50 protein-coding genes and 1 pseudogene (2 of these 51 running past the window's edge) are annotated in these 57,671 nt (G+C 61.0%); 33 read left to right on the plus strand and 18 right to left on the minus strand.

Translation table 11 applies throughout. The features are described from left to right. From AB4061_RS14080 to AB4061_RS14130, 11 genes are all read left to right on the plus strand, one after another. Positions 1 to 1,637, plus strand: the 3' portion of a protein-coding gene (locus tag AB4061_RS14080; RefSeq protein ID WP_441634688.1) for a polysaccharide biosynthesis tyrosine autokinase. Its footprint begins 619 nt before the window's first position; only the last 1,637 of its 2,256 coding nucleotides appear in the window; the start codon falls outside the window, past its left edge; the stop codon is at positions 1,635 to 1,637. 338 nt (positions 1,638 to 1,975) lie between these two features. Continuing rightward, entirely contained in the window at positions 1,976 to 3,433 is a 1,458-nt protein-coding gene (locus tag AB4061_RS14085; RefSeq protein ID WP_441634690.1) for a mannose-1-phosphate guanylyltransferase/mannose-6-phosphate isomerase, read from the plus strand. A 31-nt stretch (positions 3,434 to 3,464) separates the two neighbouring features. Further along, positions 3,465 to 4,592 (plus strand): GDP-mannose 4,6-dehydratase, encoded by a 1,128-nt coding sequence (gmd, locus tag AB4061_RS14090; protein WP_441634692.1) that lies wholly within the window; start codon positions 3,465 to 3,467, stop codon positions 4,590 to 4,592. Then, complete coding sequence (fcl, locus tag AB4061_RS14095) at positions 4,593 to 5,558, plus strand: GDP-L-fucose synthase (RefSeq protein WP_441634694.1); 966 nt, start codon at positions 4,593 to 4,595, stop codon at positions 5,556 to 5,558. It abuts the gene before it with no gap. Next, positions 5,551 to 6,858: an oligosaccharide flippase family protein gene (locus AB4061_RS14100; protein ID WP_441634696.1), complete on the plus strand. Its 1,308-nt coding sequence runs from the start codon at positions 5,551 to 5,553 to the stop codon at positions 6,856 to 6,858. The genes fcl and AB4061_RS14100 overlap by 8 nt, the downstream gene beginning before the upstream one ends. Before the next feature lie 229 nt (positions 6,859 to 7,087). Continuing rightward, positions 7,088 to 7,747, plus strand: a complete 660-nt coding sequence (locus tag AB4061_RS14105) for an alpha-1,2-fucosyltransferase (RefSeq protein ID WP_441634698.1) — start codon at positions 7,088 to 7,090, stop codon at positions 7,745 to 7,747. A 55-nt stretch (positions 7,748 to 7,802) separates the two neighbouring features. Continuing rightward, a complete protein-coding gene (locus AB4061_RS14110) occupies positions 7,803 to 9,086 on the plus strand; it encodes a hypothetical protein (protein ID WP_441634700.1) in 1,284 nt (427 codons plus the stop codon). 10 nt (positions 9,087 to 9,096) lie between these two features. After that, the gene (locus tag AB4061_RS14115; RefSeq protein ID WP_441634702.1) at positions 9,097 to 10,242 is read left to right on the plus strand and encodes a glycosyltransferase; all 1,146 of its coding nucleotides are present in this window, start codon (positions 9,097 to 9,099) and stop codon (positions 10,240 to 10,242) included. Further along, positions 10,239 to 10,778 (plus strand): acyltransferase, encoded by a 540-nt coding sequence (locus AB4061_RS14120; protein WP_441634785.1) that lies wholly within the window; start codon positions 10,239 to 10,241, stop codon positions 10,776 to 10,778. Before AB4061_RS14115 ends, AB4061_RS14120 begins: the two co-directional genes overlap by 4 nt. A 162-nt stretch (positions 10,779 to 10,940) precedes the next feature. Beyond that, positions 10,941 to 12,470, plus strand: a complete 1,530-nt coding sequence (locus tag AB4061_RS14125) for a right-handed parallel beta-helix repeat-containing protein (RefSeq protein ID WP_441634704.1) — start codon at positions 10,941 to 10,943, stop codon at positions 12,468 to 12,470. A gap of 613 nt (positions 12,471 to 13,083) precedes the next feature. Further along, positions 13,084 to 14,142, plus strand: a complete 1,059-nt coding sequence (locus AB4061_RS14130; protein ID WP_441634706.1) for an acyltransferase family protein — start codon at positions 13,084 to 13,086, stop codon at positions 14,140 to 14,142. 467 nt (positions 14,143 to 14,609) lie between these two features. Here the strand turns inward: AB4061_RS14130 and AB4061_RS14135 are convergent, their stop codons facing one another. The 6 genes from AB4061_RS14135 to AB4061_RS14160 all read right to left on the minus strand — a co-directional run bounded on the left by AB4061_RS14135 (position 14,610) and on the right by AB4061_RS14160 (position 20,620). After that, entirely contained in the window at positions 14,610 to 15,506 is an 897-nt protein-coding gene (locus AB4061_RS14135) for a glycosyltransferase family 2 protein (RefSeq protein ID WP_441634708.1), read from the minus strand. Then, positions 15,496 to 16,053, minus strand: coding sequence for a putative colanic acid biosynthesis acetyltransferase (locus tag AB4061_RS14140; RefSeq protein WP_441634709.1), 558 nt, complete (start codon positions 16,051 to 16,053; stop codon positions 15,496 to 15,498). Before AB4061_RS14140 ends, AB4061_RS14135 begins: the two co-directional genes overlap by 11 nt. A 61-nt stretch (positions 16,054 to 16,114) precedes the next feature. Then, positions 16,115 to 17,365 (minus strand): glycosyltransferase WbuB, encoded by a 1,251-nt coding sequence (locus AB4061_RS14145; RefSeq protein WP_441634711.1) that lies wholly within the window; start codon positions 17,363 to 17,365, stop codon positions 16,115 to 16,117. After that, the gene (locus AB4061_RS14150) at positions 17,362 to 18,801 is read right to left on the minus strand and encodes a UDP-glucose dehydrogenase family protein (protein ID WP_441634713.1); all 1,440 of its coding nucleotides are present in this window, start codon (positions 18,799 to 18,801) and stop codon (positions 17,362 to 17,364) included. The genes AB4061_RS14145 and AB4061_RS14150 overlap by 4 nt, the downstream gene beginning before the upstream one ends. 24 nt (positions 18,802 to 18,825) lie before the next feature. Beyond that, on the minus strand, positions 18,826 to 19,242 hold the full coding sequence (locus AB4061_RS14155; protein WP_441634715.1) for a VanZ family protein: 417 nt from the start codon (positions 19,240 to 19,242) through the stop codon (positions 18,826 to 18,828). Further along, on the minus strand, positions 19,232 to 20,620 hold the full coding sequence (locus AB4061_RS14160) for an undecaprenyl-phosphate glucose phosphotransferase (RefSeq protein WP_441634787.1): 1,389 nt from the start codon (positions 20,618 to 20,620) through the stop codon (positions 19,232 to 19,234). The genes AB4061_RS14155 and AB4061_RS14160 overlap by 11 nt, the downstream gene beginning before the upstream one ends. Before the next feature lie 1,389 nt (positions 20,621 to 22,009). Between AB4061_RS14160 and AB4061_RS14165 the strand changes: the two genes are divergently transcribed. After that, complete coding sequence (locus tag AB4061_RS14165; protein ID WP_441634789.1) at positions 22,010 to 22,825, plus strand: transcriptional regulator; 816 nt, start codon at positions 22,010 to 22,012, stop codon at positions 22,823 to 22,825. 44 nt (positions 22,826 to 22,869) lie between these two features. Here AB4061_RS14165 and AB4061_RS14170 read toward each other — a convergent pair whose 3' ends face one another. Further along, on the minus strand, positions 22,870 to 23,979 hold the full coding sequence (locus tag AB4061_RS14170; protein ID WP_441634717.1) for a helix-turn-helix domain-containing protein: 1,110 nt from the start codon (positions 23,977 to 23,979) through the stop codon (positions 22,870 to 22,872). A 714-nt stretch (positions 23,980 to 24,693) separates the two neighbouring features. On the opposite strand from AB4061_RS14170, the gene AB4061_RS14175 reads away from it, so the two are divergent. The 6 genes from AB4061_RS14175 to AB4061_RS14200 all read left to right on the plus strand — a co-directional run bounded on the left by AB4061_RS14175 (position 24,694) and on the right by AB4061_RS14200 (position 32,170). Continuing rightward, the gene (locus tag AB4061_RS14175) at positions 24,694 to 25,470 is read left to right on the plus strand and encodes an XpsR family transcriptional regulator (protein ID WP_441634791.1); all 777 of its coding nucleotides are present in this window, start codon (positions 24,694 to 24,696) and stop codon (positions 25,468 to 25,470) included. Between the two features lie 441 nt (positions 25,471 to 25,911). After that, positions 25,912 to 27,618, plus strand: a complete 1,707-nt coding sequence (locus tag AB4061_RS14180; RefSeq protein WP_441634719.1) for a hypothetical protein — start codon at positions 25,912 to 25,914, stop codon at positions 27,616 to 27,618. A 173-nt stretch (positions 27,619 to 27,791) separates the two neighbouring features. Further along, on the plus strand, positions 27,792 to 28,913 hold the full coding sequence (locus AB4061_RS14185; protein ID WP_441634721.1) for a hypothetical protein: 1,122 nt from the start codon (positions 27,792 to 27,794) through the stop codon (positions 28,911 to 28,913). A gap of 390 nt (positions 28,914 to 29,303) precedes the next feature. Beyond that, a complete protein-coding gene (locus AB4061_RS14190; RefSeq protein WP_441634723.1) occupies positions 29,304 to 30,248 on the plus strand; it encodes an EAL domain-containing protein in 945 nt (314 codons plus the stop codon). 403 nt (positions 30,249 to 30,651) lie between these two features. Beyond that, positions 30,652 to 31,233: a nitrogen fixation protein NifQ gene (locus tag AB4061_RS14195; protein WP_441634725.1), complete on the plus strand. Its 582-nt coding sequence runs from the start codon at positions 30,652 to 30,654 to the stop codon at positions 31,231 to 31,233. 106 nt (positions 31,234 to 31,339) lie between these two features. Beyond that, positions 31,340 to 32,170 carry a hypothetical protein gene (locus AB4061_RS14200; RefSeq protein ID WP_441634727.1) on the plus strand — a complete coding sequence of 277 codons (831 nt, stop codon included), beginning with the start codon at positions 31,340 to 31,342 and terminating at the stop codon, positions 32,168 to 32,170. Positions 32,171 to 32,230: 60 nt separating this feature from the next. Here AB4061_RS14200 and AB4061_RS14205 read toward each other — a convergent pair whose 3' ends face one another. The 3 genes from AB4061_RS14205 to AB4061_RS14215 form a co-directional block, all read right to left on the minus strand. Continuing rightward, a complete protein-coding gene (locus tag AB4061_RS14205; RefSeq protein ID WP_441634729.1) occupies positions 32,231 to 33,385 on the minus strand; it encodes a tail fiber protein in 1,155 nt (384 codons plus the stop codon). 280 nt (positions 33,386 to 33,665) lie between these two features. After that, entirely contained in the window at positions 33,666 to 35,057 is a 1,392-nt protein-coding gene (locus tag AB4061_RS14210; protein ID WP_441634731.1) for an aminotransferase-like domain-containing protein, read from the minus strand. Between the two features lie 50 nt (positions 35,058 to 35,107). Beyond that, positions 35,108 to 35,389 carry a hypothetical protein gene (locus AB4061_RS14215; RefSeq protein WP_441634733.1) on the minus strand — a complete coding sequence of 94 codons (282 nt, stop codon included), beginning with the start codon at positions 35,387 to 35,389 and terminating at the stop codon, positions 35,108 to 35,110. Positions 35,390 to 35,462: 73 nt separating this feature from the next. Between AB4061_RS14215 and AB4061_RS14220 the strand changes: the two genes are divergently transcribed. The 10 genes from AB4061_RS14220 (at position 35,463) to fumC (ending at position 46,055) form a co-directional block, all read left to right on the plus strand. Beyond that, a complete protein-coding gene (locus AB4061_RS14220) occupies positions 35,463 to 35,945 on the plus strand; it encodes an MSMEG_0572/Sll0783 family nitrogen starvation response protein (RefSeq protein WP_035811662.1) in 483 nt (160 codons plus the stop codon). A gap of 43 nt (positions 35,946 to 35,988) precedes the next feature. After that, a complete protein-coding gene (locus AB4061_RS14225) occupies positions 35,989 to 37,005 on the plus strand; it encodes a Nit6803 family nitrilase (RefSeq protein WP_441634735.1) in 1,017 nt (338 codons plus the stop codon). Further along, positions 36,956 to 38,089, plus strand: coding sequence for an MSMEG_0568 family radical SAM protein (locus tag AB4061_RS14230; RefSeq protein ID WP_441634737.1), 1,134 nt, complete (start codon positions 36,956 to 36,958; stop codon positions 38,087 to 38,089). Before AB4061_RS14225 ends, AB4061_RS14230 begins: the two co-directional genes overlap by 50 nt. Then, positions 38,086 to 38,631, plus strand: a complete 546-nt coding sequence (locus tag AB4061_RS14235; protein WP_441634739.1) for an MSMEG_0567/Sll0786 family nitrogen starvation N-acetyltransferase — start codon at positions 38,086 to 38,088, stop codon at positions 38,629 to 38,631. The genes AB4061_RS14230 and AB4061_RS14235 overlap by 4 nt, the downstream gene beginning before the upstream one ends. Beyond that, positions 38,628 to 39,638, plus strand: coding sequence for a sll0787 family AIR synthase-like protein (locus AB4061_RS14240; protein WP_441634741.1), 1,011 nt, complete (start codon positions 38,628 to 38,630; stop codon positions 39,636 to 39,638). The genes AB4061_RS14235 and AB4061_RS14240 overlap by 4 nt, the downstream gene beginning before the upstream one ends. Before the next feature lie 9 nt (positions 39,639 to 39,647). Next, the gene (locus AB4061_RS14245; RefSeq protein ID WP_441634743.1) at positions 39,648 to 39,935 is read left to right on the plus strand and encodes an MSMEG_0570 family nitrogen starvation response protein; all 288 of its coding nucleotides are present in this window, start codon (positions 39,648 to 39,650) and stop codon (positions 39,933 to 39,935) included. A gap of 52 nt (positions 39,936 to 39,987) precedes the next feature. Then, positions 39,988 to 41,268 carry an MSMEG_0569 family flavin-dependent oxidoreductase gene (locus AB4061_RS14250; RefSeq protein ID WP_441634745.1) on the plus strand — a complete coding sequence of 427 codons (1,281 nt, stop codon included), beginning with the start codon at positions 39,988 to 39,990 and terminating at the stop codon, positions 41,266 to 41,268. Between the two features lies 1 nt (position 41,269). After that, positions 41,270 to 42,121: a Pnap_2097 family protein gene (locus tag AB4061_RS14255; RefSeq protein WP_441634747.1), complete on the plus strand. Its 852-nt coding sequence runs from the start codon at positions 41,270 to 41,272 to the stop codon at positions 42,119 to 42,121. After that, positions 42,118 to 44,229 carry a methylmalonyl-CoA mutase gene (scpA, locus tag AB4061_RS14260; RefSeq protein ID WP_441634749.1) on the plus strand — a complete coding sequence of 704 codons (2,112 nt, stop codon included), beginning with the start codon at positions 42,118 to 42,120 and terminating at the stop codon, positions 44,227 to 44,229. The genes AB4061_RS14255 and scpA overlap by 4 nt, the downstream gene beginning before the upstream one ends. A 419-nt stretch (positions 44,230 to 44,648) precedes the next feature. After that, on the plus strand, positions 44,649 to 46,055 hold the full coding sequence (gene fumC / locus AB4061_RS14265; RefSeq protein WP_441634751.1) for a class II fumarate hydratase: 1,407 nt from the start codon (positions 44,649 to 44,651) through the stop codon (positions 46,053 to 46,055). A 17-nt stretch (positions 46,056 to 46,072) separates the two neighbouring features. Here fumC and AB4061_RS14270 read toward each other — a convergent pair whose 3' ends face one another. The 5 genes and pseudogenes from AB4061_RS14270 to AB4061_RS14290 all read right to left on the minus strand — a co-directional run bounded on the left by AB4061_RS14270 (position 46,073) and on the right by AB4061_RS14290 (position 49,178). Beyond that, on the minus strand, positions 46,073 to 46,240 hold the full coding sequence (locus tag AB4061_RS14270; protein ID WP_441634753.1) for a hypothetical protein: 168 nt from the start codon (positions 46,238 to 46,240) through the stop codon (positions 46,073 to 46,075). Positions 46,241 to 46,297: 57 nt separating this feature from the next. After that, positions 46,298 to 46,696, minus strand: coding sequence for a hypothetical protein (locus AB4061_RS14275; protein WP_441634793.1), 399 nt, complete (start codon positions 46,694 to 46,696; stop codon positions 46,298 to 46,300). An 83-nt stretch (positions 46,697 to 46,779) separates the two neighbouring features. After that, a complete protein-coding gene (locus AB4061_RS14280) occupies positions 46,780 to 47,562 on the minus strand; it encodes a COG4705 family protein (RefSeq protein WP_441634755.1) in 783 nt (260 codons plus the stop codon). A 249-nt stretch (positions 47,563 to 47,811) separates the two neighbouring features. Then, positions 47,812 to 47,922 (minus strand): annotated as a pseudogene (locus AB4061_RS14285) (IS5/IS1182 family transposase); the annotation flags it as partial. A gap of 59 nt (positions 47,923 to 47,981) precedes the next feature. Then, complete coding sequence (locus AB4061_RS14290; protein WP_441634757.1) at positions 47,982 to 49,178, minus strand: FIST signal transduction protein; 1,197 nt, start codon at positions 49,176 to 49,178, stop codon at positions 47,982 to 47,984. Positions 49,179 to 49,645: 467 nt separating this feature from the next. Here AB4061_RS14290 and AB4061_RS14295 point away from each other — a divergent pair, with 467 nt between their 5' ends. From AB4061_RS14295 to AB4061_RS14315, 5 genes are all read left to right on the plus strand, one after another. Then, positions 49,646 to 50,512, plus strand: coding sequence for an IclR family transcriptional regulator (locus AB4061_RS14295; RefSeq protein WP_441634759.1), 867 nt, complete (start codon positions 49,646 to 49,648; stop codon positions 50,510 to 50,512). Between the two features lie 24 nt (positions 50,513 to 50,536). Beyond that, entirely contained in the window at positions 50,537 to 51,478 is a 942-nt protein-coding gene (locus tag AB4061_RS14300; RefSeq protein WP_441634761.1) for a dihydrodipicolinate synthase family protein, read from the plus strand. Between the two features lie 126 nt (positions 51,479 to 51,604). Continuing rightward, positions 51,605 to 52,306, plus strand: coding sequence for an SDR family NAD(P)-dependent oxidoreductase (locus AB4061_RS14305; protein ID WP_441634763.1), 702 nt, complete (start codon positions 51,605 to 51,607; stop codon positions 52,304 to 52,306). Positions 52,307 to 52,458: 152 nt separating this feature from the next. After that, the gene (locus tag AB4061_RS14310; RefSeq protein ID WP_441634765.1) at positions 52,459 to 53,631 is read left to right on the plus strand and encodes a mandelate racemase/muconate lactonizing enzyme family protein; all 1,173 of its coding nucleotides are present in this window, start codon (positions 52,459 to 52,461) and stop codon (positions 53,629 to 53,631) included. A gap of 63 nt (positions 53,632 to 53,694) precedes the next feature. Beyond that, positions 53,695 to 54,660: a Bug family tripartite tricarboxylate transporter substrate binding protein gene (locus AB4061_RS14315; protein WP_441634767.1), complete on the plus strand. Its 966-nt coding sequence runs from the start codon at positions 53,695 to 53,697 to the stop codon at positions 54,658 to 54,660. Positions 54,661 to 54,694: 34 nt separating this feature from the next. Here AB4061_RS14315 and AB4061_RS14320 read toward each other — a convergent pair whose 3' ends face one another. The 3 genes in view from AB4061_RS14320 to pdhA are tightly spaced (at most 20 nt apart) and all read right to left on the minus strand, a layout consistent with a single transcriptional unit that may run on beyond the window. After that, entirely contained in the window at positions 54,695 to 55,798 is a 1,104-nt protein-coding gene (locus AB4061_RS14320) for a dihydrolipoamide acetyltransferase family protein (RefSeq protein WP_441634769.1), read from the minus strand. A 20-nt stretch (positions 55,799 to 55,818) separates the two neighbouring features. Next, positions 55,819 to 56,796 carry an alpha-ketoacid dehydrogenase subunit beta gene (locus AB4061_RS14325; RefSeq protein WP_441634771.1) on the minus strand — a complete coding sequence of 326 codons (978 nt, stop codon included), beginning with the start codon at positions 56,794 to 56,796 and terminating at the stop codon, positions 55,819 to 55,821. Then, positions 56,789 to 57,671, minus strand: the 3' portion of a protein-coding gene (gene pdhA, locus AB4061_RS14330; RefSeq protein ID WP_441634773.1) for a pyruvate dehydrogenase (acetyl-transferring) E1 component subunit alpha. 221 nt of this gene lie beyond the right edge of the window; the window shows 883 of its 1,104 coding nt (coding positions 222-1,104); the start codon falls outside the window, past its right edge — the gene reads right to left on this strand; the stop codon is at positions 56,789 to 56,791. The genes AB4061_RS14325 and pdhA overlap by 8 nt, the downstream gene beginning before the upstream one ends.

The raw sequence follows: 57,671 nt of genomic DNA on the forward strand, positions 1-57,671 counted from the left end.
TGCTGGTCACTGATCTGAAGGCCAAGCCTGGTATTGCTTTCAATCTGGTTCGTGCTTCACGGCTACAGACGCTCGAGAGGCTGCAGGATCAACTCAAGATCGCCGAGAAGGGCAAGCAAAGCGGCATCATTGGCGCCTCCCTTGATGGCACCAACCCAGCGCTCACCGCCAGAATCCTGAACGATATCGGCGAGGAGTACGTCGCTCAGAACATCAAACGCAAAGCCGCCGAAGCGGAAAAGTCTCTCGTCTTCCTGGGTGATCTATTGCCGCAGTTGAAGACGGAGCTGGAGCGTGCGGAAGTCAAGTACAACGAGATGCGCAACAAGCGCAATACCTTTAACTTGACCGAGGAAGGTAAGGCATTTCTGCAGGAGAGCGTAACTTCAGAAACAAGCCTGCTGGAGCTGAAGCAGAAGCGTACCGAATTGCTGACCCGATTTACTGTGACACACCCGAGTATTCAGGCACTTGACCAGCAAATTGCGACACTAAACACAAAAGTTGCCGCTATGGCCGCGCGCATGAAGACCTTCCCTGCAGTGGAACAGGATACCCTTCGTCTAATGCGTGATGTGCAGGTCAACAATGACCTTTATGTGGGGCTGCTCAACAACATGCAGCAGCTTAAGCTGGTGAAAGCTGGAAAGGTAGGCAATGTCCGCCTGCTGGACAACGCCCCGATTCCCGAGGAGCCGATTAAGCCCAAGAAGAGCTTGACCATCGCGCTAGCAGCGCTTCTAGGGTTGTTGGTCGGTGTCATCGCAGCGTTTGTGCGCAACGCGCTCTATGGAGGCATCACCGATTCCCAGGATATCGAACAACATACCGGCCTAAGTGTCTATGCCACGGTGCCGTTGTCCATGGCGCAGTCCGCCTTGACCGAAGAGATCAGGCAGCGCAAGCGCGGAAAATTCCTCCTTGCTGATCGCAACCCCAACGAGCCCTCCATCGAGAGTCTGCGGAGCCTTCGTACCGCGCTGCAGTTTGCAATGCTTGATGCCGATAACAATCGCGTCCTGTTGACTGGTCCGACGCCAGGCGTGGGTAAGTCATTTATCTCCGCCAACCTTTCCGTGGTGATGGCGACGGGCGGAAAGCGCGTCCTGTTGGTGGACGCCGATATGCGAAAGGGTCATCTAAATCAATACTTCGGCAAGGATCGCACGAATGGATTATCTGACGTGCTGATCGGTAAGGTGGGATTCGATCAGGCGGTGCATCGCAGTGTATTTGAGAACCTCGATTTCTTGAGCACGGGCGGTATTCCGCCCAATCCGGCCGAGTTACTGCTCAATGAACGGATGGTAAAGCTGTTGCAAGAAGTGAGCGAACAGTACGATCTGGTGCTGATTGATACGCCCCCGGTTCTCGCGGTTTCCGACACCGCGATCTTGGCTGCACGATGCGGTACGGTATTCCTGGTTACTCGATTTGAAAAGACCACAATTGGCGAGGTGACGGAATCGGCAAAGCAATTGCGCCAGGCCAATGCGGATGTCAATGGCGTGGTCTTCAATGGTCTAGATCCGAATGCTTACCGTTATGGATATGGATCTAAGTATGGACGCTATCGCTATGCTTACTACGGCTACGCACCAGACGATATTACGAAGCAAGTGTCAGGAACCAAGTAAGCAAGCTCCAACTACTGCTTAACGAAGGGTCAGTGTCGGATGCTAGATCTCCGACAGCAAGGCCGGCGTTTGACCGGTCAAAAAATAAACAATCAGCCAAAGAGGCCGAAGAACTCCACTGCCAGGCTGTGTCAGGTCCGACCGCAACTGCGTCTAATCGTCGGATCGCTGCCAGCTACCGGACTTCTGAGGTTCGTTGTTCCAAGCGACGAACTGGCACCCAACCGGCTTCTCCATTGCAGGGATATTCATGCCGCCATTTGGCGGCGAGACGACTCACGTCAAGCGGACGTGGGCGGGCATTGCTTGAATTTCGAATTGGCAGAAGGAGAATTCCGATGGAAGCACCAGCCGTCATTGTTCCGGTAGTTCTGTGCGGAGGGTCCGGGACGCGTCTTTGGCCATTGTCTCGCGAAGGCTACCCGAAGCAGTTCCTCAAGCTCCTGGGAAATCGCTCGCTGTTGCAAGACACCTTGCTGCGGATACGCGAAGTACAAGGCATTGCTGCACCCGTGCTGATTACCAACCATGCGCATCGCTTCATGGTTGCCGAGCAGGCGCGCGAGATTGGGACCGAGGAAGCAACGTTCATCCTGGAACCACACCCCCGCAACACTGCACCTGCGGCAGCGGCAGCCGCTTTGCATGCATTGGCCTCGGGGCAGGACCCCCTCTTGCTGCTATTGCCTTCGGATCATCTGATCCGCGATGCTGCAGCCTTTGGTCGCATCGTGGCCGAGGGGGTTGCCGCCGCGCAGGCAGGAGCTATCGTTACCTTCGGCATTGTCCCGACAGCCCCGGCGACAGGGTACGGGTATATCAAGGCAGGCGAGCTAGGCGCGGATCAGAGTTACGAAGTAGCGCGGTTTGAGGAAAAGCCCACGTTAGCACGCGCGACCCAGTTTTTGTCCGAAGGCAGCCATTTCTGGAACAGCGGAATCTTTCTGTTCCGTGCCTCTGCGTTCCTTACGGAACTCGGCTCCTTCTCGCCAGAGATTCTGCGTGCAGTTCGCGACGCTGTCGCAGAGGGCAAAAATGACCTGGACTTCTTTCGCCTGTCCGAGGTTGCGTTCAAGCAATGCCCAAGCAACTCCATTGACTATGCAGTCATGGAGCACACCAAGCAGGCGCGCATGGTGCCGTTCGCTGCGGAATGGAGCGATGTTGGCGCATGGGATGCGGTCTGGCAACTGGGTGCCAAGCAGGCAGACGGCAACGTCACCACCGGTGATGTCCTGACGCATAACGCAAAGGACTGTCTGGTGCACGCATCTCATCGACTCGTGGCTGTCGCTGGCATTGACAACGTCATGGTGATCGAGACCCCCGACGCGGTGCTCGTTGTCCACAAGGACCAATGCCAAGACGTCAAGGCCGTAGTGGATATGGTTCGCAAGCAAGGACGTAACGAGGCGACTGATCACCGCAAAGTCTATCGGCCATGGGGTAGCTACGATGCGGTGGATGACGGTGAGCGCTACCAAGTAAAGCGCATCACCGTAAAACCTGGCGCGAAGCTCTCCATGCAGATGCACTATCACCGTGCCGAGCATTGGATCGTGGTCAGGGGGACGGCTCGTGTGACGTGTGGCAACGAGACATTCCTTCTTTCAGAGAACCAGTCCAGCTACATCCCTTTGGGGACCGTTCATCGGCTAGAGAATCCCGGAAGCGTGCCGCTGGAGCTCATTGAGGTGCAGAGCGGAAGCTATCTCGGCGAGGACGATATCGTTCGTTTTGACGATGCCTACGGGCGCGCCACCCCTCCCGACGCAGCTAAGACGAAAGTGGCTTGAACGGGCCAAGAATCAGATACAGGATATGGAAATGAAGAAAGAACAAAAGACAGCTCTAATCACCGGCATCACTGGTCAAGATGGCTCCTATCTTGCGGAGTTCCTTCTGGCCAAGGGGTACATTGTGCACGGTATCAAGCGCCGCGCGAGCTCCTTCAACACCTCGCGCGTGGATCACGTCTATCAGGATCCGCATGTTAGTCATCGCAATTTTGTACTTCACTACGGTGATCTTAGCGACAGCACCAACCTAATCCGAATCGTCCAACAGACACAACCGGACGAGATCTACAACCTGGGCGCGCAAAGCCACGTGGCAGTAAGTTTTGAATCGCCGGAATATACGGCGGATGTCGATGCTCTTGGCACTCTCCGACTCTTGGAAGCCATCCGCATTTTGGGATTGGAGAAAAAGACGCGGTTCTACCAAGCATCCACGTCGGAACTGTACGGATTGGTGCAGGAAATCCCCCAGAAGGAGACCACGCCATTCTACCCACGTAGCCCCTATGCCGCCGCAAAGCTCTACGCGTATTGGATCACCGTGAACTACCGGGAATCCTATGGCATGTACGCGTGCAACGGGATACTGTTCAACCACGAGAGCCCGCGTCGAGGGGAGACGTTTGTCACTCGCAAAGTAACTCGCGGCCTTGCAAATATCGCTCAAGGCCTGGAGAACTGCCTGTACATGGGGAATATCGATTCGCTGCGCGACTGGGGACATGCCCATGACTACGTGCGCATGCAGTGGCTGATGCTCCAACAAGAGCAGCCCGATGACTTCGTGATAGCAACAGGAAAACAGGTCAGCGTGCGCGAATTCATAAAACGAAGCGCGAGCGAGCTTGGTATCACGCTTCGGTTCGAAGGATCCGGTGTTGACGAAGTTGCCTTGGTCGACGGCATTCAGGGCGAAAAGGCTCCTGCTTTGGCGTTGGGCGATGTCATCATGAAAGTTGACCCCCGTTACTTCCGTCCGGCTGAGGTGGAGACGTTGCTTGGTGACCCCGCTAAAGCGAAGGATAAGCTGGGCTGGGTACCCGAAATCACGCTGGATCAGATGATTGCGGAGATGGTGGCAAATGATTTGGACCAAGCGCAACGCCACGCGTTGTTGAAACAGCACGGCTACAACATATCCGTGAGTGTGGAGTAAATGGCGATGAACGAGAAACCGCGAATTTATGTTGCTGGGCACCGCGGGATGGTGGGAAGCGCCATCATCCGCCGTCTGCGAGAAAAAGGGATTGAAAATATTGTCACTCGAACTCACGCAGAACTCGATCTTACAGACCAGCTAGGAGTCCGCAACTTCTTCTCGGAAGAACGGATCGAGCAGGTCTATCTTGCTGCCGCAAAGGTTGGCGGGATTCACGCGAACAATACCTACCCCGCAGATTTCATCTATCAGAACCTGATGATGGAAGCGAACGTAATCAATGAGGCTTCGCGCGTTGGTATTGATAAGCTACTCTTTCTTGGCAGCAGCTGCATATATCCGAAGTTCGCTCCGCAGCCGATAACAGAGGACGTATTGATGGAGGGGAAGCTGGAGCCGACGAATGAGCCCTATGCAGTTGCTAAGATTGCCGGAATTAAACTATGCGAAAGCTATAATCGGCAGTATGGTCGGGATTATCGCAGCGTCATGCCGACCAATCTATATGGCCCAGGCGATAATTATCACCCGGTTAATAGTCATGTCATACYGGCGCTAGTTCGGCGTTTCCACGAGGCAAAAAAATTAAGCCTACCCACTGTCGCCATTTGGGGAACCGGAGCGCCGCGGCGAGAGTTCTTATACGTCGACGATATGGCTAGTGCTTGCCTGCATGTAATGGATATGCCTACAGAGCAGTACGCAGAAATGGTCCAGAAAGACCAATCGCATATTAATATTGGAACTGGTTCGGATATATCCATAAAGAGCCTGGCAGAAGAAATAGCAAATATTGTTGGCTTCGAAGGTAGGATAGAGTTTGACGCGTCAAAGCCTGATGGGACGCCAAGAAAACTTCTTGCTATTGAAAAGATAAAGTCATTGGGGTGGGAGCCCACGGTTAGCCTTAAGGAAGGGCTCCGCAAAACGTACGAGGAATTCAAAGAGACTGAAGATGCTTAAGGATGCTTGCATTCGTGGCGCCGCCAGGATCCCATTGGGAATCTTCCGTGTCAAGTCTGCAGTCCTGATAAACGTCCTGATTAAACTTGCAGCTGCAGCCTCAGCGTTCCTTGTCCAAATCGCGCTCGTCAAAATTGTCGGGGCCGATGGGTACGGTAGGTATGCCCTATTTGTTACATATTGTTCTCTGGCGCTGATTTTCGGAAAATACGGGCAGGATATAATATCACTTAGGCTCGTCGCCATATATTTTGAGAGGCGACAGTTAGATGTTGCGCGTGCAATTGGAAACAGTGCATTTCGCCGAGTATTCTTTGTATCGATAGTGACGGGGATTGTTTTTGGGATTGCAGCTGTTATGAGGCCCCTCTATGCCGGAGGCCAATATATCAATGCGATACTGATTGCTCTCACCGTCATCGCAATGTGCATCTCGGCGCTGGCCAATGGCCTTGTCAAGGGATTACGTCTAGTAAATTTGGCTGAGGGTATCGAGTCTCTTGGCAAACCAATCCTAATAGCAATTATTGCGGCGGGATTATCGATTTCAGTGTGGTCCAGCAGTGGTGTCGCTACGCAAGTGGCTTTTCTTGTCACAAACTCTCTGATATCGGTGGCGTTGTTTTTCTGTTTCTTGTCGAAAACGAAAGCTGGAGCCGTAGAGTCTAAGGAAAGCGAGATCTCCGTCGTAACCAAGCATCGCGATGGCCTGGTGTTTGTGGCGATGGGATTAATATCATACGGATTCTTTCAATTGGACACCCTGCTCCTAGGTTTTTTTAAAGGGGAGGGTAGYGTCAGTGCGTACGCCATGGCCTGTAATTTCGTGAGATTAGTCATATTCATGGCGATGATCCTTGTGGCTCAGTCGCAGGCGACGCTAGCCGTAGCGTTCAATGATGGCGATATAAAGAAGTTCTCAGAATTAGCACGTCGAACTACAAAACATAGTGTCGTCACAGGGGCTATTGCCGCACTAGTACTGGTAGTCATCTCCGATTTTGCCTTGGCAAAGATATCTCCGGGATTCGTCGTGGCGGTGCCCGCTCTGCTTATCTTGAGCCTTGCACATATTGCAAATTGCGCTTTAATTTCACTGTCAAGTGCTTTGAATATGGCGGGGAAGGCTGGGAGCGTATTTAAAGCGCAACTAATCGGAATGTTTTTGACATTACCTCTGTATATCGTATTAATTCCAAATTATGGACTGATTGGCGCCGCTATTTCAGTTCTATTTGGAATAGTGCTATCGACAATAATAATTTACAGATATTTTAATCAAATATCCAAGGTGAAGTGATATGGTCTATTGCTATCCTCGTATGAGCGATCGGGATTTCTTTTTTTTCAGAATGATTGGGCCGGGCCTCGGGAATCTCTTGTTCCCTTGGGCGAGGGCTTGCATGTATGCTGAGGACAGCGGAGCCAAGTTGCTCGCTCCGACTTGGCCGCAAATAAAGATTGGTACGCTACTTCGGCGCGAATTCGATTCCAGAACGTACTCGAATTTGTTCAGCCCAGATCACAACATGATCAAAGGCATGAATCGAATCTATAAGCTCTCAACCGGACGGAGGATCCCGGAGGAAAAGGCTCATCTTGCTCGTACTGGTGACATAGTCGAGTTTGCCGGAATGGGGAAGCTTTTCTCTCCTCTACGCGGCCGCCACGCTCTTATCAGGGACAAGCTATGGAGCATCACGAGGCCGAAGCATGTCGCCGGGGCGAGCCACAATTTTGGCCGCTCGATAACATTGCATGTCCGACTTGGTGATTTTCAGAAGGTTTCCGACGAGCAAATAAGAAAAGGGCGAACAAATTCGCGAATCTCGTTGAGTTGGTATATAGCTATTGTTGAGAAAATAAGAGAGGAATTAAAAGAGGATATTCCAGTATATCTTTTCTCAGATGGACAAGACGAGGAGCTACGGGATATCTATAAGTTGGGCGGCGTGACGCGAATGAATTTTGGAAGTGCAATCGCCGATATATGGGGGCTATCCCGCAGCACCGTGCTGGTGGCGTCAGGATCAACGTTCAGCATGTGGGGCTCTTACTTGGGGCAGATGCCGACCCTTTGGTATCCCGGTCAATTTAAAGGTGCCGACTTACATGGCAATGAATTGTGCGGCGAAATTGATAGTGTCGCCGATTTGCCTGACATGGTGTGGCAACGGTTATTGAGATGAGGGATTTCATGATATGTATATAATAAATCTCCTCGTTGCTGTTCTAATCATAGCAATGTCTGTTGCAGCTTCATGGAAAACGTTCTCGCGGAGAGTTATCAATTTTACGGCGGGACTTCAGTTGGGGTTCACGTATTTCATCTGCGGGCCATTAGCCTTATCCGTAGTATTTGGTGGGCAAACATCCGATTTGCCAATTCCAGACTTTGATCTGAGCGGGAGTGAGCCGGTCTTGGTGTACATTGCTCTAGCATCTATTGTGTTTAATGGGATGTCGCTGTTAGATAAGCGCTCCAGGAATAGTTTAAGAAATTCAAGATTTGAAGTTGCTAGTCTGGTGGGCAAATCTGGGGTGGATAAAAGGATTATCATATTTTCCTTGGTTTGGGTAATTTTGGCTGTAGCTGCATTTTACTTCTCAGGGAAATATAAGGGTGGGCACTGGATGGAAAGCCAATCAGAAGCTTTTTCATCAAGTGCATCCGCATCTATTGTTGCAAATTTCTACAACGTATTTCGAGTTGGAATGCCAGGTGCGCTGCTCTATGCTTGCCACGTTGGAAAGYTGAGTTATCGAAATCTGATCTTGGTAATGCTGATTTTCCTTGCTATCGAGCTTGTTGTCTCTAGTAACCGAATAATAATATTATTTTGTCTAATGGCTGCTTTGTATGCGGTGACCAAGGGGTTGAAGAAAAAGCTGGTAGTGCTTTTAATTATTTCTCCACTGCTAGTGAATTTCAACTATGCCTTTCCGATTATTCGCGGGCTGCTGTGGAGCGATGGAGCGAATCTAAGCAGCATGGCAAGCAGCGTTTCTGATGGCTACGATTACAGAAATGATGAGAGCAACAATCTGCAGGAAAAATTAGGGCAGTTGGTTGAGAGTTCGAATTTGAATGTGATGAAATTCGTTGTGGATCGTTTCCCTAGTGAATACGATTATTTTTACGGTGAAACTGTATTTCTTAAGACGGCAACATTTATTATTCCAAAGGCAATTTGGTCGGATAAGCCGTTGGGTTTCGGGAGTTTTCTCGGGCTTACGATCACGGGTAGCAACATACTTGCACTAAATGCCACATTGCTTGGCGAGGCCTTTGGAAATTTCGGTTGGTTCGCCATATTTATTGTTCCGCTGTGTTTGTTCGGAATTGGTCGAGTGTGGTCTTCTCTTCGATCCCCTTTTTATAGATATTTGTCATTCTTTTTTGCATTTGCTTGCTGGAGATTCGATTTTTCATTCTCCGTAATTTCCCTTGCAGTTCTTGTAGCCTTCAATTTTGGTTTTAGGTTCGCTGTGAACGGTAGGGTTAAGTCGAGATATCCGGGAATGTGAGGATTGTAAGATGAATATTATCGTTGTATATAACTATTTTCCTCATTATCGAAAGGGTGTATTTGAGGAGTTTTCGAGACGATATCCAAATGTGAAATTCGTTAGTAGTTCTAGGGATGTGCTGGAGGGAATTCCACGACTTGATGTTGGGGATCTGGGAAGTGCTATTGAGCTTCGCACGCTGGAATTTGGAAGATTGACGTATCAGGTAGGTCTCTGCCGACTTCTGTGGAGCGAAAAATGTGATGCGGTGGTGTTTCTTGCTAATCCGAATTTTATAAGTACCTGGATCGCGGCATTTCTGGCAAGAATTAAGGGAAATAGGGTGATTTTTTGGGGGCACGGATTCCTAAAGAATGGTTGGGGCCTAAAAAACCTAGTTCGCGCGGCTTTTTTCCGCCTTGCAAATGCCAGCTATGTTTACGGGTATGGGGCTAAGAGAAACGCAATATCATTGGGGTTCGACCCTTCTCGTATACATGTTGGATTTAATTCCCTCGATTACGATAACCAAATTGTAATAAGAAATAAGTTGATTGAATCGCTCCTGCCGTCGCCAACTGAGGAAGGTTTGCGAGTGTTGTGTGTTTCCCGCCTTACGAAGCTGTGTCGGTATGATTTGCTCGTTGAGGCCGCTGCCATCTATGGTGAGCGCGGCTACGGAAAGGTGCGTCTCGAGTTTATCGGGGACGGCCCGGTACAAGCGGAATTAATGGCGCAAGCGTCTCGACTAGGCGTGCAAGCGAGCTTTGAAGGTGCAATATACGATGAGAGCATCGTCGCCGAGAAGATATTCAGGGCTGATGTTGTGGCGTCGCCGGGTAAAGTCGGGCTTACTGCCATACATAGTTTGATGTATGGAACGCCAGTAATTACTCACGGCTTGCCGGAATTGCAGATGCCGGAATTCGAAGCTATTGTCGATGAGGTAACAGGATTGCTGTATTTCGAGCAATCAGCGGAGGCTCTTTGCGAGTGTTTGCGGAAGCTGAGGGGTGTATTTAAGGATAGGGATATTACTCGGCAGGATTGTTTTAGGGTGGTAGATGAAATATATAATCCGAAAGCTCAGGTGAAAATTATGGAGCGAGCGATAATAGGAGCTCCAGCTTCAGAAGGTAACGACGTTGGTGAGATTAAATGGTCAAATTTATGAGGGTGTTGCTTAGGAGGGCGCGTTCGTATTATTGGCGCTACAGGAAACGGCTGTTTTATTCTCATCGAACGTTTCTGCTTGGTGGGAATTCTGATATCTCCCGAGATTTAAAGACTGGTATATATTGCTACGTAGGTCCCGGTTGTTTTATTGGCTCCGGTGTAAAATTGGGAGATTACACTATCATAGGGCCAGGCGTTAAGATAGTTGGAAATGATCACATTTATGATACACCAGGAGTGCCAATCATTTTTTCCGGTAGGCCACCTTTCGCAGAGACGAATATCGGAAAGGATGTGTGGTTAGGGGCAGGCGCAACTATTATCCGGGGTGTATCCATTGGCGACGGGGCTATCGTTGCAGCAGGCTCTGTGGTTACGCGAGATGTGCCGTCATATTGTGTTGTCGGTGGGATTCCGGCAAAATTTATTAAGCCGCGATTTGCGACGGAAGCCGAGGAATTGGTACACAGCAATCTCCTGGCAGCTGAAGCGAGAGGTGGTAATTATGCCGATCCGATGATGCTGGCTAGATAGCCTTGGGCAAGTAGAGATACAAAGTAGATTTACTCGAAATAAATTGCGAAGTGACGCGACCTCCTTTCAGCTATGAATGAACGACGAAGGGCTGTAGTGGGTGTCCTATGCTGCTGGGGATTGGCTTGTTGCGGTTGTACAACACGCACCAGTGGGAATCGAATGGATACGGGATCGGTTGGCCAGAGGCGAGTCTTTGCCGATTATGGTGACCTTCGTGCCTATTCCGGCAGCGCATCGGTTATAGAAATTAGCTCGCCCGGTATTGAGGGTAGTTTTGTTCGTGATCGCAACGATGTTAATACGCGGGATAATGGGGCCACGATTATCGTAGGCAACAATGGTAGTCGCTGGAAGCGCCAATATAAGGGGGCTGCTGATGCGCGCTGGTTCGGTGCCAGAGGAAATAATGTCGCGGACGATGCGCTTGCGCTACAAGCTTGCCTCGATGCCGGACTTGACTTGTTTCTAAAAGAGGGGCTCACCTTCTACTCAAGCAGCCCTCTGAGATTCTCCGCAGACTCCCAGCGAATGTCTGGTGGTGGGACGCTCAGAACAAATGGCGAGATCGCAATCTCTGCAGTGTCGCTAAGGGGTGTTTCGGTGACTGGACTGAAGATTGTTTGTGCAAACAGTGCATCGTGTGTTGGCATTTTATTCTCGCGTGTAGCTAAGAGCACAATTGCCTATTGCACCATCTCGAGGCACGGAGATGCGGGGGTCAAACTTGTTGATGGGTGTTCTGAAAATCAAATCCTCTCTAATACTTTTTATGTCGCGGCTAGTAATCCGAAATTCGGGTTGCCAAGTGCAAGTGATATTAATATTTGGGGCGTGGCAACCAGGAACGTAATTCGAGAAAATAAGTGTTTGGCAAAAGGAGGGTACGGAATTCAAATTAATTCCCACTATGTCGATGCAAAATCCCAAGGTAATGTTGTGGACGGAAATCTAATTGATGATTACAACAGCTATGGGATTATGCTTTATCGAAATGGTCCTTATGTTCCAGGGGATAAACAGGGCGTGTTGGGGACGCTGGTAACCGGGAACGTCGTTCGTAATATCAGCGGTGCCCGGCCGGCGGATCCCGGAAATCCCCTTGTACGCAGTTTCGGCGCGGGTATCTATATACAAGGTGCCGAGGAAACGTTGGTCAGGAATAATAGAATATCCGACTGCAACGGAGCGACCAATAGTCTGCTGCTTGCGCCGGGGGCAATTGGTGTGGGTAGTGTAGGGGGAATTATCATCGAGGGGAATATAATTTCTGATAGCGCGCAGACCGGAATTTATATAAATGACTCGAATTCGCTGGGGGTTAAGGACGCAGAGATAATTGTACGGCGCAATGTTGTTAGTGGCTGCAGATCTGCGGCCTTCAAGATAGTGAAGCGCGATCATGTAAAGATCGTAGGTAACGAGGTTGCTCACTGCGATTACGGGATCGTCACTTCGAATAGCAGGTCCGGAAGTTTGAGTGATCATTCATATTTGGATAATGCATTCTCAGATATTAAGGTGACCGCTATAGATGCAGTTTATTTGACGGGGGCTAATATTTCTGGAAATAGAATAACGTCATGCGGCGCGAAAGGAATTTCGACGTCTTTTAGCGAAAATGTGGCGGTCGGAGCTAACGATTTCTTGAATTGTGGTCGCCGCAATTCTGACTTGGCAGTGCCAAAATGAATTCCATTTCGTGATGGTACGGAATGGAATCTTAGCCCATACGGGTATGCACATCTTTGACAAGTCGATCTTGGTGCACATGGAATCTGGTTGCTTTCAGTGACTTTGGGTTGCACTTGTAAGCTTCGCGAGTCTCGCGTTTGCGTTCGAATTTTTGGTGACGCATTGACGATTGAATTGTTGCACTGGGCAGCAAGTTAATCTGCCCAGCTGGGTCTCGGCGATGCGCACCTCGACAAGCGAGGATATCGATGGAGGGAGTGACGGTCGATCCAATGGCCAGCGCCCTGAGGATTGCGTCGTGACCGGTTTGACGACAAGGGGTATCGCGCGTCGACGATAATCATGTGACTGTTGATTTCAAGTGCTTTCCCTGAGCTGAGAGCGATGTTGCTTGGCGAGGCACAGATGCTTGCTCTATTTGTCATGTGATAACGCTAACTAGTGGCGAGCGGCCACTATTCACCAATTTCTGGGATGTCGCAGTGTCATGAGGAATATGGGCGTTTGCGGCATTGCTTCGAATGGGGGGTACCTTCACAAGGTAGTTTGGGGTAAAAAATGCCAAGCGCTATCTATGCAGCGTGATGCGCACGTCCATAAGAGACTCTCCATGAAACTAGATGCATTAGAAGGCGTCCGCGGTTTTGCCGCAGTATATGTCTTTCTTCATCACCTAAATCCGTTGCAGGGGACGGGCTTCGAGCCACTGCTTAAATTTGGGCAAGAGGCTGTTATTCTATTTTTCTTGGTGTCTGGCTTTGTGATTTATTATTCCAAAGAAAGATCTGGAATTAATGGTTCTGGGTTTGATTTTATTATTAAGCGGGCCGCTCGCATATATCCATTGTTTCTGGTGTCGCTAGCCTTGGCGGCATTATCTGGCTTTATTTCTGGAGGTGCTGATTGCTTTGATTTTGGCTCATTTGTCGGAAACATTTTAATGCTTCAGGACATAGGCGGGCTGAAAAGCGGAACTTGGGTGGAGCCATTTTGTTCAAATTCTCCGCTTTGGTCTCTATCTTATGAGTGGTGGTTTTATATTTCGTTTGCGATAATATATTTTCATGTGCCGCGGATCAGTGTAATTAGGCAGCGAACAATTGTTGCTGTGGTATCCATTTTCGGAACCGCTTCATTCTTGCTGATGCCGGGGCAGCCATTTTTATTCGCTTCTTATTTTTCTATTTGGTGGGCGGGGCTGGAGCTTGCTCGAGAGTACATTGATGGGGGTAAGTTGAGTCTTAGGCAGCAGGCTTTTTCAATTTCTATGATGGCAATTAACGCCGCACTATGGGCCGTTCCCGTGGTGCATGCAGTGCAAAGGAATGGGGCTATCTCATTTGGGCTGGAGCCTGTACTAGAGCTGCGTCATTTTTTGAGTGGAATTGCTTTTGTGGTGCTGGCTGTTTTATTAAATAGAGTGAGTTTTTTTCCAGGTGTCGCGGTGCGTATTTTTTCGAAGGTGGCGCCGATATCATTTGGTATATATATAACACACCAGCCTATCATAACAATCGCTCGATCTTTGGGTGTCGTCGGATTTTATGGTTTTTTCGTTGTAGCAATTTCTGTAGTTGTCGTCGCATATTTACTCGAAATTGTTGCTCAGCCGCGGATCGTGAAGCTGTTATTTGCAACGAGAACGACGACAATTCCTGCCGCGAGATAGGGTTCGAAAGTGCAAGGCTTAGCGGTATGGTGTCATTCCCCGACGGGTGGTCCGAAAGACGTTGATAGCGCCCCCCCCTTGCGACATTTTGGGTCACCTGCAGGGGTTGCGGTCACTAGGCCGTGTAACTCGATGCCCTGCTGCTAATGATGGAGGGTGGCGCCCTGAACGGTTCATAAGCATGGACTGGGAGGTAGTCGGGAAAGCTTGTTTTGCTTCGCGTCTGACCTAGCGTTGGAGGTGTTGACGCTGAGCGACTTGGAGGGGTGATGCTGGTTCAGGGTGAAGCTGGTCCTGCGTAGTCTGTTGCTTGGTACGCACGGGGCGGTTCCGGTGCGTACCAAGTGAAGACGCTCACTACGGCTCTGAAATCAATCAATGATGGCGTGCTGAAGTGTTGTTACTGTGGCAGAGACCTTTCAATTGGATTAATACAAGGTCATCCCTTGTTCGTACTACCGATTTGGCTAGTTTGACGCGGTTACCCGATCCTCGGACATATCAACTGCCTTCACCGATGACGCTTTTGCTGCCTTCTGTTTCTCAAGCTGGGCTGTCTTCAGGACGATCAGGTACTCATATATCGACTGCAGCGCTGCGTATGTCAAGCCTGCTCGACCATCAAGGAACCCTCGTTTTCCCACGTACAAGACGAGGAATTTGACCACCGGCCGCATAGGCAAGCGGTAGAAAATCTCCTTTTGGTGGAACCTCCTCTCGTGAAAATCGGTGCTTGTAATAGCTTTTGCAAGGCTGAAAGGGGCTTGGCCTCTCCGGTTCTCGATGATCTGCTTTGCTTCGAGATTGCTGTAGCTATTGTGCCTTGCGATCCAATGTTCCAGGCCCTTGCTGAATGGAAAGTGATCCAGGTAACCGGAGATCTTGGCGCTTGGCCCATCGGGAATGGAAACGGGATTTACAAGGCGCTCGTAGCGCATCCGCTCGGGCCGGAAGAGACGCAAGTAATACGGGGAGGTCTGTACATGCTTGAGCCACGTGTCCATGAAGAAATCGCGGCGCCTAACGCTGAAGGCGACTTCCTCGGTCGCCGATTTGACCGCGCTCAGTACACTTTCCACAAGTTCTGGTGTCATCCTCTCATCTGCATCAATGTAGAAGACCCAGGGGTTCTTGAACTTAATATTGGCCAGGCCCCAGTTCTGGTGGCTTGCCCAATTGTCAAACGGGCGCTGAGTGACGGTTGCGCCAAAGGACTGTGCAATTTCTACCGTGGAGTCCGTGCTGATGGAGTCATACACGTGGATGTCATCTGACCACGCCACGCTTTGCAGGCAGCCCGGTAGATCCTGTTCCTCATTCTTGGTAAGGATGAGTACTGAAACACCATGCGTGCTATTTGTCATGCTGATTTCTCGTTCGAATTGGCTTCGCCGGCATGCCGGCATAGACCGTCCAGGAGTTTTCGAGGGTTCGTGTGACAACGGAGCGCGCTGCAACGACAACTCCCGAAGGAAGTGTCACCCCTTGCGCGATGAACACCTCGGCGCATATCCAGACGTGTGATCCCAGTGTGATGGGCGCTGCTGTCAGTTGAAAATTACGAGAGTTGTAGTCATGGGATCCGCCGCAGAGATGGGCACCTTGCGAGATCACGCTGTAGTCGCCAATCTCGATAGTGTCCATATTGTAGAGAGTGACGCCATCTGCAATTCCGACGTTGTTGCCGATCTCGAGATTCCAGGGGGCCCAGATCCGTACAGCGGGGTACACATGCACGTGCATTCCGACGCGTGCACCGAACAGGCGGAGCAGGGCGGCACGCCAAGCGTGAAACGGCCTTGGACTCGGACGGAACAGGAGTAGCCATGTCCAGTTCCACAGCTGACGCATGATTCTGTTCTGCAACGAGAAGGAGGGGGTGACGGTCGGGTCGTTACCTTGGATGATCATTGTCTAGCTGGGTCTAAGGCAGGCCTGCATTTTGTGTGGGGGAATGTTGCTCGTGCGTTGGTTAGGCACCACTCGCCCGCTTACTGGGCGCCTCTTCGCGAAGCACAACGCCTATATGAGATACAAACCGTGCCAAGAGGCTGTCCAGTGCCAGGAACGATTCGGCGTATTTTCTTGCTGCAACCCCGAAATCTGCGCGCAGCACGTCTTGGCCCGCAAGCGTCAAGACGGCTTGGGCCAATGCCGAAGAATTGCCTGGCTCCACAGCTACGCCGCGCCCTTTAACTACGGCCGCAAGTTCGGTATGTTCGCCGGCTGTGGCAACAATGGGTCTGCCACTCGCGAGCATGCCGGTCAGTTTTGAAGGCATGACCAGATCGGCTGCGTCCGCGCGTTGAGGTAAGAGATGGATGTCTGCGCTTGAGAGGAGCGATGGCAATCTTTCCTTGGGCTGCAGAGGGAGAAAGTGAATCCGCTCCAGATTCGAGCAGGCATTCTCCAGTTCGACTTTGCCCGGGCCATCACCACAAAAGACAAAATGTATGTTTTTTGCATCCTTCAGCAGTTGCGCGGTCTCGGCTAATATCTCAAGGCCTTGCTTGCGTCCCATGTTGCCGGAATAGAGTGCGATAACCGCATTGTGCGGAATGTTGAGTTCGTTCCGGTATTCATGATTCGCTTGTGTGCTGATGGCATTGACATCAACCCAGTTGGGAAAATGGACCAGCCGCGCGCTTTCCACGCCTTTAGATTCGGCCAGACGTATCATTGCGTGCGAGATTGTCGATACACGATCGAAGCGGCGCAATAGCCAGCGCTCACCGCGCGAGATCATGTTACGAAGAAGTGTATTTCTGAGGATTCCCAGCGCGAACGCCGCGTCCACCTCAAAGTCCTGGATATGCAGCCAGGTTTTGCTGCGGAACAGTTTGCCAAATAGCAGGGTGGCTGGCGAGCAGAACAGCGGCGGCTCTACCACAAAGACCACATCGGGATGCCAATTTGCCTGCGAGAGCAGAATGGGAAAACTGCTGACGGCAAAGCTTGCAAGATGAATCAGGCGTTTGAGTCCTGAGGGCTTGCGGGGTACCCAAATCGGGACGCGGTGGATAACTACTCCATTGTGCTTTTCCCGGCTGTAGCGCCACGCTTTATAGCCTTGCTGCACCCTCCACTCCGGATAGTAGGGGGGAGCAGTAATCACGCGCACGTCATGCCCCTGTGCGACCAGCCACTCAGCTTGTTCCGACGTGTACTTGCCAATGCCCGTCAGTTCGGGGGCATAGTTCAGGCAGTAGATCAGAATTTTCATGAATGCCGGGATTCTGCGTAGTGGGACGAAGCTGAGTGGGTTGTCTCCCGGGCGGCGACATTTTGATCTGTGGCCGCTGTACGTCCGATACCGTAGTAAGCAAAGCCATGCTGAGCCAGCTCGGCAGGCTCATATAGATTGCGCCCGTCGAAGATCACCGGCTCGCGCAGTGCTGCGGCAATCGCCGCGAAGTCCGGCGAGCGGAAGGACTTCCATTCTGTCACCACCACCAGCGCATCTGCCCCCTCCAGAGCAGCCGCCTGATCGTCTACGAAGTGGATTCGCGCTGCAGCGGCTGGATCCGTTGCGAGGTCTGCGTGGATGGCCTTCTTTGCCTCCTCGATAGCCACCGGATCAAAGGCCTTGACGCTTGCCCCACGTGCCAGCAGTTCTTTGATCACCACCCGGCTGGGCGCCGCTCGCATATCGTCCGTGTTTGGCTTGAACGCCAGACCCCAGAGCGTAAACGTCAAACCGGAGAGATCCTCGCCATAGTGGCCAACGATCTTCTGCACCAGGATGCGCTTCTGCTCCTTGTTGACCGCCTCCACGGCAGCCAGGATGCGCGGCGTTTGGCCATATTCCGCCGCCGTCCGCTCCAGCGCCTGTACATCTTTGGGGAAGCAGGATCCACCGTAGCCGGTGCCGGCATATAGGAAGCTGTAGCCAATGCGGGGGTCGGAACCAATACCTTGGCGTACCAGTTCAATATCCGCCCCAACCACATCCGCCAGGTTGGCCAGCTCGTTCATGAACGAGATCCGGGTAGCCAGCATGGCGTTTGCGGCGTACTTGGTGAACTCTGCCGACGCGATATCCATGTTGAGGATACGGTCGTGGTTGCGCGTGAAAGGCGCGTACAGCGTGCGCATTGCCTCGCGTGCGCGCACGCCGGCGGCGCCAGGTTCGGTGCCAATGACAATACGGTCCGGGCGCATGAAGTCTTCAATGGCCGCGCCTTCCTTGAGGAATTCGGGGTTGGACACCACAGCGAATTCGAGTTCGGGCAGGCCGCGTTCCGCCAACTGTGCCTCGATGGCGTGCCGGACCTTTGCGCCAGTGCCAACCGGCACGGTGGACTTGTCCACCACGATCTTTGGTGTAGTCATGTAGCGGCCGATGTTGCGGGCGGCGGCTACCACGTAGCGCAGGTCAGCGGAGCCGTCTTCGTCGGGCGGGGTGCCAACGGCGATGAACTGGATGTCGCCAAACTGAACGCTGGCTTCAATGTCGCTGGTGAACTGGAGGCGGCCGGCGGCGTGGTTGCGCTGGATCAGCTCTTTTAGCCCGGGCTCATAGATGGGCACTTCGCCGGCGTTGAGCATGCTGATCTTTGCAACGTCCAGGTCCAGGCAGAGTACGTCGTTACCGAGTTCGGCCAGGCAGGTCCCGGTGACCAGGCCCACATAGCCGCTACCGATGATTGTGATTTTCATGACTACAATCCGAAATATTGGAAGTTAGTTTTTGTTGGCCCATGCGCTCGCTCGGCTTAGCCGGCGGGCCAAAGAGATAAGCACGATTGCGGCTACCGCGGCAAGCAAATCGGTCAGCAGATCCGCCAAGTCCGAAGAACGGTACGGAAAGAACGATTGGATGAATTCGTCGAGGCCGCCCAGCAGAGCGATGCCAGTCAATGTAGTGGCAGCGCGGTAGCGAGTGAACGACAGGTGGATTGCACCCGCAATGCATGCGTAGGCGACGAGATGGAGATTCTTATCGCCATACTCTTGAGACATGGCCTGCGCATTCCCCGGCTGGTTTCCCACCAACAGCATCAGCAGGTAGAAGGCTGCCGCCAACGATAGTAATAGGCCGGCGCGGGGCCCAAGAATCGACGCGGCAGGCCGCGCCAATGGCTGCGATTCAATAGGCATTCTGTCCTGTCCAGCCCTTGAACGCGGTCCAGAAGATGATGCGCAAATCCATCCAGAACGACCAGTTGCGGATGTAGAAGATGTCGTGCTCAACGCGCTTGGCCATCTTGTCCAGCGTATCGGTCTCGCCCCGGTAGCCATTGATCTGCGCCCAGCCGGTAATGCCGGGCTTGACGCGGTGGCGGAGCATGTACAGGTCCAGCTGTTCTTTATAGAGATTGTTGTGGGCCATGGCGTGCGGGCGGGGGCCAACCACGCTCATCTCGCCCTTGAGCACGTTGATGAACTGCGGCAGCTCGTCCAGGCTGGTGCGGCGGAGGATGGCGCCGATCGGTGTAATGCGGTTGTCGTCTTTGGTGGCCTGCGTGACCACGCCGTGCTCGGCGTGGGGCTTCATGCTGCGGAATTTGTAGACGTGGATCACGCGGCCGTCCAGGCCCAGGCGCTCTTGCTTGAAGAACACCGGGCCGGGGGAGCTGCGCTTGATCAGCACGGCAATGACCAGGAACAGCGGGGAGAGGGCGGCGAGTACCAGGGCGGCAAAGCTGCGGTCGAATGCTGACTTTACCGCGCCACGCACGCCGAGCGATGGCGGGCGGTTGAGTTCCACCGCGGGCATGCCCAGAAAATCGCCTACCTTGTGGTTGAGCAGGTCGAAGTCCAGCAGGCTGGGTATCCATTTGATGTCGATGAAGTCGTTACGCAGCGAGTACGCAATGTTCTGCATCTGGCGGGTGGCGCTCATGGGGAGCGTGATCCAGACTTCGTCGATCTTATGCTGGCGCGCGAAGTCCGCAATCTTGGCGCTGTCTTCCACGCGCAGCACACCGGCCGGCGTGGCTTCGTCTGGCGATGCGTAAATGCCCCCCACCCTGTAGCCGGTGCGGCGGTTGGCGGTGGCGCGTTGGTACATTTCCTGGCCGGTGCGGCCGTAGCCCACGATCAGTACGTGCTTGGTGTTCACACCGGTACCGCGGGCGAGGCTCAGGAAGGCGCGGCTGGCGATATGCAGCGCCAGCAGGCCGACCATGGACCCGACATACCAGTAGGTGGCCCAAAGGCGCGAGAGAGTGTCGGCTTGATGAAGGAGGAAGCAGACCAGGATGCTGATCAGCCAGACCAGGGTCCAGCCGGCCAGCATGCGCGTGAAGAGCGAGAAGGTGCTGCGGCCGCGCCAGGAGGCGTACAGGTCGAACGCGGGCAGTACGATGAACGCGACGGTGCAGCCGAAATACTGGATGAACTGGTGGATGGGCGCGTTGGGCGTGGCGTCCGTTGCGAAGCGCAGTTCGGTTGCCAGGTAGCCGGCAATCCAGATGACGCCTACGTCCAGCAGGCGTGCGGCCAGCGTTAGCTGGTCGTGATGCCTGGTAAACATGTCGCGATAAACTCCCATGATCTTCCCCGAAAGCGTTCGCAATCCCGCCGCACGTTTGTGCGGCCGAACCATTTATCCCCAATTGGTAAAGGCGACGTGCCATTGACTACGCCGGCCCGGCCATGCGCGTTGTCTCAAATGGCATGGCGTTTTTGATCGGACGAAGGAAGTCGGCGCTGGCTGCAGCGTGTGCAGCCGATTCCGTGGCGCTTGGGGGCGGCTGACCCTTGCGCCCGTGCGTCGCCCATGCAGGGCGCGTCGCTGGAAACTCGTCGCTTCGTTTTAAACAGACGCGAAGGGCGCCGGTTTGCTCGTCTTATCGATGGGGCAGATAGTGCGGCGCAGCGACATCTACCGGTACCCTGCGAGAGAAGGGAACGCGAGGGGATTGTCGGCGTCATGGCGCGGGGTTGCTGGCGAGCTAGCGCATTGCGCTCGGGACTTGTGCACGGGGAGGGAGGTTTTGGTGCCGATGGGTGATGTTGGTGCGTGGATTGTTCAATGATGTATCGAGTTTGTATCGAGGTCGATATTTGATTTTTATGGTTCATCCGACTTTCGTGTGGGTCGATTTATCGCTGGGCTAAATCCAGCGTTGCCGTAGCTCCCCTCTCCCACTTCATGGGAGAGGGGAGAAAGCCAGCGTTTTGCCTCCTGCCACTTGCACCCGCGTGCAGTACCCGCGTGAAAGCCTGGAGAGCCATTTTTATAAAGACTGGTGCTTTTTTTCTTTGAATTTTCTATCCCCGCTTCAGAGGGGGGGATTGCCGGATGAATGCTGATATTAAGTAGGGGGGATAGCTGCGATCTCTCTCGCTGTGTTTTGCGGCTCGCGGCTTGCTCCATCTTTTGCTGGTGCAGCGGGTTCTCATAGCCGCCGCCCAGCGGCAGCGCTTTCTCTCCCTGCGCGTAACCGCGAGAGCCAGGCGTCGGGGGAGGGGGCTTGCGGGCGAAGGCGGCAAGTGTTTTTTCCGGCGCTTTTTCTGTTGGCGGGGATGGCCGGGTGGCTGAACTACCTGGCCCACGCGCTGGCGTGCCGGGCTGCCGGCGTGGCTTAGCTGCCAATTTGGGGCCCGTCACCGGGCCAATCATCGCGCCAATGACCGAGCCAATCGCCAAAAAGTGAGACGCACGGTCAAGAGGCGCGCGGGAGTGGCTTTAATCTTGGACGTAGAGACCATTGCCTATAAGGCGTGCGCGAAAGGGGGATGCTTGCCGACCCCTGCCCTTGAACTCGATGAGAGGGGGAACCGACGCAACCGGGGCAATGCCGGCAGCGATCCGGTGTCTTGACGGGTCATTAGGCGTATGACGGGAATGATGGGGGTGTTGGTTATGGCTGATGTATCTGGTTTCTCTGGTTTCTCTGGTTTTTCTGAAATGTCTGGAATGACGGAGCAGGGCGGGGGCCCCCTGAGCCGTGAGCAGCTCGATGCTTACTTTGCTTCCTACGTGGGCATGGAGGGGGGGAGTCCGGCCAGCGCGGTTTGGTTCTGCGACAGCATGCCGACTTCGGATAGCACGCGGCTGCCCGCGGAGCTTGTCCCAGTGCGTGAGGTACCGGCGTGGGATGCGCAGTTCAGGCTGCGCCATCTGCACGAGATGAGCAAATGGCAAACGCACCAGCGCATCGCGCGCATCATGGCGGCGGCCCGGGAGATGGTGCTGTTCGGCCGGGACGATAGCGGCGATTGGCAGCGCTACCTTGCGCAATATCTTTACCGGCCGCGCGGATGGGATTTCAAGCTGAGCTTGTTCCCCTTGGCCATCCGGTCGGAGAACGGGTTGCCGTGGACGCAACTGCACGGCAACCAGCCGGAGCTGAACCCCAAATCCAGATACCTCGCGCTGTGCCGTAATGGTGCCCGGTTCCGCTTTATCGCCCAGTTGCGCCGGCGCGAGCGGCCCAAGGTGGTGGTTTGCCTTGGCGAGCGCTTCGAGGTGGATTACGTCCAGGCCTTCGGCATGCGGGGGGTGCCATTTACCACGCACACATTACAGCCAGCCGATCAGGCGAGGGAATTGCGCGTTTATGTCAGCGAAGGGACAAACCTGATTATTTGTCCGGCAGTGGCCGGGGCTGCCGGATTGGCTTCCGACGTGCTGCTGAACGCCATGGGGCGTTTTATCAGCCAATGGCTGACCATGGCCGATTTTCAGGTAAGGCCGCACGAGACGGAGCTTTGCGAGGCGGAGTACTACTAGGCCTGAGATGGCGGTGCAGTGGCCGTTGGCGCGCAGCTCAAAACTCAGAACTGTTGCCGATGCAGCCACTGCTGGAAGGCATCGCCTTGCACCGCGAATGCGGCTTGCCTGAGCTGGGTGTTCTCGGGGCTGGTGGCATAGGCGCGCAGGTCGCTGGGCGACATGCCCAGGGATCGGCGGAACGCACGGGTGAAGTCCGATGCACTATTAAAGCCCAATCCGTAGGCGATGTTGCTGATCGCCAGGCTGGGAAACTTCACGAGGTCGGCGGCGGCGGCCCGCAGCCGGCTCTTGCGGATATAAGCCTGCACGCCGCCTTCTTGCTCGAACAATCGATATAGGGTTGGGCGGGAAATCTCCATCTTGGCGAGCAGTTTGTCGGGGGACAGGCCCGCCGCGCCAGGGTCGGCGTCGATCAGCCGGCGTGCCCGGGCCAGCATGGCGCTGCGCGCGGCGGCGCGGGCGCCTTCCTCAAGGCGCGCGCCTTTGCGAAAGGCGGCGGTGAGCAGTTGCACGCTGGCGTGCATGGTCTCGGCAGCCGCTTGCGGTGCCATGCCGGGGATCTCGCGGCTCAGCGCGGTCAGGTGCTCCACGGCCAGCCGGGTCAGCGGCGTGTTGGTTTGCGCGATGCGCCCGTGCGCGGCCTCGGCGCCGAGAAAGATGGAATCCATCATCGTGCGCGGCACGAAGACCGAGAGCGCGCGCACGCCACCCCGGTGCATGTGGACGGGCTGCCCAAGGTCCGTGAGCAGGATGCCGCCCTGTTGCGGCATCGGGTTGTGCCGCATGCCTTCGACCACGCCGGCGTTGCCTTCGACGAACACCTGAAGCGCGTAGTGCCGCATGGTGTCCGTGGAGATGCGCGCGACGTTGCGCTCCAGGGAGAGCCCATCGCAGCGGCAGTCGGTGAAGAGCATGTCCTCGACCAGGTAGCGGTCGATGGAGGCCTGGAACGGGGCAGCCAGGGCGTCCTGGGTGAGGTTGACGTCCATGACATGGCCGACACGCTGGCGCCAGGCAAGGATTTGTCCCACGCTGGTGTTACGGGGCCCGTCGCCGCCTACCTGGAAATGGGTATGAGGCAGGCGCGCGTCCGAGGGCGCGGGCTGCGGTTCCGATTGGGTCGGTGCAAGTGCGATGGGGGGCTCGGTCATGGGCGTTGGGCGCACCCGGTGCTGCATAGGCCCGGCAAAACGCCGGCGCATCGGCATCACTCTATCGAAAAACCGAGGTTCTTGCAGGCAACGCGTTGCGGCTGTCCCACTGCCATGCCTGTGCTTGCCACGCACAGGCTGCACACAGCCCGTGCACATGCCGTGCACATGCCGTGCACATGCCGTGCAATCGCCATTTGACGCCATTTACCACCATTTACCGCCGCCCGATTGTGCGATGCGGCGCAAAGTGTCGTTACCCCGCGTAAGAAGGGAAAGAAGACTGCCGCGAATCCCTCCAAAGGGGGGCGCGTCATGATCAAATCTCACGCAAAATCTCGCACCGCCAAGTGATTGTTTCGCGCAAACGAGATCGGGCTTTTTGGGGCGGCAGCAGGAGCGTCGCGGGATTGACAATATGCGTTCCGGTAATCGCTTTCCCAAAGGGAAAAGCACTGATCCAGATTGGTTGTAGGTAGGTCAAATCCGTTGGAGCCAGGCTTTGGCTTTATGCCGGCCGGCATCCGATACGAAGCAGGTGGGAGGCGCGGATGCGCGGGAAGTTCTCCATTCCCCGTCAGCGGGTTGTCTCCATCGTTCTATTAGAGATTTGCCGATGCATTCGAGGCGTCTCACGGCCCGTCACGTCGTATAGGTAAGTACTGCCTCAGCGCGTGGGCATCTTTAATTCCACCAAGCGGTAGAGGCATGGAAATAGAACAGAAGACTGTATTCTCACGTGAGCAGCTGGACGCGTACTTCGCGTCTTACGTTGGTATGGAAGGGGGAAATCCGGCGGCGGCTGTCTGGTTTTGCGACAGCACACCGCATCCATGGGTCGAGTCGCTGGTAGCGCCGCTGGAGCCGCGTCTGCAGCCAGGCGCCTGGGATCGCGCGTACCGGGAGCGCCATCGCGAGAGCATGGAGCGCTGGCAGTCGCATCAGAAGATCGCAAGGATCATGGCGGCGGCGCGTGCGCAGACCTTTGCGTGCCCGCAGAGCGAGTGCGACTGGAAGCATTACTTCGATCAGCATCTTTATGCGCCGGGAGGCGCGGAGTTCAAGCTCAGCCTGTTTCCGTTGCCGGCGCACCTGATTGGGCAGACGCCCTGGTCCAAGGCATTTCGCGGGCAGCCGGCGCTGGTGCCCAAGCAGCGCTACCTGGATCTGTGCCGCGCTGGCAACCGCTTCCGCTTTATCGAAGGCATTCGCAGGGAGTGGAAGCCCAAGGTGGTGGTGTGCCTGGGCGAGCGGCATTTCTCGGATTTCGTATTGGCGTTCGGGCTTGAGCAAGCCCGGATGGGGGACTTTATTTTGCAGCCGGCCGATCTGGCCAAGACGCTGCGCGTGCTGGAGCTCGATGGCACTACCTGGATCATGTGTCCTGCGCTGGCGGGCGCGTCGGGGTTGACTTCCGATGTGTTGCTCGAAGCCATGGGCCAATATGTGGCGCGCTGGCTGGTGCCGGAGGATTTTCCGGTTCTGCACTAGGCGTGAAGCAACGCAAATCGATGCAAATCGATGCGAGGTGATGCGAGGTGATGCGTTAGCGGGCATCGTTTTACGCGTCCTGACAACCGTAGGAACGGCACGCGGCAGCGATGCCGTTGCGTCCCTCGCGAGGGTGTGGTTTAGGGGCTGACATGCAAGCTTGCGCTTTCCCCCTCCTAGTAGGGGTGACACGGTTGTGGAGATTGTTTATCTAGTAAAGCTGGTAAAGGCAGTTTTGTTGTAGTGCTGCCGATTCCGATCGCAAGAGCCAGCCAGGGTATCCATGAGATGCGACGAGCCAGGGCAGCGAAGGGCACCGCATGCGGTGCGCTGCCAAGGCGTGGTCAGGATCCATAGACAACCTAGTGACCCATTGACCTATCGACGTATCGACGCATTAACGCATTGACAAATCGACGTATCGATTCAGGAGTGAGAAGAGTGCAAACCAATATCAGGAATATCTTTACCCTCGGCATGATGGCTTCCGCGGCAGCGGCACTCGTGGCTTGCGGGGGAGGCTCGGACTCGACGCCGACCCCGACGCCATCGGTCACCGTGCAAGGCAAGGCCGTCGACTTCTACCTGTCACAGGCTACGGTGACGTTCCTCGATTGCAGCAACAAGACCACTACGACCAAGGCGAACGGGGACTTCACGTTCCCGGATGGTTGCTCCACCAGCGCACTCAAGGTGACCGGCGGTACCGACATTGGTACCAACCAGCCGTTCACCGGCGTGCTGCAGGCACCGGCAGTGGCCTACAAGGCCGGCCAGACCCCGGTGATCACGCCGCTGACGACGCTGGTTGCGCAGCTGGGCGCAACCCAGGCCGCCGCGCTGGCGACCAAGCTGGGCCTGCAAGGCAAGGACCTCATCGCGCTGGACCCGATGCAGGACGCTGCGGTGCTCAAGGCGGCCGTGCTGGTGCAGCAACTGGTGGACCAGGTGGCGAAGACGCTGGCAGGCTTGTCGAAGGCCACGGGCGGCACGTTGACGGCGGAAGCGGCCGCGGCGGCAGCGGCCAGTGCCGTGGCTAGCGCGGTGAACAACGCCACCGGTACCGCTAACCTGACCAGCGGCACGCTGGTCACGTCGGTGATCAACTCGGCCGTGCAGAACGCCAAGGCAGGTTTCCCTGCCAGCGTCCAGGCCAACATTGCCGCGGTGGCGGCCAACGTCGCCGCGCTGGCCGGCCCGGTTGTGGCTACCCAGGTGTCGAACGTGAACACCGCGCTGGGCACCATCGTGCTGGGCGATAGCCCCGCCGCCACGCTGGCTGCCTTGCAGCAAAGCGGTTCGGTCAATGCGGTGACCGACAGCGCCAAGTCCACGACGAGCAATGTGCTGGTGGCGGCGGTAACGCCGGCCGCGCTGGCTGACCCGACGCTGACGACCAGCCTGGCTGCGCTCGGCGCTGCCGTGTCTACCGGCAACGCCACGGCAATCCAGAACGCGGCAAGCAGCCTAGGCGGCAACGTCAACAGCGGCGCCATCACCGACGTGGTCAACGCCGTCAAGCCGACCGACTTCATCCAGTTGGCCAGCATGACCATCAACGGCCAGCCGTTCACGAACTTTGATGCCGTGACCGTCACGGGCGGCGGTGCCTTGAGCAGCATCACCGTCGCGACCTCGCAAGTCGGCAAGCCGTTTGGCGATGGCGCAGCTGAAGTCCGTGCGGGTTTGAGCTATACGTATAACGGCAGCCAGGTCGATGTCATCATCGAAAAGGTTGCGCTCACGTTTAGCAGCGGTGTGCTGACGGGCGCGCAAGTGCCTGCCAACACCACATACTCGTTCCGCGTCGCCTCGGGCGGGAGCATTTCCGCCCAGGGGAGCCTGACCAACGCGGTCGCGGACAATCTGTATGCCGGCGGCGGTGCCCTGAGCCTGCCTTTCTCGGTCTTCCTGGCCAAGCTGAAGAGCGCAAGCGCGCTGAACGCGGCGCAGATCGATGCCATTACGCCCAAGGCGCCCAGCACCTTCCCCGTGACGTTCGCGGTGGCGGGCCAGGGCGGCAAGGCGGTGAACGTCGCTACGCTGGTCAGCAGCAGCCCGCAGAAGACGCTGGCGCGGACGGTGCAGACCGAAAAGTCCACGGTTAGCGGCAACGGCATCACGACCTCGGTCACGCTGAACCCCTGATCGGTGCGTCGTGAAGCCCTCTCCATGGTCAGGGGAGGGCCTGCCCGGTCATCCGTCATGTGCGCCTTCTGGTGCTTGTGACGGGTGACCGGCTTCTTTTTGTGTGCAGTCGGCCGGACCACGAACTGGCTGACGCCACGGATGAGGTCCGCCCCTGGCCTCGGAGTCTCCTTATGCTGTTGTATCGCACGCGCCGGCTCCGCCATGCCGGTGCCTTGATGCTGGGTTTGTCTTGCGTCGGCGTTGCCCATGCGGCCCCCGACGATGTGTTTCTGCAGGCTGAGCCCGCTACGGGCGAGTTCACGTCATTCCGCGTGGAGGCCAGCTATGACATGGTCAACAAGACCGTGGACGTCTTTAACCTGCGAGAGGGCCAGGGCGCCGTGCCGGACAATGCCGGCGACTATCGTGGCGGCAAGCTGATGCTGGGCTACAAGTTCTCGCCGAACTGGTCGGGATCGGCCACGTACTGGCGCCGCGGCATCGACTACGGGCAGGACAACAACCAGATCGATAGCTGGATGCTGGCCTTGCACTATGACCCGCTGGCCGAGCCTGGCGCGCGGGACCGCATCATGCTGCGCTTCTCCCTTTGGGGCGACCGCGCCGGCAGCCTGACCCGCTCGTCCGCGCTCAAGGTCAGGAATGCCACGTTCAACACCGTCACGGTCAAGGACGCCAACGACATCCAGGGCCAGGCCGATGTGATTTTTTCTGGCGACCTTACCGAGCGCAACAAGCTCACCGGGTTTATTGGCCTGGGCGTGAGCCGAGTGACAATCGGCAACATCAATACGCGGCTGCAGCAGGGCGGGTGCAATTTCAATGTGAGCATTGGCTCGGACAATATTGCCAACGGCAACCTGGCCGCGCCTTGCCGCGTGGGCAACACCAACTTGCAGTCGGCGTCTTTTTCAACGGACGCCAGCCAGTACGGCCTGAACATCAACGACGATTTCAACTACACGGCCGGCTTTTTGAACCTGGGTGGCTCCTGGCGCTGGAAGTACGAGAACTTCAGCGCGCGGCTGGGCTACCAGTTCCAGTACCTGTTGCGCAGCAACGTCGATAGCCGCACGAGTGCTTACGGCTATTCCCCGATCAAGTCAAACCATACGCTGGGGATGGAGCTGTCGTATGCGGTGGTGAAGAATGTCGAGGTGTTCCTGCGTGGGCAGGCATCGCTGTACAACTTCGTTGGCACGATCCCGTTTCTCTATAACGCTGCTACCGCGGGCAAGCTCGATCGCTATTACGGCTATGGCTCGATCGGTATTCGCTTTTCGGGATTTTAAAGCGGGGATTTAAAGCGGGGATTTTAAGGCGGGGATCGGGGCAATACGGGCTTGGGCGGGAGGCTGCACCTGGATCCAGGTGCGGAGAAACCGTGGCAGAAAAAAAAGGGTGTAGGCGCAGGGTGCTCCTACACCCCTTGAACGGTTCAGCAAGGGGTCAGTCTTGCTGAGTCGAATTGTCTTACGGCTTGTATTGCGTCAGTACCCTGCCTTGGTAGGTGGTCCTCCTTCGGAGGGGAACCTGCTTGGTCCGCGGCCATGCGGGCACTGGAAGAATAGGGCTGTGTCTGCATATGCGCCTGCTTATGTGTTGCATATGTGCGGATTGGCCGTGGCGTGGGGCGCTCCTTTGGGTTTGCCGTCATTTCAGATGCCTTCCAGGAGCTTAGATTGCATTACGCGTTTTTCAGTGGCACGGCGTCTCCCTGCACATGGGTCCCGCATCCGGACGGGGCCAGTGCCGGCACCGGCAGTGGCTACCCCGATCCGGCGGCCGCGCGCTTGGCGCGGCTGCGCCAGAGGATGGCGTGGCCTTCAGGCGGGCCGGAGGGCGTGGATGCCACCGAGCGCGGCCTGGATCACGAGGAGCTGCTCTCGCTTACCCGGGGGGACCTGATCGGTGCGATCGAGTTCGGGCATATCTACCCGGTGTTCCAGCCGCAGATCAGCGCGCAGCACGGCGGCATCGTCGGGCTGGAGGTGCTGGCGCGCTGGTCTGACAAGGGGCGGCACCATGCCCCGGACAAGTTTGTCGGCAGCATCACCAGCCATGGCGTGGAGACACTGCTGCTGGATCATTTCCTTGGCGCATGCAGCCGGGTGCGCACGCGGTTTCCGCAATACACAGGGCGGTTCTCGCTGAACGTCAACCCGAGGACGGCGGCGGCGGCCGGCTTCGTCCAGGGATTCGTGCGCGCAAGCATTTCCCATGGGCTGGATATTGCCCGCCTCGTGCTGGAGCTGACCGAGCAGACCCGCGTTTCCCACGGCAGCGAGGCGCGCTTGCTGGAAAACCTCAGCGCGCTTTCCGCCCGCGGCATGGTGATCTCCCAGGACGATTTCGGCTCGGGCTATGCCTCGCTGCAAGCCCTTGGCCTGCTGCCGTTCAAGCAGGTCAAGGTGGACAAGATCCTGCTGCACCGCGCACGCCATGCCGAGCGCGCCCGGCGGCTGTTCGTCTCCTCGATGGCGCTGGCGCGCTCGCTGGAGCTGCAGACGGTGGCCGAAGGCGTGGAGAGCCCGGACGACGTGGTGCTGGCACGGTCGCTCGGCGCGGATTTGCTGCAGGGGTATGCCATTTCTCCCCCGATGCCCTTCGAGCGGCTCCAGCTTTAGCCCATGCCACGCCCGGCGGGTGTGGTTTGCGCCGCCTTGCCCAAGGGCGCCGCCGCTGGCTATCCCTTGGCCGGAAGAGGTTAGCCTGCCCCGATCTGCCCCGGCCTGCGTTTGACTACCGTTATATACCTCGATATATTTCGGTCATCGGGCTTTCGCGAGCGGCCAGGATGCCGCCGTCTGGCAGGGCATTTCCCCCTCTTTTTTGGTTCTTCGGACTTTCATGTGGGTACTGCACGCGGATGCAAGTGGCGGGAAGCAACGCGCGGGTTTGCTCCCCTCTCCCACTTGTGGGAGAGGGGAGCCACGGCAGCGCTGGATTTCGCCCAGCGATGCATCGACCCACACGAAAGCCGGATGAACCTCTTTTTTTTTGCCGGCCCAGCTCCACAAGGCATTGCCCGTGAACCAGTCGTTGCTGATCCTAGATGCGTTTTCGCTCTCTCCCGGGGAGCCGGCTTGCCGTGCCCTGGCGGGCGTGCTGGAGAGCGCCAACGCTGCCAGGCTGCCCAGGTTTGCGCAGTGGCTTGGGCTTGCCGAGCCCGAGTTCTGGCAGATGCTGGATCACTGCTTTCCTGGTGCCAGGGCGGCGGGGTGGGCGCCGGAGTCGGCGCCGGTCGATGCCGCCGCGTTGCCTTGCGAGTTTCCCGACCTGGTGCAGATGCTGATCGCGTCGGGCGATCCCGATCGCCCCGATTGCCCCGAAACGCGCTGGGCCGCCCACGCGCTGGCCAGCGGCTGCTTTGGCGGCTCCCATCTCTGGCACGACATGGGCCTGTCGGGCCGGCATGACGTGTCGCGCTTGCTGCAGGCGTACTTCCCCTCGCTCTACGCGGCCAACACCACAGACATGAAGTGGAAGAAGTTCTTCTACCACGCGCTATGCCGGCAGATGGACCTGCACCCGTGTCCCGAACCGGCCTGCGCCGGATGCGACAACTACGCTAGCTGCCACGGCACCGAGTCGGTGATCAGCTGGCGCTAGGCAGCCACGCGCCAGCGGCCTGGCTGGCGTAGAATCCGTCGCTTGAAAATCGCCATAAACAGCAAAATCGCTGATTGTGGGCGAATTCAATCCAATATGAGTGGCAATGGTGGCAATGGTGGCAATGGTGGCAATGGTGGCAAAGGCCAGAACAACCCCTATCCTGCGCAGCGTCATCCTGCTGGCGGCATTGGCGCTGCCCGGCATCTCCCAGGCCCGCGAATACCGCGGCCCCGGAACGGTCGGCGAAGGCCCATACCGGCATCAGTTTGTGCTGCGCGATGCGGTCACCGGAGCGCCAATGCCGCAAGCGCGCTATCGGCTGGCCTTGCCTGAGCACCAGATCGCCGGCATACCGGTTGGCCCGGGGGATAAGGCCAGCGTGGTCTTCGGTATTACCGACCGGAAAGGCCGTACCGTGAAGGTGCGCCTGCCCGGGCGTCATGCGCAGTCGCAATGGATTCTCGACGCCATCGTGGGGGAGGGCGATTTTGGCCGGGTATTCTCCACAACGGGTGGCGCCGATGGCGCGCCGGTGCCGAAGATGACGTATGTGCTGGACGTCGAGGGCAGCTATCTGTTCTGCGGCATGACGAATAGCCGCGGTGGTACGCACTTTGCGCAGAGCCGCCAGGTGCGCACGCTAACTATGACGGTGGGCGGTACGGATCTGGGCGCAGCGGATTTCGCCTGGTGCAAGCGGGAGGCGGAGGTGATCGGCGCGCTGCCGGCCGACGTTGCGCCGGCGCTGGTGTTCCGGCAGATGCTCGGCCTCTATGAAGCCGGCAAGGCGGGGCTTGATCCGGATTTCCAGGCGCGTATCCGGAGAAAGCTCCGGGACCTGGCACTGGCGAGCGGGGATAGCCAGCAACTGGTGATCGCGCGCAGCCTTGCGCCGGTGCCTGCGGAGCCGCGCTCGGCGCGGCCCGGGCAGTGAACGCGTCCGAGGCTTGAGCGGGAAGGAGGCCGGCTTCTTGTGTCCCCGGCCTCCGGCTGCTTAGATCCGGTTGGGGAAGATGGTGCCGTCCGTGCAGATCATGTACGTCAGGCCGTTGGGCGTGACGGACGAAAGGTTGGGCAACCCGAACGTGGTCCGTCCGTCGCCGCCGAAATTAGTCCCCAGCAGCGAGAACAGCTGCGTGTATTGCGTGACGAGCAGCAGCCGGCCATCGGCCGGCAGGCCTCGCCCGAACATCGCGGCGGTTAGCCACACGCTGCCTAGCGTGCAATCGGAGCCGCTGGCGCCGCCTGCCGCGATTCCGGTGTTTTGTCCCAGCCCCGGGTTGATGGGGCCTGTGGCGCCGGTCGCGCCCGTCGGCCCCGTCACGCCTTGCGCACCGGTGGCGCCAGTAGCTCCAGTCGCGCCGGTAGCGCCCGTGGCGCCATTGTTCCCGTCGACACCTTGCGGGCCCTGCGCGCCGGCTGCCCCCGTAGCTCCGGTGGCCCCCATCGCGCCGGTAGCGCCGGTGGGGCCTGCCGCACCCGTGGCGCCGGTCGCGCCCGTTGCCCCGGCCGGGCCCACATCGCCCCTGGCCAGTTCCTGCGCCACCGTGACCAGCGTGGCGTTGTTGGCCTTCAGCCGCACGATCAGCGCTTCGAGCTTGTCGTCATAGGCGTCGCCGGCTTGTGGCTGGAACACCTGGTTGAGCAGGTTCAGCGTGTCCACCGTCACGCCCAGGTTGGCCAGGCGCTGCTTGGTCAAGGTCAGGGCAGTGGGCAGACGGTTGCTTGCCGCGCCGGCCGAGGTGGCGGAGAACGTGTTGAAGAAGGCTTCGGTGTCCGGGTTCTCGGTGGCGCTGGCCACCACCAGCTCGGTGATCGGCGTGATGTTGGTCACGCCCGGGCCGAGGATCAGCGTGTGCAGCACGCCGTTCGGGCCGGTCACGCGCGCCGCGCATGGCAGCACCAGGCCGGCGGTGGTGACCGACCAGGCGCCGGTGGCCGAGGTGGTGACGGAGGCCGTGCCAGCCACGCATTTCAGTGCCACGGTGGCGTTGGCAATGGGTGCGCCGGTGGCGGCAACGCCGGAGATCGAGGCTGCCGGTGCCACCGTTATCGGCGCGCTGCCGGACGATTGCGTGGTATCGCTGCCGCCGCCACCGCATGCGTTCAGCAGCGAGGCCGCGGCCATGGACAGATAGAGAGCCCGCATTTTTGTTTGTATTTTTGTTTGCATCATGATTTCCCTTGATTTCCCATAAACAGTTGTCCGCTTGCACACGTCTCGGCCGATGCCGAGGTGCACTTTTTATATGTAGTTAAATGAAACGAAACGGAATGGAAGCGCCTGCCGGGCGCAGCGGGCCGTATTTTATCGACGGTTGTCCGCGAGACGGCAAAGTCATCTGCGGTTTCGCCGGCCGGCTCGCATGTCGTTGCCAAAACCCAACGAAGCCGGCTAAGCGCCGGCAGAACGAAGGCGCAGTAGCCCGCTACAGCATGGYCGAATGCAGATGGTGCGGATCGTCCAGCGTATCCGCCACGATCTGCAGCGATTCCTCTACCTCGTCGCGCTCGCCCGGTCCGCCCAGGCAGATCCGGATGGCATCCGGGGGATTGCCATCGGTGGAGAACGCCGCGCTCGAGACCACGCCGATGCCGCGCGAGCGCAGATGCAGCGCCAGCTCGGAAGGGCGCCAGCCGCTGTCCGGTGGAACCGGCAGCCAGAGATGGAAGCCTTCGGGGTCGGCATCGTATGGCCGCCCCGCCAGCACGTCGCGGGCCAGGAGCTGGCGGGCCACGCATTCGGCGCGGATGGCCTTGAGCATGTCTTCGGCCGTGCCGTCCTTGATCCATGACGTGGCCAGCAGCGTATTGAACGGGCTTGCCATGACGGTGGTGGCGCGCAGCGTGCCTGCCAGCCGCTGGGTCTGGCGCGCGGTGGGGCCGTGGATAAAGGCAATGCGCAATCCGGCGCCAAAGCATTTCGACAAGCCGGTGACGTAGTAGGTGAGTTCCGGCGCGAGCGTGGCCATGGCATCCGGCGTGCGCTGCGGCAGCATGCCGTAGGCATCGTCCTCGATGATCGGCACGCTGTAGCGCAGGGCGATATCCGCCAGGATTTCGCGCCGTCCCTGGGGCATGGTTTTGGTGCTGGGGTTCTGCAGCGTGGGATTGCAGTACAGCGCGCTTGGCTTTTGCGTCTTGCAGAGTGTTTCGAAGGCCGGGCCGAGGGGGCCTTCCTCATCGCTGGGCAGGGCCTGCAGCTGCACGCCGAGCTGCGTGGCGATGGCCTTGATGCCGGGGTAGGCCAGCGTATCCAGGCAGATCGTCTGCCCGGGCCGGGCCAGCAGCGACACCAGCGCCACCAGCGCGCTGTGCATCCCCGGGCAGATCAGCACGGTATCCGCGCGGCAGGCGGGCACATAGCGTTTGAGCCAGCCCACCGCGACCGCGCGATCCGCCGGCGTGCCGCCGAAATCCTGGTAGCGCAGCAGGTCGTAGGGATCCGTCGTGCTCATCAGGCGCGCTGCCGACTCGCGCAGCCTCACGGTCAGCGCCGGCGGCTCGGGCGGGTTATTCATGGTCATTTCGGCACCCGTGCCCGCGCGCAGCGGCAGGGCCGGCGCGCGCCCGCGCACAAAGGTGCCGCTGCCGGCCTTGGCGTCGATCAGCCCGCGCTTGCGGGCTTCCGCGTAGGCGCGGGCCACGGTGGTGTAGTTGAGCTGCAGCGCTTCGGCCAGGTCGCGCAGCGCCGGCAGGCGGTCGCGCGCTTGCAAGCGGCCGCTTGCCAGGTCTTCCTCGATCAGGTCGGGGATCATCAGGTAAGCGGGTTTGGCGCTCTCGCCAAGGCGTTTGAGCCAGTGGCTGGCAAGTCCGGGCAAGGGTGGGCTCCTGGTGTTCGAGGTTGTCTGGTGCGGCTTTATCCGAGGCATCAGGCTATCACAATGATCGTTTTTTGCGATTGAAATGATCGCATTTTTGTTTGCGCAATGATGGTGCGATATTGCCGGATTGCACCGCTTCCGGGCGTGTTTCCCGGGCTGGCGCGTTCCACCGCAGTGCATGGCCGCAAAAGGCCCATAGCGGGCCGGTAGCGGCTAGCGCACAAGCGTTTCCCGCCCATGCCGCCATCCGGAAAATCAGCGATGCGATCAATGAGCGATTCGCTGCTTGATCGGTCATTGATCGCATGGATGGGCGTGGCAGATGGCATGTCCCATGCTCAAGGTCTGGTGTCGGCCCAGCGCCGATCGATCGACAGATCCACCAACCCTATGGAGTGCAACATGCCCGCAGTGAACAAACCGGCCCACAAGAAAGGCGATTTCCTGGTCGACTACGAAGAGAAGGTATTCGAGGACGTCAAGGCGGAACCGGGCGAGAAGGCGCTGGTTACCTTCCACACCGTGGCCTTCGAAGGCTCGATCGGCTTCGTCAACCTGCTGCAGGCCACGCGCCTGCAACGCAAGGGCTTCGAGACCTCCATCCTGCTGTACGGCCCGGGCGTGACGCTTGGCCTGCAGCGCGGCTTTCCCACGCTGGGCGACGAGGCCTTCGCCGGCCATCTCAACTTCAACAAGCAGATCACCAAGTTCATGGAAGAGGGCGGCAAGGTCTACGCCTGCCGCTTTGCGCTGCAAGCGCTGTATGGCCATGGCGAAGCGTCGCTGATCGAAGGCATCCGCCCGATCAGCCCGCTCGATGTGCTGGACCTGAAGCTGATCCACCGCAAAGAGAACGCGCTGATCCTGGATACCTGGACGGTTTAACGGTTCAACGCACTAACGCTGAAAAGAAAGGGCGGGCATCACCATGTCACAGAAACGCATTGTGCGCGCGGCCGCGGTCCAGATCTCTCCGGACCTCGAGCACGGCGAAGGCACCCTCGGCAAAGTCTGCGAGGCCATCGACCGCGCCGCACGGGAGGGCGTGCAGCTGATCGTCTTTCCGGAAACCTTCCTGCCGTACTACCCGTACTTCTCCTTCGTACGGCCGCCCGTGCAATCCGGCAGCGACCATATGCGGCTGTACGAGCAGGCGGTGGTGGTGCCCGGCCCCGTCACCCATGCCGTGTCCGAGCGCGCGCGCCGGCACGCCATGGTGGTGGTGCTCGGCGTCAACGAGCGCGACCACGGCAGTCTTTACAACACGCAGCTCATCTTCGATACCGACGGCCGCCTGGTGCTCAAGCGCCGCAAGATCACGCCGACGTTTCATGAACGGATGATCTGGGGCCAGGGCGACGCAGCGGGCCTGAAGGTGGCCGAAACCGCCATCGGCCGCGTGGGCGCGCTGGCTTGCTGGGAGCACTACAACCCGCTGGCCCGCTACGCGCTGATGACCCAGCACGAGGAAATCCACTGCAGCCAGTTTCCCGGCTCGCTGGTGGGCCCTATCTTTGCCGATCAGATCGAAGTCACCATCCGCCATCACGCGCTGGAGTCCGGCTGCTTCGTGGTGAACGCCACCGGCTGGCTGACCGACGAGCAGATCGCCTCGGTGACCACCGAGCCCGCCTTGCAAAAGGCGCTGCGCGGCGGCTGCAACACCGCCATCGTGTCGCCGGAGGGCCAGCACCTGGCGCCGCCGCTGCGCGAGGGCGAGGGCATGGTGATCGCCGACCTGGATATGTCGCTGATCACCAAGCGCAAGCGAATGATGGATTCGGTGGGGCACTACGCCCGGCCTGAATTGCTCAGCCTTGCCATCAACGACCGGCCGGCGGCGACCGCATCGCCCATGGCCAGCGCATTTTCCAACTACCACGGGAGCACCCACCATGAACTCCAGCGAGATGACGCCGGCCTCGAGCCGGTTGTCGGTAACTGAGCTTAGGGCCGAGCTGCAATCGGTCGGGCTGCGCCTGCTGGACCCGGCGGCGGGCGCCGCCAGCCGGCGCGGCGGCGCGGGCCCGTCCGACCACAAGGCGGTGACCGTCGATGGCGTGACCATCATGGTGCCGGTGCATACCAATACCGCCTGGCATTCGCCGTACGTGGCATCGCCGCCGGATGGCAAGGGCAGCAGCGCGCTGCTGCGCGGCACCATCCCGATTGCGAACATCAGCTTTCCGAAAGCGCCGCGTTTCTATGCGCTGCAGACGATGGAGGGCGTGCCGTACTCGCACATCGCCACGCTGCACAGTGCGGACGTGCTGGCCACCACGGTGCTGCAAACCTGCATCCGCTACGAGAGCCGGCGCAAGACCTGCAAGTTCTGCGCGATCGGGCAATCGCTGGCGGCGGGGCGCACCATTGCGCGCAAGACGCCGGAGCAACTGGCTGAAGTGGCGCGCGCCGCCGTGCTGCTGGACGGTGTCAAGCATATGGTGCTGACCACCGGCACGCCGCCCACGCCGGACCGCGGCGCCGCCATGCTTTGCGAGAGCGCCTTTGCCATCAAGGCCGCGGTGGACTTGCCCATCCAGGCGCAATGCGAGCCGCCCGACGACGACCGCTGGTTCGAGCGCATGAGAGCCGCCGGCATCGATACGCTGGGCATGCACCTGGAAGTGATCACGCCCGCCCTGCGCGAGCGGATCATGCCGGGCAAGGCGGCCGTGCCGATCAGCCGCTATATGGATGCCTTCAAGGCCGCGGTTGCCGTGTTCGGCCGGGGGCAGGTGAGCACCTATATCCTCGCCGGCCTCGGCGATAGCGTCGAGACCATCCTGTCGATCTCGAAGGAACTGGTCGAGCTTGGCGTCTACCCCTTCGTGGTGCCTTTCGTGCCCATCACCGGCACGCCGCTGGAGGACCATCCCGCGCCGCCGCCTGAATTCATGAAGGCCATCCTCAAGCCGCTCGGCGCGATGACTAGCGCGGCGGGCATGCGCTCGGCGGATATCAAGGCGGGCTGCGGCAAGTGCGGCGCGTGCTCCTCGCTGTCGTCGTATGAAGAGGTGGCGGCATGAACGACGATCTCTGTGTGGAAGTGCCCGCGGCCACGGCGTTCCGCATCCGCTGGGCCGGGGCGCAGTGGGAGGCGGACGAGGCCATGGCGCTGCGCCGGGCCGTGTTCTGCCATGAGCAGGGCATCTTTGCTGGCGACGACCGCGACGCGATCGACGACACCGCGCAGTTGCTGGTGGCGGTGAAGTGCGAGGCGGATGCGCCCGAGAGGGTGGTCGGCACCGTGCGCATCCACGAAACCGAGCCCGGCGTGTGGTTTGGCTCCCGGCTGGCGGTGCATGCCACGTACCGCAGCCACGGCAAGATCGGCGCGACGCTGATCAAGCTGGCGGTGAGCAGCGCGAACGGGCTGGGCTGCACGCGATTCCTCGCGCATGTGCAGAGCCAGAATGTGCCGCTGTTCCGCCGCTTGCATTGGGACGTGCTGGCCGAGGAAACGCTGCTTGGCCGCCCGCACCACCTGATGCAGGCGGACCTGGGCCATTACCCGGCGTGCCTGACGCCGCGCGTTGGCTTGTCGACACTGGGCAGGAGCGGCACATGAACGTCGCGCAGATTGTGCAAAGCCTGCGCGCCAGCCGCGGCTTTGGCCACAAGACCGATATCGCCGGCGTGCTGTCGTCGCTGGGCAATGCGCTGCCGGGCGGCATGCGCGATCTCGGCCAGGCGGTGGCGGTGGGCGACGATTGCGCTGCCATCGCGGATCATGACGGCTACCTGCTGTTTGCCATCGAAGGCATGGTCCGGGATTTCATCGATGCCAGGCCGTGGTTCGCGGGCTATAGCGCGGTGATGGTCAACGTCAGCGATATCTATGCCATGGGCGGCCGCCCGCTGGCGGTGGTGGACGCCATCTGGAGCAACGGCGTGGCCGACGCCGCCGAAGTGCTCAAGGGCATGGCGGCAGCCTCGGCGGCGTATGGCGTGCCGATCGTTGGCGGACACAGCAATGCCCGCAGCGATCATGCCCAGCTTGCGGTGGCCATCGTCGGGCGGGCGCGGCGCCTGCTATCGAGCTTCGCGGCGCGCCCGGGTGACCGGCTGCTGATGGCGGTCGATTTGCGTGGCGCCTTTGCCGAGCCGTACCCGTACTGGAACGCCTCAACCGAAGCGCCGCCCGCGCGGCTGCGGGCCGATCTCGAACTGCTGCCCGCGCTGGCCGAGGACGGCCTGTGCGCCGCCGCCAAGGACATCAGCATGGCCGGCACGCTGGGCACGGCGCTGATGCTGCTGGAATGCTCCGGCGTGGGCGCGCGGATCGACCTGGACCGCATCCCGGCGCCCGCGGGGGTGCCGATGGCGCGCTGGCTCACGGCATTTCCGAGCTACGGCTTCCTGCTGGCCGTGCGCGAGCAGGACGCGGAGCGTGTGAGCGAGCGATTCAGGGCACGGGACATTGCCTGCGCGGAGATCGGCGTCATCGACGACTCGCGTCGGGTCACGATTGGCGCGGGCAGCGAGCGCGCACTGCTGTGGGATTTCGCGCACGACGCCTTCATCGTCCCGCAGGCGGAGCGTGCCGCGCGGGACACCACCCCCATCGATGCCTGAGGCGCTTTCATGCCAGTCACTCATTTCCGCATACGTTGGCCCGACCTGAGCGAGGCCACCTGTTACTCCCCGTCTTCGGTGGTCACCGAGTTCTTTGTCCCGGGGCAGGACTACACGCTGGCCGAGTTCCTGGCGATCGCCAGGCAGGCGCTTGGCAGCGCCTCGGAGCGCGTCAGGGCGAAGTATGGCTATGCCTGCTCCTCTGCCATGGACCAGCTTGAACAAATCGAGACAACCGCCGCGCGTTTTTGCGCGCAGCCGGATGCCATGGTGCGCGTGCTTGGTTTCGGCCGTTAGCGCGCATCCGAAAGCCTTACCGCATCTCACAGCAATCAACGAAGGACGCATCATGTCTAACACCCGCAGCGAAACTCTTGCCGCCTCCCCCAGGCACTACAGCGTCATCATCGTCGGTGGCGGCCAGGCCGGCTTGTCCATGAGCTACTACCTCAAGCAGGCCGGCATCGATCATCTCGTTATCGAGAAGCACACCGTCACCCACACCTGGCGCAGCCAGCGCTGGGATGCCTTCTGCCTGGTCACGCCAAACTGGCAGTGCGCCTTGCCCGGCTATCCCTACCAGGGCGACGACCCGCACGGTTTCATGAAGAAGGACGAGATCACGGCCTACCTCGACGGTTTCATCAACCTGGTGAAGGCACCGGTGCTGGAGCATACCGAGGTCCGCCGCGTGAAGCCGCAGGAGCAGGGCGGCTATCTTGTCTGCACCTCGCAGGGCGACTTCACCGCCGGGCAGGTGGTGGTGGCCTCCGGCGGCTATCACACGCCGATCGTGCCGCRCATGGCCGAGCGCCTGCCCGCCGGCATCCGGCAGATCCAGTCCTCCGAGTACCGCAGCCCGCAAGCCTTGCCGGAAGGGGGGGTGCTGGTGGTGGGTTCCGGCCAGTCCGGCGCGCAGATTGCCGAAGACCTGCACCTGGCGGGCCGCAAGGTGTTCCTGGCTGTGGGGCAGGCGCCGCGCTGCGCGCGCTTCTACCGTGGCCGTGACGTGGTGGACTGGCTGGCCGACATGCAGTACTACGACATGCCGGTGCAGGCGCATCCGTTGCGCGAGGGCGTGCGCGACAACACCAATCACTATGTGACCGGCCGCGACGGCGGGCGCGACATCGACCTGCGCAAGTTCGCCACCGAAGGCATGGAACTGTTCGGCGCGCTGGAAGATTTCCATGACGGCAAGCTGCGCTTCACGCCGAACCTGAAAGCCAACCTCGACGATGCGGACGACACCTACAACCGCATCAACGCCAGCATCGACAAGTTCATCGACAAGCACGGCATCGCCGCGCCGCCCGCCAGCACGTATGCGCCGGTATGGTCGCCGGGCGCGGAGCGTTGGGCGCTGGACCTGGCCCAGGCGGGCATCGGCGCCATTGTCTGGTGCATCGGCTTTCGCCCGGATTTCAGCTGGCTGGAGGCGCCGGTCTTCAACGGGCGCGGCTATCCCGGCCACGTGCGCGGCGTGACGGCGCAGGACGGCCTGTACTTCCTCGGGCTGCCGTGGCTGCATACCTGGGGCTCCGGGCGTTTCTCGGGCATTGCGCGCGACGCCGAATATCTCGCGGCCATCGTCAGCGAAAAGCTCGGCGCGCGAGCCCTGGCAGCCTGACATGTTCCGCGCGAGCACAAGCTATGTTGCCGGCATGCCGAACCTGTCCTATACCGGCCTGTCGGAGAACTGGCTGCTCAAAGCTTGCGGCGACTTGCACTGGCGGGGGCTGGCGGCGCTGTCCGGGCAGGCGTTGCCGGAGTTCCGGGACGCGCAGGGCAACAAGGCCTATGCCGCGTTTACCGCGATCCGGCTGCGGGAGGCATCGCTGGAAGCGCTTGGCGAGAACGATGGCTTCTCGGTGAACACGCAGTTGATGCGGGTGGCCGGCGCGCGCCACTTCAGCACGCACGCGCTGAGGCGCGATGGCGATGGTGACGGTGACGGGCCAAGCGCCAGGCGGGCCGAGGTATCGATGGTATCCACCTTTATCCGCCGTGAGCGCGAGCGCGACAATCGCTCGGTGGTCAGGGCCGCTTTCAACCTGCCGGCGGACGGGCCGCCACCCGCTGCGGCGGCGGAGCTGGGCGCGCTGGCCAAGCGCTTGCGGGCGGGCGACTGGCCCGCCCACCTTGGCCTGGAGCAGGCGCGGCACCTCGGCAGCCACATGGCCGAGTACCTGCCTTGCCCCTATGCCGACTTCAATGGCGCGGACCTGCTCTACTTCGCCAACTTCCAGGCCATCGTAGATCGTGCCGAATGGCAATGGCAGCGTTTCGACGAGCCACCGGTGATTGCCGGGCGCGACCTGTTCTTCCACGGCAACGTCAATCTTGGCGAAGCGCTGGAGCTGTCGTTTTCCGCGGTGGAGTCCGGGCAGGGCGGGCTGGCCCATTGGTGCGAGGTGCGGCGCGGCAGCGACGGCGAGAAGATCGCCGATGTGGTGACACGCAAGCGTTGGAGAGTGCGATGAGCGCAGGTGAGGATAGCGGACTGGCGCTCAAGCCCGTCTACACGGCCGCCGACCTGGACGGGCTGCGGCATCTTGGCAGCCTGCCTGGCGAGGCGCCGTTCGTGCGCGGGCCGCATCGCTCCATGTACGCGGGCAAGCCGTGGACCATCCGGCAGTACGCGGGCTTTGCCGACGCCACCGCCTCCAACCTGGCATTCCGGCAGGCGCTGGCGCGAGGGGCGCAGGGTTTGTCGGTCGCGTTCGATCTGCCGACCCATCGTGGCTACGACTCCGATCATCCGCTGGCGCAGGCGGATGTCGGCATGGCCGGCGTGGCGATCGATTCCGTCGAGGACATGAAGCGCCTGTTCGATGGCATCGCGCTGGACCGCGTCTCCGTCTCCATGACCATGAGCGGCGCCGTATTGCCGGTACTGGCCGCGTTCCTGGTCACCGCCGAGGAAGCCGGCGTTCCGCTCGATCAGCTCAGCGGCACGATCCAGAACGACATCCTCAAGGAGTACATGGTCCGCAACACGTGGATCTTCGCACCCGGGCCGTCGATGCGGATCTGCGCGGATGTGGTGGCTTACCTGTCGCGGCACGTGCCCCGGTTCAACGGCATGTCGATCTCCGGCTACCACTTCCAGGAAGCCGGGGCGGACCCGGTGCTGGAACTGGCGCTGACGCTGGCCAACGGGCAGGAATATGTCAGGCAGATGGCCGGGCGCGGGCTGGATGTGGATGATTTTTGCGCTCGCCTGAGCTTCTTCTTTGGCGTGGGCAAGGATTTCTTCGTCGAGATCGCCAAGCTGCGCGCCGCGCGGCTGCTGTGGTGCGAGATCGTCCGCGAGCTGGGTGCCACCACGCATCGGGCAACCATGCTGCGCACGCACTGCCAGACCTCGGGATGGTCGCTGGCGGCCACGCAGCCGGACAACAACATCGTGCGGACCACGGTGGAAGCCATGGCCGCGGTGTTTGGCGGCACGCAGTCGCTGCACACCAACGCCTATGACGAGGCGCTGGCCTTGCCCAGCGCCGGTTCAGCCCGGCTCGCGCGGGATACCCAACTGATCCTGCAGCACGAGATGGGCGTGTGCGACGTGGCCGACCCGTGGGCGGGCTCCTACATGATGGAATCGCTAACGGCGGAAATGGCGGAAAAGGTGCGCGCGGTGATGGCGGAGATTGCCGCTGCCGGCGGCGTGCTGGCGGCAATCGGCTCGGGCTGGGTCCATGAGCGGATTCATCGCGCCGCCGTGGCCACGCAAGCCGATATCGACGAAGGCCGGCGCGTGATCGTCGGCGTCAACCGCTACCAGGAGGGAGCCGACGAGGTGCCGGCCTGCCTGGAGATCGATGGGCGGCAGGTCCGGGCGCAGCAGGGCGAGCGGCTGGCCTGCCTGAAGGTGAGCCGCGATGGCGCGGCCGTGGCACAGGCGTTGCGCGCACTGGCGCACGCCGCGCGCAGCGGCGAGCAAAACCTGCTGCCGCTGACCATGAACGCCATCCGCTGCCGCGCGACCCTCGGCGAGTGCACGCAGGCGCTGGAGCGGGTGTGGCCGCGCCATGCGATGGCGCCTCGCTACGCCCGGCAAGCCTACGGCGTGGCCTTGCACGGCAGCCCGGCCTGGGACGCGGCCCGCGCGCAGGTCCAGGCGCTGGCCGCGCGCCTGGGCAGGCCGCCGCGCATCCTCATCGCCAAGCTGGGACAGGACGGGCATGACCGCGGCGCCAAGGCCGTGGCCGCGGCGCTCTCCGATGCCGGGTTCGCGGTCACGCTGGGGCCGCTGTTCCAGTCACCGCAGGACGCCGTGGCAATGGCCCTGCACGGGCAGGTCGACGCGGTGGGCGCATCGTCCCTGGCGGGTGCGCACCTGGCGCTGCTGCCTCGCCTGATCGATGGCCTGCGCGCTGGCCGGCGCACTGGCCGGCCAGGCGCGTTGGTCTTTGCGGGCGGCGTGATTCCCGCCAGCCACGCCCGGCGGCTGCGCGCCCAGGGCGTGAGCGCGATCTTCGGGCCGGGTGCCACCATGGCGGCCATCGTCATGGAGATCGCGGGCGCGTTGCTGGGGCATGCGGGCACGGCGCGYTTGCCCGATGCCCAGCCGGAAAGTGCCGGCTAGCGGGCGCGCTGCGCTCGGGCCGGGGCCGCCGTACCCACTTTGCCCGCCGGCCCGCCTTGCCCGCTGCACCACCCGCGAACCCCTCTCATTTCGTCGGGATTCATTGCCCATGGCTGGCGCCTGGGCTATCGTTCGTCTTGGCGCGAAGCGGCTGCGGGAACGCATGCGGCTGGGCTGCCCCCCCAAAAGGAAAACGGAGAGACCGTATCGTCCTCCCGCTGTACTGCCAACTACAGCGCACAACAGCGTACTACAGCGCACAACTGAAAAGATCAGCGCATGTCACGCCCTGGCCGCCACTGGCGAGGGCGGTTCATGGACAAGATGGCGCTGCCGTTTATTCCGGCTCGGTGATGGGTGCCTCCAGGTTGCCCCGTACCGGGCGATCCTTGACGCAGTTTGTTTGGAGAGTGTCTTCCATGCCCGCAGCATTCCGTTCCGAAACCGATTCGATGGGCGCCATCGATGTGCCCGCAGATCGCTACTGGGGCGCGCAGACGCAGCGTTCCACCATTAATTTCCCGATCGGGGTGAGCCGCTTCCGCTGGCAGCGGCCGGTGATCCGCGCACTCGGCATCCTCAAGCGCGCGGCGGCCGAGGCCAATGCGGAGCTTGGCGAATTGCCGCCCGACATCGGCCGGCTGATCGTGCAGGCGGCCGACGAGGTCATCTCCGGCAAGCTGGATGAGCACTTCCCGCTGGTGGTGTTCCAGACCGGGTCCGGCACGCAATCGAACATGAACGCCAACGAGGTGATCTCCAACCGGGCCATCGAGATTGCCGGCGGGGAGCTCGGCAGCAAGAAGCCGGTGCATTCGAACGATCACGTGAACCGCGGCCAAAGCTCCAACGACACGTTCCCCACCGCCATGCACATCGCCGTGGTCGAGCAGATCCACACCAAGCTGCTGCCGGCCGTAGGCGCCTTGCGCGATACCCTGGCCGCCAAGGCGCAGGCGTACCAGGACATCGTCAAGACGGGCCGCACCCACCTGCAGGATGCCACGCCCATCACCCTTGGCCAGGAAATCAGCGCCTGGGTGGCGCAGATCGATTTCGGGCTGCATGGCGTCAAGCTGGCTGAGCCGGGCTTGCTGGAACTGGCCATCGGCGGCACGGCGGTGGGCACCGGGCTGAACGCGCATCCGCAGTTTGGCGCGCGCGCGGCGGCCTATATCGCCTCGCTGACCGGCCATCCGTTTGTCGATGCGCCCAACAAGTTCTTCGCGCTCTCCGCGCACGACGCGCTGGTGCAAACCTCCGCAGCGCTGCGCACGCTGTCCGGCGGCCTGATGAAGATGGCCAACGACGTGCGCTGGCTGGCCTCGGGCCCGCGCTGCGGCATCGGCGAGCTCAACATCCCCGAGAACGAGCCGGGCTCGTCAATCATGCCCGGCAAGGTCAACCCGACCCAGTGCGAGGCCATGACCATGGTGTGCGCGCAGGTGTTCGGCAACGATGCCACGGTGGCCTTCGCCGGCAGCCAGGGCAATTTCCAGCTCAACGTGTATAAGCCGGTGATGGTCCACAACGTGCTGGAAAGCATCGAGCTGATCGCCGACGCCTGCCTGGCCTTCAACGACCATTGCGCGCTCGGCATCGAGCCGAACCTGCCGAAGATCGCGGAGAACCTCGACAAGAACCTGATGCTGGTGACGGCGCTGAACCGCCATATCGGCTACGACAAGGCGGCCGCCATTGCCAAGAAGGCGCACAAGGAAGGGCTGACGCTGAAGGCCGCCGCGCTGGCGCTGGGCTATCTCACCGAGGACGAATATGCGCGCTGGATCGTGCCCATCGAGATGACGCATCCGAACAAGGATTGAGCCGCAATACCTGACGTCTAGCTCCCGGCGCGCACCGCGGCGCGCCGGGGCTGGAACACCACCGGCAGCAGGGAAACGGCAATGATGGCCACGGTCAGCCAGCTCATATGCCCGCGCACCCATTCGATCCCGCCCAGCCAGAATCCGGCCAGCAGCAAGCCGGAGCACCACAGTGCCGCGGGCACATATCCCGTTTATCCCGTTTATCCCGTTTATCCCGCATGCGTGCCACCATCGRCACCTTACTGCTTGCCGCTGACCTGGTCGATCGTCCTGATCAGGTTCGCCAGCGATGTCTTGCAATCCGCCGCATTCGGCGTGCCGGCCCTGAGCGCCTCCAACGCACGGTCGATCGCTTTGTCGAGCACGTGCCAGTCGGCCGCCGCGCGCGGCTTCAGGCCCGCTTCGGCGGCGTCCCAGGAAACTTCCAGGTCCTTGATGCGCTTCTTCGCGCCGGCAAGGTCGCCCTTGTCGACGATCGATGCCGTATCCGCCGCGATCGCGCGGAACGGGCTCAAGTCCCCCAGCTTTGACGCGGTTGCGGCTTCGGCCGCAGGGATCAGGCTCGTGGAAGAGAAGACGGCATAGCCCGGCAGCCATGCCGCGAGCGCCAGCAATCCAATGGAGAAGGGGCGGGTGATAAGGAGTCTGCGCATGGTGGTCTCCTGCTGCATGGAAGGGTTGGATGCGGTGAAGAGGGCAACGGCGCTGCCATCGGTGTCACTCATGGCGCCGTTGCCGTTCCCAAAACCTGGTTTGCGTTGCGCTGGGCAACCGCGACCAGTGCGACGATGACGGCCAGGAAGATTGCGCTGGTCAGCGCCGCGCCAAAGCCAAGGCCGCCATAGGTCTGCGCCTGGGACAACAGGTCGCCCAGCGAGGCGCCGAGCGGGCGCGTCAGGATATAGGCGATCCAGAAGGTCAGAACGGCGTTGACGCCGAAGTAGAACGCCGCCACGGCGAGGGCAATGAGGGCGCCGAACACAAGGGTGCCTAGCTGGAATCCCAGGCCCAGGGCTTCGGTGGCCAGGTCGCCCGCGGCGGTGCCGAGGGCAAAGGTGCAAAGAATCGCGGCCCAGTAGAAGAGCTCGCGGCGGCGCGAGCAGATCGTGCGGATGGAGAGCGTGCCTTCGCGTCGGTACCAGAACGCGAAAATTCCCGCCAGCATGACGGCGAAGACGGCCGTGCTCAGATACAGGCTCACGCCCAGGCCATCGGTGAGCGCATCGGTGATCTGCGTGCCGACGACACTGACCAGCACCACGGTCAGCCAGTACATCCAGGGAACATAGCGATGCACCCGGACCTGCGCGAACAGTGCGATGGCCAGCAAGGCGCCCATGGCGCAGCCGGTGACGGCCTGGCCCAGCCCCGCGTTGACCGCGAGAAAATCGGCGCCGGTTTCGCCGACCGTGGTCGACAGGATCTTGATGATCCAGAAGCCCACGGTGACTTCGGGCACTTTGTTGAGCCAGGCTGGCATCGGCTGGGGGGACAGCGTGTTCATGGCGTGCTCCAGGTGTGCTATGCGCTGGGGGGCGGTTTGGCCCTGTTGGTTGTTGGGGGGGCTGGCGTGGGATAGGTCGCTCTACGCAGTCCGTGGCGCAAGGTTATGTCACCGTGGCTTAAGGTTGCATTAAGACCGTGTGGGAAGCCGGCTTGCGGCAGTGGCCTTGGCCGGTAGCCAGGGCAATTTCCAGCTCAATGTGTGCAAGCCGGTGGAGGTCCGCAACCTGCTGGAAAGGCCTAGAGGGTGTTAGGCACTTTGCAATACGGGGACGGCATGAACGAGCATGAGCATGGCGAAGACGATGAAATGCAGGCCAGCCAGGGCTTCTGGCAAACGTTCATAGTCGCGTGCGAGTCTTCAAGTGCCTAACACGCTCTAAGCAAGGACTAAGCGCGCGGCGGGGCGCGCGCATTGGCTCAATGTCCCGTGAAGACCGTCAGCACCCCGGTGTAGCCGTAAAGGCGGTCTCTTGCGATCTCGCCGCCAGCGAAGAATCCCGCCAGCGGCAGGTCGCCCAGCGCATTGCGCACCATCTGCAACTCCGCATGCGGCGCCCCGAAATGGGGCCCACCCCGTCCGGAACAACTGATGTATAGCGCGCCCAGTGCCCGGCCGCTGTGGCCGCTCTCAAGCTCAGACCGGATCTCTGTGGCAACGCGCATCAGGTCCGCCCGCGCGGCGGCGGGGTTGCGCGTGCAGAAGGCCAGGCGCATGCCGTCCTCCACAACATCCGCCAGTGCCAGTACGCCATGCTGCGCGTCTACGCCAAGCACATGGCGCACCAGCGTATCCGTGCCGAACCTGCCAGGCACGCTGAGCGCATCGTCGTCGCCCTTGCTCAGGCCCACCAGCGTGGCGGACAGCACGCTTGCCAAGGTATCTTCCGGCACATTGCGCCCGAGCCCCAGGTCTTGCAGGACGCAGTCGAGGGCTGGCTCGCCATCAAGCTCGAACAGCAGGTTATGCGCGGCGCGGGTGACGGTGCGCATCGGTCCGATCGGCTTGCAGCCCTGCGTCACCCGCGAGATCAGGCCGATTTCGGGGCCGAACAACACACCCGACAGCCCGCCGGAGAAAACGCCATTGGCCATGTGCAAGGTGCGATTGCGCGCCGAAGACAGGCCGCCGAAGAGATAGCCGGTGGCAGTGCGCGTGCTGAGCTCGTGCAGCAGGTCCTGGACATCCGGCGTGCTGCCCTCGGCATGGACCAGCGCGGTATGGGGCGCGAAGCAGGAGGTGGAGGGGGTGGACGCCGAAGGTAGTGGCTGCTGCCCGGAGAACAGCCGGAACGTGCTGGGCGGCAATGCGGCCGCCATCAGCACCATGGCCGGCTCGTCGAAGTACTCGACCCCGCTGGCGCAGACGCCCACGCCAGCCGCACCCACCCAGGCCACGCCCGGCCAGGTTTCCTGCAGCGCGGCGAGGATGGCCTCTGCGGCCGGCGCGTAATAGTCGCTCAGGTAGCACCAGCCGAGCGTAAGCGGGGCCGCTCCGCCCGGCGCTGCCTGACGCGCCGCAAGCTGCGCGTCAAATTGCTGCCGGCACTCCGCCAGGGCTGCCTGCCAGTCGCCATGGGCTGCGTGAGCGTGCACAAAAGTCGTCGTGTCAGACATGGTCGCACCGCCTTCCGGGCAATGAAGTTGTTGGACCGCCGCCGGCAAGGTGTGTTCAGGCCAGCAGGGGGCGGGATTCGCATTGGTCCCTTACCATGCAAGCATCCGGCTTCCCGTTGGGAAGCTCGCCTAGTAAAAACCCTTAGCAAATCGAGCTTGCAAGGGCCGGAAGTCGAGGCCTAGAATATTTCATATTGCGAATACAAATTCGCTATCCGAATAAATTAAAAAGCGCTGCAGGGCGCAGGGGCAGGAAAAACAGGTGCCGTTGGTTGGCACTTCTTTTTAGGCCCATATTTCGAATAAAAATTCGCAATCCGAATTTTAAGGGTTCGGCAGCAATGCCGATGCATATCCACCTAACCAGAGCGAGGGCTTTCCTCCGTCCGTTCATCGAATTAAAATTCGGAATCCGAACTCGATTCCGGGTTCGCATCAAGAACGAAGAACTGACAGTGGAGATTGACATGGCTACCGAGAACTCCGTCCCGACCGCATCGAAGGCGAGCAGCGCGGGCGACGCATCCAAGAACACGGTGCAGTCGCTGGCGAAGGGCTTCCGCATTCTTGAAGCGTTCACGGCGCAGGAACCCGAGCTCACCATGGCGGAAGTCGCGCGCCGCTCCGGGCTGGACAATGCCACGGCCTTTCGTTTCCTCAATACGCTGGTGGATATCGGCTACGTGCAGCGCGTGCCGGACACGCGGCTGTTCCGGCTGTCGCTGAAGGTGCTGGACCTGGGCTTTGACGCCATCGCCCATGCCGACCTGCGCACGCGGGCAAGGCCGATCCTGCGCGCGCTGGTGGGGGAGATCAATGAAGCCGCTTCCATCGGCGTGCTGGATGGCCCGGACGTGCTTTACGCGGAACGGATCCAGGCCGGGCTGACGCGGCTTGGCGTGGATATCCGCATCGGCAGCCGGGTGCCGGCTTATTCCACGGCCGTGGGCTACGCCATCCTGGCGTGGCTGCCGCAGGACATGCAGGCCCGCGTGCTGGACGCCCAGCCCCGCCAGAAGCTGACCGACCACACGCTCACCGAGCTCGACACCATCCTCGAGCGGCTCAAGACCGTGCGGGCCAAGGGCTATGCGTTGTCGGACCAGGAAACGGTGTCCGGCCTCTATGTGGTGGCCGCGCCGGTGCTGGATGTGGACGGCGTGCCGGTTGCCGGCCTGAGCGTGGCGGCGCCGGCCATGAATACCTCGCTTGAAGATTTCGAATCGACCACGGCCCCGGCGGTAGTGCATGCCGCTACCGAGCTGGCCCGTGCGCTGCAACCCTCCGGCGGATTTATTCCGCCCACCTTGATACCCACCCGAACGCGCAAATAGCGCAGGCCACACCAGGAGACGAACGTGCCTGATATCAATTTCCACGGCATCATTCCCGCCATCGCGGTTCCTTTCAACGCGGACTACAGCATCAACGAGCCGGAGCTGCGCCGCTTTGCCAGGTGGCTGGGCGGCCAAGCTGGCGTGACCGCGTTGATGACCAATGGCCATACCGGTGAAGTCTTTTCGCTGACGCCGCGCGAGCGCGCCGAAGTGACCCGCATCACCGCCGACGCCACCCAGGGCATTTGCCCGGTGATCTCGTCGGTGGTCTGCGAAGGCATCAACGACGCCGTGGAACAAGCGGGCTGGGCCAAGGAAGCTGGCGCCGCCGGGCTCGATATCATGCCGCCGCATCACTGGCTGCGCTTTGGCTTCAAGCCGGAGCATTGCCTCGACTACTTCAACGCCATCGGCAAGGCCAGCGGGCTGCCCCTGGTGGTGCATATCTACCCGGCCTGGACCCGTGGCTCCTACTCGTCGGAGTTGCTCGCGGAGCTGGCGAAGCTGCCGTATGTGAAGGCCTTCAAGATGGGCGAGCGCGAAATGAACAAATACGCGCGCGACATCAAGGAGATCCGCGCGGCCGATCCCACCAAGGTGCTGATGACCTGCCACGACGAATACCTGCTGTCGTCGATGGTGCAGGGCATCGATGGTGCGCTGGTCGGCTTTGCCTCGCTGATTCCCGGCCTGATCAACGACCTGCTCAAGGCGGTCAAGGCCGGCGACCTGCGTGAAGCCATGCGCGTGCAGGCCCTGATCAACCCGCTCAAGGATGCGGTGTACGGCGCCGGCGAGCCCACGGGCGAAGCCCATGGCCGCATGAAGGCCGCCATGGCGCTGGCCGGCATCCTGCGCGATGGCACGGTGCGCCCGCCGACCCACGCACCGTCGGCCGCCGAGCTGGCCGCGATCAAGGGCGCGCTGGAACACGCCGGCGTGACGCAGAAGGCGGCTGCCTGAGCCTGAACCGCGTCTGATCCGGGCCTGCACCGGCGCTGTACCGGCGCGCCATCCCGGCCCGCGGCCAGCGTGCCGAGGGCCGGGCCGCCGGCCATGCAATCCAAAGGGGCTTTGATGAGCCAATCCATGCAAGACGACGACACGCCCGCGGCGCGGACCAGGCACGCCGTGGTCACCGGCGCCAGCTCCGGTATCGGCGCGGCCATTGCCCGGCGGCTGCTGTCGGCGGGCTGGGCGGTGACCGGGCTGGACCGCTCGCCGGCACCCGGCGCCGAGGGTTTCAACGGGATCGAAGTCGACCTGACCGATGCTGCAAAGCTTGCTGTCGCCGTGGCCACGTTGGCACGGGTCGACGCCATCGTCCATGCCGCGGGATTCATGCGCACGGCGGTGCTCGGCGAGCTGAACCCCGAGGACGGCGAGGGCATGTGGCGCATCCACGTGCAAGCCGCCTGCGTGCTGGTCAACGCGCTGATGCCGACGCTGCCGGATGGCGCGCGCATCGTGCTGATCGGCAGCCGCACGGCGGCGGGCGCGCCAGGGCGCAGCCAGTACGCCGCGACCAAGGCGGCGGTGGTGGGCATGGCGCGCTCCTGGGCCGCGGAGCTGGCGCCGCGCGGCATCACTGTCAACGTGGTGGCGCCGGGCGCCACCGAGACCCCGATGCTCAACGACCCGGGCCGCAAGGGCACGCCGCCGCGCACGCCGCCCATCGGGCGTTTTATCCGGCCCGATGAAGTGGCCGGGATGGTGAGCTTCCTGCTCGGGCCCGATGCCGGCGCCATCACCGGGCAGCAGATCCTGATTTGCGGCGGCGGGTCGCTGTAGCGCACTCAGCCGAGGTATCGAACCACCTGATTCGCCGATTACCGAAAGACACCGGAACACCGGAACACCGGAACACCGGAACACCGGAACACCGGAACACCGGAACACCGGAACACCGGAACACCGGAACACTAGAACACTGGAGACAAGCCATGTCCGTCCGCATCATTGACATCCGTGAAGTGACGAAGCCGATTTCATCACCCATCCGCAATGCCTATATCGATTTCTCGAAGATGACGAGCAGCCTCGTCGCCGTGGTGACCGACGCTTTTCGCGACGGCAAGCGCGTGATCGGCTACGGCTTCAACTCCAACGGCCGCTACGGCCAGGGCGGCCTGATCCGCGAGCGCTTTGCCCCGCGTATCCTGGCGGCCGATCCAGCATCGCTGCTGGACGACGCCGGCACCAACCTCGACCCCAACCGCGTGTGGGCCGCCACCATGTCCAATGAGAAGCCGGGCGGCCATGGCGAGCGCTCGGTGGCGGTCGGCACCATCGACATGGCGGTGTGGGATGCGGTGGCCAAGATCGCCGGCGTGCCGCTGTTCCAGTTGCTGGCCGAGCGCCACGGCGTCAACGCCAACCCGCGCGTGTTCGTCTACGCCGCCGGCGGCTATTACTATCCAGGCAAGGACCTCGGCGCGTTGCGCGCCGAGATGCGCTCCTACCTGAAGCGCGGCTACAACGTGGTCAAGATGAAGATCGGCGGCGCCAGCCTGGAAGAAGACAGCGCGCGCATCGAGGCCGTGCTGCAGGAAATCGGCCCGGACGCGCAGCTCGCCGTGGACGCCAACGGCCGCTTCGACCTGGACACCGCGATCGCCTACGCCAAGATGCTGCGCGACTATCCGCTGTTCTGGTACGAGGAAGCCGGCGATCCGCTGGACTACCACCTGCAGGCCACGCTGGCTGAGTACTACCCCGGCGCCATGGCCACCGGCGAAAACCTGTTCAGCCACCAGGACGCCCGCAACCTGATCCGCTACGGCGCCATGCGCCCGGACCGCGACTACCTGCAGTTCGACTGCGCGCTGTCCTACGGCCTGGTGGAGTACGAGCGCACGCTGGACGTGCTGAAGACCTTTGGCTGGTCGCCAAGCCGCTGCATCCCGCACGGCGGCCATCAGATGTCGCTCAATATCGCCGCCGGCCTGGGCCTGGGCGGCAACGAGAGCTACCCCGACCTGTTCCAGCCCTACGGCGGCTTCCCCGATGGCGTGACGGTGATCGACGGGCATATCACCATGCCGGCGCTGCCGGGCATCGGGTTTGAGGGCAAGGCGGATCTGTATGCGCAGATGTCGGCGCTGGCGCAGCCTTGAGTACGGACAAGAAATAAGAGCGCCCCACAGGGGCGCACCTGCAGTCGAGACAGGAGACAAACCATGCTGTTCCACCGGATTTTCCGCAGTGCCGCCGGCGCGTTGCTGGCCTGCGCCGCCGCCAGCGCCTTCGCGCAGGGCTACCCCAACAAGGCCGTGCGCGTCATCATTCCGTTCCCGCCCGGCGGCCCCACCGACACCGTCGGCCGCATGCTGGCGCAGAAGCTCTCCGAGCAAACCGGCCAGAGCTTCATCGTCGACAACCGGCCCGGCGGCCAGGGCATCATCGGCGCCGATGCGGTGGCCAAGGGCACGGCGGACGGCTACACGCTGCTGTTCAGCGCCTCCACCTTCACCACCACGCCCATGACCCTGAGATCGTCGCCTTACGATGTGACCAGGGATTTCGTGCCGATCGCGCTGGTCGGCAAGGGGCCGCTGGCGGTCTCGGTCAACAAGAACCTGCCTGTGAAGAACATCAAGGAGCTGATTGCCTACGCGCAGGCGCATCCCGGCAAGATGTCGTTCGCGATTGGCTCGCAGGCGTCCGCGGGGCATTTGTCCACGGAGCTGCTCAAGCGGGCAGGCAAGATCGATTACCTGGTGGTGCCGTACAAGGGCTCCGCGCCCGCTTACCAGGACCTGATCGGCGGCGCCATCGATGGCTTTATCGATCCCGTGCTTGGCGCCTTGTCCTATCACAAGAGCGGCATGGTGCGCGTGGTCGCGGTGACCTCCAAGGACAGGCTGCCTTCCATGCCCGACGTGCCGACCGTTGGCGAGACAGTGCCGGGCTATGAGTTCTACTCGTGGTATGGCCTGTGGGGTCCGGCCAAGCTGCCGGCCGATGTGACCAGGCGGCTCAACGCCGAGGTCAACAAAGCACTGGCGTCCGACCTGCGCGGCAGGCTGGCCGAGCAGGGCTACCTGCTCTCGCCAGGCACGCCGGAAGACTTCGCCCGCTTCGAGAAGGAGGACATGGAGCGCTCCGCCAAGATCGTGGCCGAAGCCAGGATCCGCGCGGAGTAAAGCCCCACGCGCTCGCCTGCCGCGCTGCCCGGGCCTAGGCCGCCAGCGCCAGGTCCGCGATCACTGCCGCCAGGAAGCGCGCGGCCTCGCCGCCTGTGACCACCCGATGATCGAAGGTCAGGCTGAGCGGCAGGATGCGGTGAACGACAGGAATGCCGCCGGCCGCAACCACCGCATCGTGGATACGGCCGGCGCCCAGGATGGCGACGGTTGGCGGCACGACGATCGGCGCCGCGTACTTGCCGGCGATCATGCCGAAGTTGGACAACGTGATGGTGTTGCCGCGCATCTCCTCGGGGGCGATCGTTCGCGCACGCACATCCGCGCGCATGCGGTCCAGGCCGCGCCGCAGGTCTGCCGCGTCGCGCTTGCCGGTATCGCGCAGCACCGGCACGAACAGGCCTTCGGGCAGGTCGACCGCAATCCCCACGTCGATCCGCGCCGGCACATGGCGGCGCCCGGTCTGGCTTTCATACCAAGCGTTGAGGCCGGGCTCGGCGCGGCAGCCGGCAACCAGTGCGCGCACCAGCCGGATGGTGGTGTCGGTGCCGGGCGCCCAGGCATGGATATCGGCGTCGTCGATCACGGTCGCCGCGGCGACCTCGCTTTGGGCGCGCGCCATGTTCAGCGCCATGGCGCGCCGCACGCCGCGCAGGACTTCCGGTGGCCCCAGGTCCGCCAGCGTCGCGGCAACGCGGCGCACATCGGCGGCGCTGATGATGCCGTCCGCGCCCGTTGGGGTGACCATCGCCAGGTCCACGTCGAGCTGGCGCGCCAGGGCGCGCACGGCCGGCACGGCCCGCACCGCGCCACCGCCACGGGACAGGGCGGCGGGCGCTTCCGCGACCACGTGCGTGCCGACTTTGACATCGCCCACCACCGCGCCCGCATCCTCTTGCCCGCCGGCGCCTTCGAAGCCCGCCAGCGGCGCGCCAAGGTGCACGATCTCGCCCGGCTGGGCAAACAGCTTGGCGACCTGTCCGGCGTAGGGCGACGGTATCTCGACGATCGCCTTGGCGGTTTCGACCGAAACCAGCGGCTGGTCGGCCGCCACCGTGTCGCCGGGCTTGACGTGCCATTCGGTGATCTCGGCTTCCTGCAGGCCTTCGCCCAGGTCGGGCAATTTGAAGATCTTCATCAACGCTCCCCGGAAAAACGTCAAGCGGCCATGGCCTTGCGCGCCGCGTCGGCAATCCGCGCCACGCTGGGCAGGTACGTGTACTCGAGCCTGGCCATTGGCACCACGGTGTCGTAGCCGGTGACGCGCTGCACCGGCGCCGCCAGCGAGTACAGCCCCGCATCGGCGAGGTTCGCCGCGATCTCGGCCCCGAAGCCGGCGCTGCGGGGCGCCTCGTGGACGATGACGCAGCGTCCTGTCCTGGTGACCGATTCCAGTATGGTGTCCATGTCGAGCGGCTTGAGCGTGGCGACGTCGATGACGGCGGCGGCGATGCCCTCGTCCAGCAGCAGGTCAGCCGCGGCCTGCGTCTCTTGCAGCATCGCCCCCCAGCTCACCAGCGTGATGTCGTCGCCGTCGCGCAGTGTGAAGCAGGTATCGAGCGGCAGCGCCTCGCCGTTGTCCGGTACTTCCTCGCGGAACAGGCGGTAGAGCCGGGTTGGTTCGAGGAACACCACCGGGTCGGGGTCGCGCATGGCCGCCAGCAGCAGGCCGTAGGCGCGCGCCGGGGTGGACGGTATGACCACCCGGATGCCGGGAATATGGGCAAACATCGCCTCGGGGCTTTCGGAGTGATGCTCCGGCGCATGGATGCCGGCGCCAAAGGGCGAGCGCAGCACCATCGGGCAGCTCAGCCTGCCGCGCGTGCGGTGACGCAGACGGCCGGCATGATTGATGATGTGGTCGATGGCCGGGTAGATAAAACCGGTGAACTGGATTTCCACCACGGGCGCCAGCCCCATTGCCGCCATGCCGATCGCGGCCCCGGCGATACCGGACTCGGCCAGCGGCGTATCGATCACGCGCTCGGCGCCAAAACGGGCTTGCAGCCCCGCCGTGGCGCGGAACACGCCGCCATTCACGCCAATGTCCTCACCGAGCAGCACCACGCGCGGGTCGTGTTCCAGCGCATGGGCCAGCGCCTGGTTGACGGCTTCGACCAGATTGATTTCAGCCATGATCCCTCTCGCTCTCATTAGCCGGGGCGCCCGGGGCAAAGCGACGCGCGGTGGCCACTTGCGCCTCCAGCGCCTTGGGCAGGCTGGCATACAGGTGATCGAACATCGCCGTTGTTTCCGGCAGGGGCGTTGCCAGATAGGCCTCCACTGCGGCCATCACTTGCGCTGCGCAATCCTTGGCAAGCGCGTCTTCGCGTGCCGCATCCCATGCGCCAAGGCGCAGCAGATAGTTGCGCAGCCTGGCCACCGGCTCCAGCAGCCAGTGCTGCTTGACCTGTTTGCTGTCGCGGTAGCGCGAGGCATCGTCCGCCGTGGTGTGGTCGCCAAGCCGGTAGGTGATCGCTTCGATCAGCGTGGCGCCGCCGCCGCTGCGCGCCCGTTCCAGCGCATCGAGCGTGACCTGGCGCACCGCCACGACATCGTTGCCATCCACCTGCAGGCCAGGGATACCGGCCGCGATGGCCTTTTGCGCGAGCGTCTGCGCGGCGGTCTGCTGGCTGCGCGGCATGGAGATCGCCCACTGGTTGTTGTTGACGACCAGCACAAGGGGCGCATGCCAGGCGCCCGCCATATTCATGCCTTCGTAGAAATCGCCTTTCGAAGTGCCGCCATCCCCGAGCAGGCAAACCGCGGCGCGCGGCTCGCGGCGCAGCTTCATCGCGTAGGCGATGCCGGCAGCGTGGCAGACCTGGTTGCCAATGGGCACGCAGTTCGCAAAATCATGCGGCGCCGCCGCGAACGCATTGCCGCGCTCGTCGCCACCCCAATACAGCAGGCTCTCGGTCATGGAGACGCCGCGCTGGAACTGCGCGGCGTGATCGCGGTAGGACGGCACGAGCACGTCTTGCGCGCGCATGGCGCTGGCAACGCCGACG

Source organism: Cupriavidus sp. YAF13 (genome assembly GCF_052113425.1).
Taxonomy (GTDB): domain Bacteria; phylum Pseudomonadota; class Gammaproteobacteria; order Burkholderiales; family Burkholderiaceae; genus Cupriavidus.

Coding starts and splice junctions, on each gene's coding strand:
- AB4061_RS14085 (WP_441634690.1), top strand. CDS start 1,976: ATGGAAGCACCAGCCGTCATTGTTCCGGTAGTTCTGTGCGGAGGGTCC.
- gmd (WP_441634692.1), top strand. CDS start 3,465: ATGAAGAAAGAACAAAAGACAGCTCTAATCACCGGCATCACTGGTCAA.
- AB4061_RS14105 (WP_441634698.1), top strand. CDS start 7,088: ATGATCAAAGGCATGAATCGAATCTATAAGCTCTCAACCGGACGGAGG.
- AB4061_RS14115 (WP_441634702.1), top strand. CDS start 9,097: ATGAATATTATCGTTGTATATAACTATTTTCCTCATTATCGAAAGGGT.
- AB4061_RS14120 (WP_441634785.1), top strand. CDS start 10,239: ATGAGGGTGTTGCTTAGGAGGGCGCGTTCGTATTATTGGCGCTACAGG.
- AB4061_RS14125 (WP_441634704.1), top strand. CDS start 10,941: ATGGATACGGGATCGGTTGGCCAGAGGCGAGTCTTTGCCGATTATGGT.
- AB4061_RS14130 (WP_441634706.1), top strand. CDS start 13,084: ATGAAACTAGATGCATTAGAAGGCGTCCGCGGTTTTGCCGCAGTATAT.
- AB4061_RS14135 (WP_441634708.1), bottom strand. CDS start 15,506: ATGACAAATAGCACGCATGGTGTTTCAGTACTCATCCTTACCAAGAAT.
- AB4061_RS14140 (WP_441634709.1), bottom strand. CDS start 16,053: ATGATCATCCAAGGTAACGACCCGACCGTCACCCCCTCCTTCTCGTTG.
- AB4061_RS14145 (WP_441634711.1), bottom strand. CDS start 17,365: ATGAAAATTCTGATCTACTGCCTGAACTATGCCCCCGAACTGACGGGC.
- AB4061_RS14150 (WP_441634713.1), bottom strand. CDS start 18,801: ATGAAAATCACAATCATCGGTAGCGGCTATGTGGGCCTGGTCACCGGG.
- AB4061_RS14155 (WP_441634715.1), bottom strand. CDS start 19,242: ATGCCTATTGAATCGCAGCCATTGGCGCGGCCTGCCGCGTCGATTCTT.
- AB4061_RS14160 (WP_441634787.1), bottom strand. CDS start 20,620: ATGTTTACCAGGCATCACGACCAGCTAACGCTGGCCGCACGCCTGCTG.
- AB4061_RS14165 (WP_441634789.1), top strand. CDS start 22,010: ATGACGGAGCAGGGCGGGGGCCCCCTGAGCCGTGAGCAGCTCGATGCT.
- AB4061_RS14170 (WP_441634717.1), bottom strand. CDS start 23,979: ATGACCGAGCCCCCCATCGCACTTGCACCGACCCAATCGGAACCGCAG.
- AB4061_RS14185 (WP_441634721.1), top strand. CDS start 27,792: ATGCTGTTGTATCGCACGCGCCGGCTCCGCCATGCCGGTGCCTTGATG.
- AB4061_RS14200 (WP_441634727.1), top strand. CDS start 31,340: ATGGTGGCAATGGTGGCAATGGTGGCAATGGTGGCAAAGGCCAGAACA.
- AB4061_RS14205 (WP_441634729.1), bottom strand. CDS start 33,385: ATGCGGGCTCTCTATCTGTCCATGGCCGCGGCCTCGCTGCTGAACGCA.
- AB4061_RS14215 (WP_441634733.1), bottom strand. CDS start 35,389: ATGCCATCTGCCACGCCCATCCATGCGATCAATGACCGATCAAGCAGC.
- AB4061_RS14220 (WP_035811662.1), top strand. CDS start 35,463: ATGCCCGCAGTGAACAAACCGGCCCACAAGAAAGGCGATTTCCTGGTC.
- AB4061_RS14225 (WP_441634735.1), top strand. CDS start 35,989: ATGTCACAGAAACGCATTGTGCGCGCGGCCGCGGTCCAGATCTCTCCG.
- AB4061_RS14230 (WP_441634737.1), top strand. CDS start 36,956: ATGAACTCCAGCGAGATGACGCCGGCCTCGAGCCGGTTGTCGGTAACT.
- AB4061_RS14235 (WP_441634739.1), top strand. CDS start 38,086: ATGAACGACGATCTCTGTGTGGAAGTGCCCGCGGCCACGGCGTTCCGC.
- AB4061_RS14240 (WP_441634741.1), top strand. CDS start 38,628: ATGAACGTCGCGCAGATTGTGCAAAGCCTGCGCGCCAGCCGCGGCTTT.
- AB4061_RS14245 (WP_441634743.1), top strand. CDS start 39,648: ATGCCAGTCACTCATTTCCGCATACGTTGGCCCGACCTGAGCGAGGCC.
- AB4061_RS14255 (WP_441634747.1), top strand. CDS start 41,270: ATGTTCCGCGCGAGCACAAGCTATGTTGCCGGCATGCCGAACCTGTCC.
- fumC (WP_441634751.1), top strand. CDS start 44,649: ATGCCCGCAGCATTCCGTTCCGAAACCGATTCGATGGGCGCCATCGAT.
- AB4061_RS14280 (WP_441634755.1), bottom strand. CDS start 47,562: ATGAACACGCTGTCCCCCCAGCCGATGCCAGCCTGGCTCAACAAAGTG.
- AB4061_RS14290 (WP_441634757.1), bottom strand. CDS start 49,178: ATGTCTGACACGACGACTTTTGTGCACGCTCACGCAGCCCATGGCGAC.
- AB4061_RS14295 (WP_441634759.1), top strand. CDS start 49,646: ATGGCTACCGAGAACTCCGTCCCGACCGCATCGAAGGCGAGCAGCGCG.
- AB4061_RS14305 (WP_441634763.1), top strand. CDS start 51,605: ATGCAAGACGACGACACGCCCGCGGCGCGGACCAGGCACGCCGTGGTC.
- AB4061_RS14310 (WP_441634765.1), top strand. CDS start 52,459: ATGTCCGTCCGCATCATTGACATCCGTGAAGTGACGAAGCCGATTTCA.
- AB4061_RS14315 (WP_441634767.1), top strand. CDS start 53,695: ATGCTGTTCCACCGGATTTTCCGCAGTGCCGCCGGCGCGTTGCTGGCC.
- AB4061_RS14320 (WP_441634769.1), bottom strand. CDS start 55,798: ATGAAGATCTTCAAATTGCCCGACCTGGGCGAAGGCCTGCAGGAAGCC.
- AB4061_RS14325 (WP_441634771.1), bottom strand. CDS start 56,796: ATGGCTGAAATCAATCTGGTCGAAGCCGTCAACCAGGCGCTGGCCCAT.